Below are 54,870 nucleotides of genomic sequence, written 5' to 3' on the forward strand. Positions count from 1 at the left end.
GATGGACGCAAGGGTGTTTCCCGCCCGGCGCAGCGGTTTCTGGGAGGGCTGGCTGGCCGCCCCCGGCCACCGCTCCGTCGCCGCCTGGGACGGCGAGACGCTGGTGGGCTTCGGTACGCTGCGGGCCTGTCGCGAGGGCTATAAGATCGGCCCGCTGGTGGCGCGTGACCTGCGGGCGGCGCGGGCGGTGCTGGGCGATCTGATCGGAGGGCTGCCGCAGGGCACCCAGGTGTTCCTGGACGTGCCCGAGCCCAATGTCGAGGCGGTGCTGATGGCGCGGCAACTGGGATTGCGCCCGGTTTTCGAGACCGCGCGGATGTACCGTGGCCCGGCGCCCAAGGTCGATCTGACCCGGGTCTTCGGCGTCACCACGTTTGAACTGGGGTGAGGCGCGCCGGGAAAACGGTCCAGTGGACCGTTTTCAGCGCCGAACGGGCGTAGCCCCGGGGAAGGCGCGCCGGGAAAACGCTCCCCCCGGAGCGTTTTCTGGTCCGCCTCACTTCAGCGCCGAACCGGCGTAGCCCCGGGCTGCGTTCGCGTGTTCCATCATTGGCCGGAGCTTTCACCACCGATCCTTCGCCAGAAGGCCGTGCTCTTGCCGAAGGGCGGCCCCGGGGGCGTCTATGGTGAAACGCCGCTGGCGCGGCTTGCCTCCGGCGGGGATATTGCTGGCCAGAAAAAGCGCCGCGATCAGCCCATGGTGGCGAGGTAGTCGGCGTAGGTCTTGCCCGGTTCGTCGACGAAGAGTTCCGGCAGCGGCGCCGCCTCTTCGATCAGGTCGACGCGGAACACCCGGAAATCGTCGCGCAAGTCGCACCAGGCGGTGAGCGTCCAGACCCGCCCCCAATATTCCATGTGCAGTGGTCGGATGGTGCGCTCGGTCAGGGTGCCGTCGATCCGCCGATAGCTCAGCCGCAGTTTCTGCCGGCCCTTGATGGCGGCGCGCAGCGCCGGCATGTGGGAAAAGCCACGGGCGGCGTCTGCGAAGGGATAGACCGCGAATTTCCACGCATCCGCCTCGGCCACGGTCTGGGTTGGCAGCACCGCGTCGATCTTGTCGGCGAGCGACAGCGCCGCCGTCTTCAGATCGGGATCGGCCGCCTCGGCCACGATCGCCATGCCGAGGTTCAGCGCCTCGAGCTCGGCGGCGGTCAGGGTCAAGGGGGGCAGGGTGATCGCCTCCACCGCCATATAGCCCATGCCGCGTTCGCCCTGCACCGGCACGCCGGAGGCGATCAGCGTGTCCATGTCGCGGTAGATGGTGCGGACCGAAACCTCGAGCCGGTCGGCGATGTCCTGCGCGCGGTGCAGCTTGCCGTCGCGCAGGATCTGGATGATGTCGAACAGGCGGTCGGTGCGGCGCATGGATCACCCTTGGCGCAACGGCCGCCCCGGCGTCAAGCGGGCATGGCCCATTCCACCCGTTCATGTCGCAGGCTGAGGCTGCCGGGGGCGATGGCGGCGATCAGCGCCGGGGTGAAGTCCTGCTGCGGGAACTGGCGCGCCACCGCCTGGGCGGCGGCCAGGTCACGCCAGATGACATAGTCGGTCCAGCGGCCGTCCTCGCCGCGGCTGAGCTGGCGGGTGACGAACCCCGGCGCGGCGCGCACGAAGGCCTCCGACGCCTGGCTGAGGGCGACGAAGGTGTCGCAGGTGACGCCGGGGGCGAGGGTGAAGGTTACGATTTCAGCGATCTGGGTCATCGGGCAGTCCTTTCCATGTTGCCTGGGGCTCCTTTATCGGGGTACAACTGACATAAACCTGTCAGGAGTGTTTCCATCCTCCGGCGAGGGCGCATTTTTCACCCTCATGGCGGGGCCCGCGTGACCGGCTGTTCTTTTCGTTGGCGGCGGGGCTGCGGTATTCAGAACGGGAACGAACTGGTTGCGGTGCGCCGCGTCGGTTTGACAGACAGGAGATTTATCATGCTGAACAATATCGGCCTTCCCGGCCTTCTTCTGATTGCCGTCGTGGTGCTGGTGCTCTTCGGGCGCGGCAAGATCAGTTCGCTGATGGGCGAGGTGGGCAAGGGCATCACCGCCTTCAAGAAGGGGGTGACCGACGGCACCAAGGAGCTGGAAGAGGATACGGCCGCGGCGGCCAAGGATGTGACGCCCGCGACCGAGTCTGAAAAAGACAAGGCGTAACCACCCATGTTCGACATGGGGTGGTCCGAGCTGCTGGTGATCGGCGTGGTCGCGCTGATCGTGGTGGGGCCGAAGGATCTGCCGGTGCTGTTCCGCAACGTCGGCCGCTTCGTCGGCAAGGCGCGCGGCATGGCCCGGGAATTCAGCCGCGCGATGAACGAGGCGGCGGATGAATCCGGCGTGCGCGACGTCGCCAAGACCTTCAAGACGGCGACGAACCCGCTGGGCTCGGCGATGGATGGGGTCAAGGATGCCGCCCGCGGTCTGACCGAGGGGTTGGGCAAGGACAAGTTCGATCCCGAAAGCGAGACCGGCAAGCTGGCCGCGCAGCGCGCCGAGGACACCAAGCGCATCCAGGCCGCCACCGCCCGCGCCGCAGCGGAACGCAAAGCGCGTGAGGCCGAAGAGGCCTTGAAAAAAGCCGAGGAGGCTGAGGCTGATCTGCAGGCGATGACCGCCACCGCATCCGCCCCCGCCGCTCCGGAGGAGCCCGAGAGCAAGATATGAGCAAGACCGACACTGACGAGATCGACGACAGCTCCGCCCCGCTGATCGAGCATCTGGCCGAGCTGCGCACGCGGCTGATCCATTCCGTGGTGGCCTTCCTTGTCGGGATGGTCCTCTGTTTCACCGTGGCCACGCCGATCTTCAACTTCCTGACCACGCCGCTGTGCCAGGTGCTGGCGGATCGGGGCCAGGATTGCGATCTGATCTTCATCAGCCCGCAGGAAGGCTTCTTCGTGGCGATCAAGGTGTCGCTGGTGGGCGGGCTCATGCTGTCCTTCCCCTATATCGCCTATCAGATGTGGCGCTTCGTGGCGCCGGGTCTCTACAAGTCGGAGAAGGGAGCTTTCCTGCCCTTCCTGGTCGCCTCGCCCTTCATGTTCATCCTGGGGGCGGCCTTCGCCTTCTTCGTGGTCACGCCGATGGCCTATAAGTTCTTCCTTGGCTTCCAGCAGTTCGCCTCCGATGGCGCGGCGGTCGAGGGCGGAGCCGCGCCGCTCAGCGTGGTGTTCCAGGGCTCGGCCCAGGAATACCTGAACCTGACGATCAAGTTCATCATCGCCTTCGGGCTCTGCTTCCAGCTGCCGGTTCTGCTGACGCTGATGGGCAAGGCCGGGCTGGTCAGCGCGGCGGGTCTGGCGGGGGTGCGCAAATACGCGGTGGTCGCGATCCTGATCCTGGCCGCCATCGTGACGCCGCCCGATGTGGTGACGCAGATCATCCTCTTCACCGTGGTCTACGGGCTTTACGAGATTTCGATCTTCCTGGTCCGTCGGGTCGAGAAGAAGCGTGACGAGCGGCTGCGCGAAGAAGGCTATTTCGATGACGAGGAAGAGGCCGATGACGACCTCGCCTACGAGTTCAAGGATGACTAGGCCGAACTGAATACCTCGTGCGAAGGGCGCGCCGGGCAACCGCGCGCCCTTTGTGTGTCCAGCCTCTTGTTGCGGCCGGGGCTTCGTGGTTTGAACCATGCCGACGGATTGGAGGACAAATCATGGCCGATATGGATCAGACCGCGCTCACCCGCATCGCCGAGGCGCTGGAACGGATCGCCCCGGCGCCGATGCCGGCGCCCGACTTCACCTGCGCAGAGGGATTTGTCTGGCATGTGGAGCCCGACCGGCTGGAGCCGGTGGCGCGGATCAACCGGGTGCGGATGGACCTGCTGGTGGGGATCGACCGGTCGCGTGACACATTGCTCGACAATACCCGCCGCTTCGCCGGGGGGTTCAGCGCCAATAACGCGCTGCTCTGGGGCTCGCGCGGGATGGGGAAATCGAGCCTGGTCAAGGCCATCCATGCTGAAGTGGCGGCAGAGCATCCCGATCTGAAGCTGGTGGAGCTGCAGCGCGAGGATCTGCCCAGCGTCGGCCGGCTGCTGACGCATCTGCGCGGCGCGCCGCAGCGGTTCATCCTGTTCTGCGATGACCTGTCGTTCAGCCATGACGACCAGCATTACAAGAGCCTCAAGGCGGTGCTGGACGGCGGCATCGAGGGGCGGCCGGAAAACGTGGTGCTCTATGCCACCTCGAACCGGCGTCACCTGATGCCGCGCGACATGATCGAGAACGAGCGCTCCAGCGCGATCAACCCCTCCGAGGCGGTGGAGGAGAAGGTCTCGCTCAGCGACCGCTTCGGCCTCTGGCTGGGCTTCCATCCCTGCAACCAGGACGAATATCTGGCGATGATCGACCGCTATTGCGCCCATTACGGCGTGACGGTCGACCCCGAGGTCCTGCGCGCCGAGGCGATCGAATGGCAGGCGACGCGGGGCGCGCGTTCGGGTCGGGTGGCCTGGCAATTCTTCACCGATCTGGCCGGTCGGCAGGGCGTCAAGCTCTGAACGTCAGCTGCGCCGTCCGCAGCTTCTTCTCTGCAAAAATACTCTCGCCGAAGGCTGCGCCCCGTTAGGGGCGCATCAGGCGCGATAAAAAGGGCCGGAAACCACGCGGTTTTCCGGCCCTTCGTCTTGGGAATGGGGCTTATTTCAGATAGGGCGCCGGATCGACGCTTTCAAAGCCGTCGCGGACCTCGAAATGCAGATAGGCCTGGGCGCCTGGGCGCAGCTCGGCGAGCTTCTGGCCGCGTTTGACCCGATCACCCTTGTTGACGGCGATGGCGCCCACATTGGCATAGACGGTCAGCAGGTTGGCGTCGTGCCGCAGCACGATGATCGGCACCTGGTCGGCGTCCTGGGTGATTGCCGCGACGGTGCCGCCTTCGGCCGCCATCACCGGGTTGCCGGCGGTGCCGGCGATGTCGATGCCGTCGTTCTTGCCCTTGGAATAGGAGCGGATGATCTTGCCACCGCTGATCGGCATGGCCATGGCGGCCGAACTCGGCTTGCTGGGCTGGCCGACCGAGACCTTCGGCGGCTCGGGCGCCTTGGCGGCGATCTTCTCGTCGGGCAGTGGCTGGGTCGAACTCGGCGGCGGCGGCGTCGGCGATCCGACGCCCGGCGGGGTGGTGTCGACCACGGGCGTCGCGCGGCTGGGGGCGGGCTGATCCTTGACCGGGATCAGCAGATATTGTCCCTCGCGGATGGCGAAATCCGAGCCAAGCCCGTTCCATTCGGCCAGCGACTTCACCGGCACCTGATAGAGCCGCGAGATGGTATAGGCGGTTTCGCCGCGCTCCACCTTGTGGCGGACCGGCTCCACCCGTTGCGGCTGTGGCGCTGCCGCCGGTGCCGGGGTGGCCGCGGGAGCTGGGCTGGCCGCGGCTGCGCTCTGCGCCGGTTCGAGGCTGGCGGTTTCCACCTTCTTCGGCGTGGTCGCGGGCGAGGCGTCGATGGCGCTGCCGGCAAGCGTCGCGATGTCGATCGAGCCGGGGCCGCCGGCGGGCGGCTCCGAGACCCGGCGGGGCAGGGCCATCACCTCTCCCGGGCGCAGCGTGTCACCGGTGGTGACGCCGTTGAAGCGGGCCAGTTCGTCCGGCGGCAGGCCGATGCGCTGGGCGAGCGAGCCGACGGTATCGCCGCGGCGGGCGACGGCGACTTGATAGCTGGGATAGGAGATGATGCCGCGATCATCCGGCTGGGGGCGATTGGCGGTGCCGACATTGCGCGCGGCCTCGGCGGTACTGAAGCCGCCCAGATTGCCGCGCAGGTCGAAGTCGAGCGGCTCGGAGCAGCCAGCAAGCAGGGCAAGCCCGGCGGCGGCCAGCAGCAGGCGGTGCGACGGTTTTACGCCGGCAGGCAGATTGGCGGCAAATGACATCTCGTGGTCCTCAATGCATGTCCCCTGTTTCCCGGGGCTTTGCGGTTCACCTAATAAGGGTCGTGCAGGTCGTCTGCGCGACGGGTCACACATCCTGCCCCAGCCCTTCGAGCAGAGGCACGAAACGCACCGGCCGGATTTCGTCATAGTCGAATCCGTCTTCGTCGCGGCGGACCCGGATCAGGGTCTGCACGGTGTCGGACTGGCCGACCGGCACCACCATGATACCGCCGATTTTCAACTGCGCCAAGAGCGGGCCGGGCGGATCCTCGGCGGCGGCGGTCACCAGGATGCGGTCGAAGGGCGCCTGTTCCGGCAAGCCGTGGCTGCCGTCGGCAGTGATCGCGGTGATATTGCTGAGCGACAGCGTTTCGAACACCACGCGGGCCTCGCGCACCAGTCGGGGGTGGCGATCGACGGTATAGACCCGCCGCGCCAGCTTGCTGAGGATCGCCGCCTGATAGCCCGAGCCGGTGCCGACCTCGAGCACCTTGTCGCGCGGATTGATCTGCAGCGCCTGGGTCATCAGCCCGACCACCGAGGGTTGGCTGATGGTCTGGCCGCAGGCGATCGGCAGCGGCATGTCCTCATAGGCGCGTTCCGAGAAGATGCCGCGCACGAAGGGGCCGCGGTCGATTTCTTCCATCGCGTTCAGAACCCGACGATCGGTCACGCCCTTGGACCGCAGCGCGAAGAGAAATTGCATCTTGGTCTCGGGCGTGGGTCCGGTCATTCGATGGCCTTCAATGCCTCGAGCTGGTCGTGCGCGGTCAGATCGGCGCGCATCGGCGTGACCGAGACATAGCCGTCGAGATTGGCCGCCGCATCGCTGCCGGGCAGGGTGGGCTCGTGCTGATTGCCGCCCTTGATCCAGAGAAAGCGCCGCCCCGAGGGCGAGCTGTGCGGTTCGACCGAAAACCGGGTGTTGCGGCGAAAGCCCTGGGTGGTGACGCGAATGCCCTTCACCTCGGTGGCGGGCACCGGCGGGAAGTTGATGTTGTAAAACAGCCGGTAATCCTCACCCTCGTCCAGATCGGCGGCGAGGATCTTGCGGATCACCTCGGCCCCGTGCCGGGCGGCGGCATCGAAGGGGTCTTCGACCCCGAGGTTGGCCGGGCCGAAATACTGCGACAGCGCCATTGCCGGGATGCCCTGCAGCGCCGCCTCCATGGCGCCGCCGAGGGTGCCGGAATAGAGCGCGTTTTCGGCCGAGTTGTTGCCGCGGTTGACGCCGGAGAGCACCAGGTCGGGCTTGGTGCCCTGAAGCACGTCGTGCAGCCCCGCCATCACGCAGTCGGCCGGGCTGCCCTCGGCCGCAAAGCGGCGATGGCCCAGCTTGGCGATCATCATCGGGCGGGTATAGCTGATCGAATGGCCGACACCGGATTGTTCGAAGGCGGGCGCAACCACCCAGACCTCGCCCGTGGGGCCTGCGATCTCTTCGGCGATCGCTTCGAGAATCTCCAGCCCCGGCGCGTTGATGCCGTCATCATTGGTCAGAAGTATGCGCATAGGTCCCGCCCTGTTTGCGCCTTGATAGCCCCCGGCGCCGGCCGGGGCAAGCAAGCGGAGGCCGAAGCGGGGAAATTGCGGTCCCCACGGCGGCGGGACGGGCGGGGATGCGCGCCGGGGCGGCGCGCGGGGCCTTTCAGAGCTGGGCCAGCAGGCGGGCGGCCTCGTCGCGGGGATGGGCCAGCGTGTCGCGATCCTCGCCGGGGAAGAAGCGGCCGCGCAGCGCGGTCGCCATCGGCTGAGGTTCGAGGATGCGCACATGCGGGCCGGTGCGCGGCGTCTCGGCCGCCCAGCTGCGCGCCAGGGCGATCTGCGCCGCCTTGGTGGCGCCGTAGGCGCCGAAGAACTTCTGCCCGGCGCGCGGATCGTCGAAGAACACCGCCTGACCGTGTTCGCCCAGGAGCGGCGCCACATAGGTGATCAGCAGCGCGGTGGCATTGGCGTTGACCGCCACCGACTTGTCCCAATCCTTGGCGTCGATGAAATGCGCCGGGCTCAGCGGGGCGGCATGGATGGCGGTGTGCAACCAGAGATCGGCCTTGCCCCAGCGGTCATGGATGCCCCGGCACAGCGTCGCCATGGCGCCGGGAATGGTGATGTCCATCGGCGCCAGCGTGGCATTGCCGCCCTTGGCGGTGATCCGGTCGTCGAGATCCTCGAGCGCGCCGGTGGTGCGGGCCACGGCGACGATATGGTGGGTCTCGCAAAGAGCTTCGGCCAGGGCGGCGCCCAGGCCGCGAGAGGCACCGGTGATCAGGGCAATCTGTGTCATGGCCCAGGATCTGCGGGTTTTCCGCAGGTCCGTCAAGTGGGCACGATAGACTGGTAAACAGTTCCTCTGCGGGGACGGGCGCGGCCCCGCGAAGGCAGGAGATCCGGCGCGAGGTTCAGCCGCCGGGGAAGGTGATCCGCCGGCTCTTGCCATTGCGCTGCAGGATCAGCCCGTCGCTGTCGATGGCGACGATCTCGCCCTGCGAGAGCTTGCTGCCGGGGGTGACCGCCTCGATCCGGCCGCCGGGCAGGCGGACCAGGGCGCGGAACCGGCCGCTGCCGCCGGTCAGCCCGATCAGCGACAGATCGTCTTCGTCCAATATCTTCGGGGTTGTGGCAAGCCCTGCCACATTCGCCGGCGTGTCCCCCGGCGCTCTGCTCATGTCGGTCATCTGGTGGTTCCGGGCGCTCTGGGCGCGGTTTGGCTCGATCTCATCTCCGGCCCCGGAATGCGGGGCCGGCGTCGGGCCTATCCTGATTCCCCGGGCCGGAAAACCGGGGGCGCTGCCGGCCGGCCAAAGCCCGCCGGCCAGAGGTCATTCAGCGGCGGGTTTGAGCTGAAAGCCCTGTTCGATCATATCCGCCGGTTCCACAGGATATTCGCCGGAGAAGCAGGCATCGCAGAACTGCGGGCAGGCGTTGTTGCGCCCCCCGGCCTCACCCGCGGCGCGATAGAGCCCGTCGAGCGAGATGAACTTCAGGCTGTCGACACCGAGGAATTCGCGCATCTCGTCTTCCGACATATTGGCGGCGAGAAGCTTTTCGCGCTGCGGCGTGTCGACCCCATAGAAACACGGCCAGGCGGTGGGCGGGGAGGCGATGCGGAAGTGCACCTCGGCCGCGCCGGCGTCCAGGATCATTTCCTTGATCTTGCGCGAGGTGGTGCCGCGCACCACCGAGTCGTCGACCAGGATCACCCGCTTGCCGCGGATCAGCGCGCGGTTGACGTTCAACTTCAACCGCACGCCCATGTTGCGGATCTGCTCGGTCGGCTCGATGAAGGTCCGGCCCATGTACTGGTTGCGGATGATCCCCATGCCATAGGGAATGCCGCTTTCATGCGCGAAGCCGATTGCCGCGGGCGTGCCGCTGTCGGGAACCGGGCAGACCAGATCGGCCTCGACCGGCGCCTCGCGGGCCAGCTCCACACCGATCTGGCGACGGGTCTCGTAAACGGATCGCCCGCCGAGGATGGAATCGGGACGGGAGAAATAGACCTGCTCGAAGATGCAGAAGCGCGACTTCTTCTGGCGGAAGGGGCGGCGGCTTTCGACGCCGGTCTCCTGCGAGATGACGACCATTTCGCCCGGCTCGATTTCGCGCACGAAGTCGGCACCGATGATGTCGAGCGCGCAGGTCTCGGAACTCAGCACCCAGCCGCCGTTCTCTTCAGGGCCGACGCGGCCCAGCACCAGCGGCCGAACCCCCAGCGCATCGCGCACACCGATCAGCTTGGTGCGGGTCATCGCCACCACCGAGAAGGCGCCCTCGACCCGGCGCAGGGCGTCTTCCATGCGGGCCGGGATGTCGCGTTGCAACGAACGCGCCATCAGATGGATGATGCATTCGCTGTCGGACGAGGATTGGAAGATCGAACCGCGTTCGATCAGCTCTCGGCGCAGCGCATTGGCGTTGGTGATATTGCCATTGTGGGCAATCGCCGCGCCACCCATCGAGAATTCGCCGAAGAACGGTTGCACGTCGCGGATCGCGGCGGTCTTGGACCCGGCGGTGGAATAGCGGACGTGACCGATCGCAAGCGGCCCGGGCAGGGTCTGCATGATGTCGGTCGAGGTGAAGTTGTCGCGGACATAGCCGAAGCGGCGGGCCGAATTGAACCCTTGTTCGGGGTCGTGCGAGACGATGCCGCCGGCCTCCTGTCCCCGGTGTTGCAGGGCATGCAGCCCGAGGGCGACGAAATTGGCGGCATCCTTTACGCCCAAGACGCCGAAAATGCCGCACTCTTCGTGCAGCTTGTCATCGTCAAAGGGGTGCGCAGGGGGCATTTGCGGCATCGGCACGGCGGTTAGCTCCGAATCCGTTGGCTGGAATAGCCCTCACATAATGCCATGCAGGCCGAGTGTCACGAAATGATCACAGATTTCCTGTGCATCCATTGCCACAGGGCTGTGCCGGGCTGCGCGCGGAGCCGGCAGATCAGAGAAGAATCGGGGCGAAACGGCCACGCTCAGCGACACATTGCTGTAGAAAACAACGGGGCGCCACCGAGTTTTTGCTGTAGCTGCGCCAGCAGTTGGTGGCTTTCGCGATAGCTCAGCAGCCGGTGGCAGGTGGGCTCATGCGGGCTTGGCACATGCATCAGGCAGCCGGTATGGGCGAAAACCACCTCCTCGTGATCGAAGCTGAGCGCGATGCCGCAACGCAGGGCGAAGCCTGCGATGATGTGGACGCCGAAACAGCCGGTGATGGTGGGGACCGGCAGCAGCACCAGCGATTCGCCGAAGAGCCGCTTGCAAAGCGGATTGAGCAGCGCCACCCGCTGACCGGCGTTCAGCCGCATCTTGGAACAATTGCCAAGGCTCCCGGCGGGCACCTGCCAATGCAGATGGCTGCGGTCGGGCGGCTGGCGACTGGTCTGGCGCAAGACGGCCATGCCACGCAGCGTCCGCACGCGGTCGCCGGGATGCAGGGTTTCCACCGCACGCCAGCCGCTGTCGGTCTCCAGCAATGTCCCGGGGGCGAAAGTGCGGTCAAAGGCGCGGATCGGGCGCCGGGACGGGGCCAGAATCGAATCCGGCCGGCGGGGGGGAGGGGCTTCGAGCACCAAACACGGTAACATGACACAACTCATTCGGTACTGGATGAAAAAACTATTCGTAATAGGTGTATTAGAGCGCGTAGCGTGACGATTGCGTGGTTAAAATACGGCAATAATGCGGCCAAGCGCTCAAGTTTTCCGGATCATGCGGCGCATGGCGGCGCCGACAAGGGGCGATCCCGGGGACCCATAGGAAAACAGCCGACGGGCCGGCTGGCCCATCGGCTGTTGAGAAAGAGGGGCAGAGAGGAGGGCCGCTTATTGCGGCGCGCCGCAGCTTCCGACCAGATTTTCGTATTGCTGGGTGATCCAGCCAAGCGCCTGCTGGGGGTCGCGATCCTCGATCTTTCCACTCAGCCGCGAGAATACCTGGGCCGAGCGGCTTTCGTCGACGATGGTGAACTTCTGCCCGGTCATCACCGTGTCATAGACGAAGAAGGCGATCGCCACCAAAAGCACACCGCGCGCCACCCCGAAGAGGAACCCCGCCCCCTGGTCGAGGCCACCGAGAACCGAGCGGTGTACCAGCGAGGAAAACAGCGGTGTGAAGAAGGAGACCACGATCAGCGCCACGGCAAAGACCACGGCGAAAGCGGCGATGATGCTGAGTTCGCAACTGTCGGCGATATAGCCGCCCAGCACCGGGATTTCCTTGACCAGCGGTTCGACCTGAGGGGCGAACATAAAGGCCAATACGGCCGCTATGATCCAGCCGGCGATGGCCATGGCCTCGCGCACGACCCCCCGTGAGTAGGCCAGCAGTGCCGAAACCACGATGATCAGGGCCACGACCCCGTCGATGATGGTGAAACCTTCCATATCCCTCGCCCGAAATTACCTGTGCTCTATCCGGCCCCGAAGATTTCGCCGACAAATCCTGTCAGGTCGGCAGGCCGGGTCAGCTTGAGGCCGCCGCCCGATCCGATTTTGCCGCCGGCCGGAGCGATTGCTGCGGTGAAACCAAGTTTTCGGGCTTCTTTCAACCTGTTTTCGGTCTGCGAGGCGGGGCGCAGGGCTCCGGACAGGCTGATTTCCCCGAAAACCACCGTCTCTGGCGGCAAAGCCACATCTTCGCGCGCGCTGAGAAGCGCTGCGGCGACGGCAAGATCAGCCGCCGGTTCGCTGATCTTCAGCCCGCCCGCGACATTTAGGTAAACGTCGAGACCCGCGAAGGGGATGCCGCAGCGGGCCTCGAGCACGGCCAGGATCATCGACAGCCGCGCCCCGTCCCAGCCGACCACGGCCCGGCGCGGTTGCGAATGGGGCGAGGGGGCAACCAGCGCCTGAAGCTCGACCAGAACCGGGCGGGTGCCCTCGATTCCGGCGAAAACCACCGATCCGGGCGAGGGCTGGCCGCGCTCGGACAGGAACAGGGCCGAGGGGTTCAGCACCTCGGCCAGGCCCGATCCGGTCATCTCGAACACCCCGATCTCATCGGCGGGGCCAAAGCGGTTCTTGACCGCGCGCAGGATGCGGAACTGATGGCCGCGCTCGCCTTCGAAATAGAGCACGGTGTCGACCATATGCTCGACGACGCGGGGGCCTGCGATCTGGCCCTCCTTGGTGACATGGCCGACCATGATCACGGAAACGTTATGGCGCTTGGCGAAAGTGGTCAGCTCATGCGCGGTGGCGCGCACCTGGGTGACGCTGCCCGGGGCGCTGTCGACATTGTCGGCCCACATGGTCTGGATCGAATCGATGATGACGAGCTGGGGCTTTTCCGTCTCCAGCATGGTCAGGATATTGCGCAGGTTGGTCTCCGCCGCCAGCCGCACCGGCGCTTCGGCCAGCCCCAGCCGCTGTGCCCGCATGCGGACCTGGGCGGTGGCCTCCTCGCCCGAGACATAGATGGTCTTCAGCCCCTTGCGGGCAAAGGCGGCGGCGGCCTGCAGCAGCAGGGTGGATTTGCCGATGCCCGGATCGCCGCCCACCAGGATGGCCGAGGCCGCCACCAGCCCGCCGCCCAGCACGCGGTCGAGTTCCTCCAGCCCGGAGGTGGCGCGCGGCGGCGGGGTCTCCTGGGTGGAGAGATCGGTGAGTGTCACTGTGCTGCCACGCCGGGCGCCAAGCGACTTTGAACTCGGCCCCGCGGACAGCGGCACCTGTTCGACGATGGAATTCCACTCGCCGCAGGCTTCGCAGCGTCCCGACCATTTCGAGAAGCTGGCGCCGCAGGAGGAACAGACAAAGGTATTCGGTTTGGCCATGGGATCAGTCCTGCCCGAGGCCGGGGGCGGGCTCAAGCCTTTTGAGGCGCCGTTCGGTCAGCAGGCTGAGCACCAGCGAGGCGAGGATGCAGAAGGTGAAGAGATAGAGCCCCCAGGCCACCTCGATCCGCACATAGGAAATCCCCTTGGCCAGGGTGATGTAGAGCGCGATCAGGAAGATATCGGCCATCGCCAGTTTTCCCATGACATGCAGCACCGGCAGGGCGCGGCGATCGAGCAGGTGCCATTGCACCAGGGCCAGGCCGATGGTCTTGAGATAGGGGGCGAAGACGGCGAAAACCGTGACGATCAGCGCAAGCACGATATCGGTGCGCCAGAGCGATTGCAGCCCGGTCATCACCGAAATCTCCGACAGGCCGAAGATCGGCAACAGCCCCGCCCGCATCAGCGGCGCGAACCAGGCGACGGGGTAGAGGATCAGCAGGGCGAGGTTGGCGAGGCGGAGAAGGAGCATGAGCTTGGCCTATCCAATTTCACCCGCTTTGGAAATCCGGGCCAGAACCAGGTTCCGAGCCATTTTCTTCGAAGAAAATGGCCAAGAAAATTCGAATTTTCTTGGCGCCAAGGCTCAGCGAACCGCTTCGATCGGCCCCTCGGCGCGGCCATGGATGAACTGGTCCAGATAGGGATCGCCGGAATGGTCCATCTCGGCCACCGGGCCGGTCCATTTGATCACCCCGTCGTGCAGCATCGCCACATTGTCGGCGATGGCGCGCACGCTGGTCATGTCGTGGGTGATGGTCACTGCGGTGGCGCCCATCTCGACCACGATCTCGCGGATCAGCTCGTTGATGACGCCTGACATGATCGGGTCGAGCCCGGTGGTGGGTTCGTCGAAGAAGATGATCTCGGGTTCGGCGGCGATGGCGCGGGCCAGACCCACGCGCTTTTGCATGCCGCCCGACAGCTCGGCCGGGAACAGATCGGCCACCTCGGGCTTCAGCCCGACACGGCGCAGTTTCTCGATGGCGATCGCGCGGGCCTCGGCGGTGGGGCGTTTCTGCGCCCCGCGCAGCAGGCGGAAGGCGACATTCTGCCAGACGCTCATCGAATCGAACAGGGCGCCACCCTGGAACAGCATGCCGAAGCGGGCCAGAAAGGCGTCGCGGTCGCCGGCGGTGGCGTCCTTGCCATCGACCAGGATGCGGCCGGAATCCGGCGTCACCAGCCCCAGCACGCATTTCAGCGCCACCGATTTGCCGGTGCCCGAGCCGCCGATGATCACCATCGACGTGCCCTTGGGCACATCCAGCGTCAGGCCGCGCAGCACATGGTTGTTGCCGAAGCTCTTACAGACATTCTCGAACCGGATCATACCGAGAAAAACGCCCCCGTGATCAGGAAGTTGGCGGCGAGGATCAGCACGGCGGCGGCCTCGACGCTGCTCTTGGTGGCCTGGCCCACGCCCTGGGCGCCGCGGCCGGAATGCATGCCGTAATAGCAGCCCATCAGCGTGGCGATGCCGCCGAAGACGCAGCCCTTGACGAGCGAGGAGATCACATCGAGCGGTTCGAGGAAATCCACCGTGTTCTTCAGATAGGTCGCGGGATTGAAGCCAAGGTTGTGGATCGAGACGAAGAAACCGCCGGCGATGCCGATGACGTCGCCGACGCCGACCAGCAATGGCACGGTGATCAGCCCGGCCAGCAGCCGCGGCGCGGTGAGATATTTCATCGGGTTGGTCGACAGCGTCACCAGAGCATCGATCTGCTCGGTCACCTTCATGGTGGCGATCTCGGCCGCGATCGAGGAGGTGACGCGCGCCGCGATCATCAGCCCCGCCATCACCGGCCCCAATTCACGCACCATGCCGATGGCGACGATCTGCGGCACCACGGATTCGGCGTTGAAGCGGGCGCCGCCGGAATAGATCTGCAGCGCCAGCGCGCCGCCGGTGAACAGCGCCGTCAGCCCCACCACCGGCAGCGACAGCCAACCGATGCCGAGCATCGAATAGACGATTTCGCGCAGATAATAGGGCGGGCGAAAGATATGGCTGACGGACGAGAGGAAGAACAACGCCACCCGGCCGACGGAACCCATGGCCGCCAGCACCACCCGGCCGAGCCGGGCAATGAGGGTCAGCACCAGATTCATGCGATATAGCTGCGGTGGTAGCGCGCACCGAGCGAGGTCAGAAGCTCATAGCCGATCGTGCCTGCGATATCGCCCAGGCTGTCGATGGTCTGAACCTCGTTGATCAGCGTCATCACCTCGGGTTTGCGGGCGGGCTCCATCTCGGTGATGTCGACGGTGATCAGATCCATCGAGATGCGTCCGGCAATCGGATAGCCGTCGTCGCCATCATAGAGCTTGCTGCCCGGCGACAGCGCCCGGAACAGACCGTCGGCATAGCCCGCGGCGAGCGTCGCGATACGCGAGGGACGTTGCGCGGTCCAGGTGTTGCCATAGCCCACGGTCTCGCCCGGGGCGACGTCACGGATCTGCGCCACCGGCAGATCCAGCCGCACCACCGGCTTGGCATCCTCATAGGGGCGGCCGCCGTAAAGGCCGATGCCCGGGCGGGTGAGGTCAAAATGGTAATCCGCCCCCAGCAGCAGGCCGCCGGTCGCCGCCAGCGACCGCGGCACATCGAGGCCGTCGGTCATCTCGCGGAAGGCGGTGAGCTGCTTTTGATTCATGAAATGATCCGGCTCGTCGGCGCAGGCCAGATGCGACATCAGCAACGCCGGCTTTTGCTTCAGCGCCACATCGCGCAGCGCCGCCCATTCCTCGGGCTCCAGCCCAAGCCGGTTCATCCCGGTGTCGAGCTGGACGCCAAAGCTATGGCGCGGTAGCGCCTCGACATGGCGCAGCACCTGATCGACCGAATTCAGCATCGGTGTCAGATCGTTGTCACGGATCAGGTCGGTATCGCCGGCCATATGGCCAGACAGGACCGCGACCATCGGCCCGGGGCCGATCGCCTCGCGCACGGCGGCGCCTTCCTCGGCGACGGCGACGAAGAAACGGCGCGCGCCCGCCTGGGCCAGAGCGCGGGCAACCTTGCCCACCCCCAGACCGTAGCCGTTGGCCTTGACCACGGCGGCGGTCTCTACATTCGTTTTTGCGTCCAGCGCGCGCCAGTTGTCGGCGATGGCGCTCAGATCAATTGTCAGATGTCCGGTACTCATGCGCTGTTCATGCCACTGGGGGCGCTAGGGTCAAGCGGAAAACGCCGCCTGCGTCAGCATGGGCGGAAAGCCGGGCGAAATCGGAACTCGCACCGTCTGCTCCGCGATCATTTCGCGGTCGCAGCGGTGGGCGAGGGGGGGGGCGTCCGGCGGCCGCCTGCTGGGCTCAATACTCCGGTTCCGAGTCTTGCTGCTGCCAGGGTTTGACCAGGTTGCCGAAGCGGGTGAACTGCGCCTCGAACGACAGCTCCACCGTGCCGATGGGGCCGTGGCGCTGTTTGCCGATGATGACCTCGGCCTTGCCATGCAGGCGCTCCATGTCGGTCATCCATTTTTCCATCGCGGTCAGATCGGCCTCGTCGGGCTTTTCGCGTTCCTTGTAGTATTCGCCGCGGTAGACGAAGAGCACGCAGTCGGCGTCCTGTTCGATCGAGCCCGATTCCCGAAGGTCCGACAGCTGCGGCCGCTTGTCGTCGCGGCTTTCCACCTGACGCGACAGCTGCGACAGCGCGATCACGGGGATGTTCAATTCCTTGGCGATGGCCTTCATGCCCATCGAAATCTCGGCGATTTCGTTCACCCGGTTCTCGGCGGTGCCGCGGCAGAGCTGCAGATAGTCGATGATCAAGAGATCAAGCCCGTGGGTTCGTTTCAGCCGTCGGGCGCGGGCGGCAAGCTGCGAGATCGGCAGCGCCGGGGTGTCGTCGATGAACAGGGGGCAGGATTCCAGCGTCTTCGCCGCTTCGACGAACTGGCGGAATTCGCCTTCGGTCATGTCGCCCTGGCGGATCTTGTGGCTGGAGATCTCGGCGGCCTCGGCCAGAATCCGGCCGGCGAGCTGTTCGGCGCTCATTTCAAGGCTGAAAAAGCCCACCACGCCGCCGTCGATGGCGCCTTCGGAGCCGTCGTGTTTGACGCCACGGCGATAGGCCTTGGCGACGTTGAAGGCGATGTTGGTGGCCAGCGAGGTTTTCCCCATCGACGGCCGCCCCGCGAGGATCAGAAGGTCAGAGGGGTGCAGGCCGCCGAGCTTCTTGTCGAGATCGACAAGCCCGGTCGAAATCCCCGCCATGCCGCCGCCGCGCTGATAGGCGGCATTGGCCACGTTGACCGCGTCGGTCACCGCGCGCAGGAAGGATTGGAAGCCCTTTTCCGACTGGCCCTGTTCGCCCAGCTTGTAGAGCCGTTGTTCGGCCTCGACGATCTGTTCCTTGGGCTCGGACGAGACATCGACCTTGGCGGCCTTCGACGAAATCTCCTGCCCGAGCGCGATCAGCTCCCGCCGGATCGCGAGGTCATAGATCATCTGCGCGTAATCCCGCGCCGCGAAGGAGGAGATCGCGGCACCGGCCAGCCGCGCCAGATAGGCCGGCCCGCCCAGTTCTTTCAGCCCCTCGTCCTGTTCCAGGAAAGCCTTGAGCGTCACCGGAGAGGCCAGGGCGTTCTTGGCGATCCGGGCCGCGGCCACCTCATAGATGCGGGCATGGACCGGGTCGTAGAAATGCTGCGACCCGATGATCGCGGCGATCCGGTCGTAGACGTCGTTATTGGTCAGGATCGCGCCCAGAAGCTGCTGCTCCGCCTCGATCGAATGCGGCATGGTGTCAGGCTGCTGCGTCTCTGGGGTGGCCGGGGTGACGGTTGTGATCTCGTTCATTTCTGTCCCGTTTGCCTGTCTTTTGCGCCTCTCCGCTCCCTGGGGAAGGGGGCGGTCTTGGGTTCGGCCTTTCTAGCCGGTTCCCTCGGGGACCCCCATGGGGAAATCTTCGGGGGTAACCCTGTGGGCATCTTGTGGATTGCCTGTGGGCAACCCCGAGTCGGCCTCAGGGTGCGGGGCAATTTCTCTGGTTATGGTAGCACAACTGCAGGCGTCCGCAAAATGTGGTGAGGTGATGCGGCGGGAAAGTGATTCCCCGCCCGGGTTCTCCACAAATCAGCCCCAGACTTATCCCTAGGGCTCGGCGGGATTACGCCTTATGCGCTTCCTGCCAGCCGCGCGGGTCGTTGAGAAAGGCCTCGACCCCCTCGATGGTGACCTGATCGAAGGCGCCGGAGGCCTTGGCCTCGGCCAGCACGTCCCACCAGGTGCAGAGATAATGCAATTTCACCCCATGATCGCCCAGCGTCTTCTCGGTCTCTGGGAAGATGCCATAGTAGAAGATCACCGCGGTGTGGGCGCAGGTGGCGCCGGTGTCGCGGATCGCATCGACGAAGCTGAGCTTCGAGCCGCCGTCGGTGGTCAGATCCTCGACCAGAAGCACCCGCTCTCCCTCGGTCATGGCGCCCTCGATGCGGGCGTTGCGGCCATAGCCCTTGGGTTTCTTGCGCACATAGGTCATCGGCAGCGCCATCCGCTCGGCGACCAGGGCGGCGAAGGGGATGCCCGCTGTCTCGCCGCCGGCCACATTGTCGAAGGCCTCGAAGCCGGCCTCGCGCATCACCGTGATGGTGAGAAAATCCATCAGGGTCGAGCGGATGCGCGGGAAGGAGATCAGCCTGCGGCAGTCGATATAGGTCGGCGACGGCAGGCCGGAGGCCAGGGTGAAGGGCTCTGTCGCGTTCAGGTGCACCGCGCCGATTTCCAATAGCATCCGGGCGGTCAGGCGGGCCATTTCTTCGGAAGAGGTATAGGAGGAGGGGATCATCGCGAAACTCCTTTCGGGCGGCTGGGTTGCAGGGGGGCTTAGCCGAGCAGGGCGCAAAAGGGAAGCGGAGAGGCGAGGCGACAGAGCGATCGGTGAAGAGGGCGCAATGATCGGTGCCGATCGCGGCGCCGATCGCCAAAAAGAACCGCCCGACGCTAAGCCGGGCGGGACCGGGTTTGATTGGATGGCAGATCAGAACAGGAAGTCGTTCTTGGCCAGATCGTCCATTATGACGCCATAGAGGTCGATGGTATTGCCCGCGCCGTCGTTGATCACCGCATGGCCGCCGATGTCCGAGATGTGGTTGTTCATCAGATCGGCGAAGTTCTTGATCGCGGTCACCCCGGACAGGTCGATCTTTTCCTTGATGCCGGCGGTCCGGAAATCGCTGATGGTATCGTTGCCGAACTTGCCCGAGAAGATGAAACGGTCAAACCCCGCGCCGCCGGCCAGCATGTCATTGCCATTGCCGCCGTCGAGCTTGTCGTTGCCGTCGCCGCCTTCCAGGGTGTCGTTGCCGCCAAGGCCCTTGAGCAGGTCGTTGCTGTCGCCCCCCTGCAGCAGGTTCTTGCCGTTCGAGCCGGTGATCTTGTCGGCATAGTCCGAGCCGCGGACATTCTCGAAGTTCTTCAGGGTGTCACGGTCGCCGAAACCGTCGATCGCAAAGCCCGCCTTCAGGTTCACGGTGACCCCGTCGGTGCCCTCGTAACGGTAATCGCGGTCATAGCGCACGCTGTCGATGCCCCTGCCGCCATTCATGTAATCGTCGCCAGCCAGGCCGCGCATGATCTGGCTGCCCTTGGCACCGATGAACTTGTCGTCATACATGCTGCCGCGCAGCATCTCGATGCTGACGAACTTGTCGGTGTCGCCCCAGCCGTCAGTGCCACGCCCCTTGGCCAGATTGACCACGACGCCCGCGGGATCGTCCTGGAAGGTCACCTGGTCATAGCCGGCGCCACCCTTGTAGGTGTCGTTGCCCTCGGAGGAATAGAAATAGTCGTCGCCATAGCCGCCCGACAGCACGTCGCGGCCGGCGGTGCCCCAGATCTCCTCGTCGGCGCCCAGCACCGTGGCATCGACCACATTGGCCCAGGGGATCAGGACGCCCGGTCCATAGTCCCCGGTGGCGGGATACACCTCGGTGATATAGGTGTCGGTTTCACTGAAATGGGTGAAGTCGGACAGAGAGCTGAAGTCGGGCAGATCGTCACCGCCGAGGACGAAGTAATAGCGGGTGCCGTATTCGTAACTGTCCGCCGTGTTCTCGCCCTTCACGACCTCGAGTTCCATGACCACGCTGGAGTGGGAGACGCCGCCCATGGTCCAGTCGATACCGATGACGCTGGAATCGATATTGGCCGTATAGGCGTTCATGCCGTCGAGCGTGATGGCATAGGTGTCCGAGCTCGGGTTGATGTCGACCCAGAGCGTATCGCTCATCGGGTCCGGCGGCAGCACACTGTAGGTGAGGCCTGCGCGCACGTCCGCCGTGACGTTCAGGGAAACGCTGGCGTGGAATTTGGTCGCCGCGTCCTCTTCGGTGTCCCAGTAATAGCGGTAATCGTAGGAGAAACCGTTGATTGAATAATAATAAATTGTCGCTTCCGAAGTCATCTGTCCGCCTTGCTTGATCAAAATAAACAAGACCATCCGCCAGAGGCGGACCGCCTTGTGCCCGTCGAAGCTAGGGAAACCGTTAACTGTTCGTCAAGCTTGGATTGCCCGAACCTCCGGAATCGAAGGGCCTGGGGCTGCCTTCGGGGCGCGGAACAATGCGGAAATGGGCGCCACCGGGTCGGGCGGCGCCCCACGGATCAGAGGACCCGCCAGTGCAGCGGGAAACCGGGGTCGAAGACGGTGACCGGGCCGTCGGCGCTGACGATATGGGCGGGGTAGGTGACCGGCGCGCCCTTCTCCAGCGTGATCGTCGCCTCGTTGACGGGCAACCGATAGAACGCCGGCCCGTTGAGCGAGGTGAAGCCCTCCAGCCGGTCCAGCGCGCCTTCGCGATCGAAGATCTCGGCCACCAGTGACATGGTGTTGGTGGCGGTGAAGCAGCCGGCACAGCCGCAGGCGCTTTCCTTGTTGGCATCCGTATGCGGCGCGCTGTCGGTGCCGAGGAAGAAGCGCGCATCGCCAGAGGTGGCGGCGCCGACCAGCGCCAGGCGATGGCTTTCGCGCTTGGCCACCGGCAGGCAATAGTAATGCGGCTTGATGCCGCCGACCAGAATGTGGTTGCGGTTGATGATCAGATGGTGCGCGGTGATCGTCGCCCCCAGATCGTCGCCATCCTGCGCCCGCACGTAATCGGCGGCGCCCGAGGTGGTGATATGCTCCATCACCACCCGCAGCCCGGGGGTGGCGCGGCGGATCGGATCAAGCACGCGGTCGATGAACACGGTCTCGCGGTCGAAGATGTCGACCTCGGCGGCGGTGACCTCGCCATGCACGCAAAGCGGCAGTCCGATCTCGGCCATCTTTTCCAGCACGCCGCGCACCTTGTCGAAGTCGCGCACACCCGAGGCGGAGTTGGTGGTCGCCCCGGCGGGATAGAGCTTGACCGCCTTGACCAGCCCGCTTGCCGCGGCGGCGGCCACATCCTCGGGATCGGTCTCCTCGGTCAGATAGAGGGTCATCAGCGGTTCGAACCGCATCCCCTCGGGCAGGGCGGCAAGGATGCGGTCGCGATAGGCTGCGGCCTGATCGCCGGTCACCACCGGCGGCACCAGGTTCGGCATGATGATCGCGCGGGCGAAATGGCGCGCGGTTTCAGGCAGCACGGCCTGCAGCATGGCGCCATCGCGCAGGTGCAGGTGCCAGTCGTCGGGGCGGCGAAGCGAAAGGGTCTGGGTCATGCCGTTCCGCTAGCACAGAGGCGCGGTTTCGGCCAGTGGGATCAGCGTCGCAGCAGCCTCATTCCGCCGGTGCCGGGGGGGCCTTGAACTCGCCTGCCGCGGCGGCCTGTTCCAATTGGTCGAGCCGCCGTTTCATCCGCCGCACCCACATGCGCGAGGTGACATTGCGGCACAGCATCATGTTCAGATAGGGCCGCTCGACCTGATCGAGATGGGCGGTCAGGCTGCGCAGATAGGCGACGTTGTCGCGCCGCGCGCGGTAGAGTTCAAAGAACTTCCGTTCGGTCAGCTTGTCGCTGCCGGCGAGCGACAGCAGCCGATAGAGCAGCTTCATCTCGATCAGCCGGGTCTGCAGCGCGCCGCCCATGAAGGGCATCCGCAGCCGGGTCACATTGGTCCGGGCGAACAACGCCGCATGCATGGCGTCGAGCGTCTCACGCGGATCATAGAGCACGAAGGCGCGGTCGGCCGCGTCCAGCATGTCGGGCGCATAGCCATACCGCGAGGTGAAATCGCTGCGCCGCATCTCGATGAAGCGGTCGTCCCATTCGGTCATCCGAGGCTCCAGCGTCGCCTGCGGCTGCACCGCGATCACCGTGGCGCCGGGCGAGGCCACCGAATAGGCCGCCGCCGCATAGCCGCAGGGGCCGGCGCCATAGAAGACCACCCGCTCGAAGTCCTCGAAGAAGCCGTCGTCGATGAGCTGGTCGAAAAAGGCATAGACCTCGTCATGGCGGAACCAGGTGTCGCCGTCCGACAGGATGCACAGATGCGACCAGCCCTGCGCCTTGACCATGTCGGAGCCCAGCGGCTGGGCGGTTTCCGACAGGGCGCGGATGCCCTGGATCGTCTCGAAGGTGACCAGCAGGATGGGTTTCTTGTCGATGAAGGTGGCAAAATGGCGCGCGCCCAGACCCTGGCTCATGCCATGATCGTCGGCCTGCGCGATCAGCGCGGCTTTCCAGGCGGCCTTGTCCAGATCGGCCAGCGACCGGTCAAAGGCGGTATCGTCGTCTTCCGGCTGCATCGGGCTGTCTTGCATCTTGCTGTCCTCAATCGTGTCCGGCCGCATGTCGTCGGGAGAGGGCGGGCCGGTTTCGCGCAAGATTAGCTTAGGCCGGGAATACGGCTAAAATTGGATGGTTTTCGGGTGGTTCTGTGAAGGCCGGGGCGGGCCCAGGGCAGGCCAGGCCCCGGCCCGGCGATCAGATCAGCACCATGTCAGCGCCCAGCATCTCGGGGCTGAGCCCGCTCAGCACCAGATAGGCCGCGCCCAGATCAAGATGCAACGCGGTATCGCTCGCGGTCATCGTTGCCTGCACCGCCTCGAAATTGTCGAAGCCGAAGGCGCTGAGGTCGAGCAGATCCTTCTCCTCGAAATCGGTGATCCGGTCGCGGCCGTCGCCGGGCGTGATGATGAAGGTATCGGCCCCGGCGCCGCCGGTCAGCACATCGCGCCCCTTGCTGCCCGCCAGCACATCCTGGCCCTTGCCGCCGATCAGCCGATCTGCGCCGCCGCCGCCCGTCAGCGTATCGGCGCCCGTTCCACCGATCAGCCAGTCGGCGCCAGCGCCCCCCAGCAGGGTATCATCGCCGGAACTGCCGGTCAGCCGATCGTTCCCGGCGCGCCCGTTCAGCAGGTTGTCCGCGGCGTTGCCGGTGATCGTGTCATCGCCCTTGCCGCCGATGGCGCGTTCGATCACCACGCCGTTGGCGATGGTGAACCCGCCGTGGATGCCGGCGACATGGCTGACCCAGCCGCCACCGCCTGCCTCGGCCAGAAGCGTGGCGGCGCGCAGGTCGAGGGTGGCATCACCCTTGCCATTGTGGCGGATCGTGTCCTGGCCGCCCACGTCCCAGATCGCCAGGTAACCGGTGCCCGAGCTATTCTCGGACGGCAGGACATAGGTGGTCGCGCCCTTGCCGGTTTCGGTATTCACCCCGTATTTGTCCTGGATCACCGCGATGTCGAGGGCCGAGGGGCCAAGGTTCCAGCCCCAGTCGCGCGCCGCCGGCAGGCCTTCGGGCGCCTCGGGCCAGCCGTCGTTATAGGTCATCACCGTATAGACGCCCTGATCGAGACCGAGGCCATCGCCGATCTCGGGCATCACGGTCGAGGCTCCATGTTCCTCGAAGGGATGCGCCAGCCCCAGCCCGTGGCCGAATTCATGCAGGAAGATGGTGTACATATAGCTGCCGGCATCCAGCAACCCGCTGCCGGCATCGCCCCAATAGGGCAGGCTGTTGAACCAGGCGATGCCCTGGGTGTCGCCATAGGCGGGATCGGGCGGGTTCATGAAACCGAGCGATCCATAGGAAGACTCCGATTTCGTCAGTCGGAAGGTGGCGCCCTCGGGGGCGTCAACCTCGGCAAAGGTCAGGTTCGCCACCGCCGCATAGGCATCGAGCGCGGCCATTGCCTGCGCCTTGGCGTAATCGGACCAGTCGCCCTGGTTGGTGAAGAAATCGAATTTCTCCCCATCAGCGCCGAAATAGACGGTCACCAGATTGGACGAGAGCGCGACGCCCAGGTCGATGGAGGAGAGAACGGGATTGCTGGAAACGGACATGCACAGGCCTCTGATCGCCGGGTCCGGCGGGCCGGACAGGGTTGCGAAAGGGCTGGCATCGGAAGGGAGGGCTGGCTGACCCAAGCCATAGCGGATGGGGCCGTGCTGTCAACCGCCGCGCCGGATCACGGGCGCGGCGGTCGGGGGATTTGGCGGGGGATCAGCCCTTGGCGCCGGCCTCGGCGATCGCCAGGCAAAGATCGGTCGCCACCGCCATATCCTGGACCGAGATCCATTCCAGCGGCCCGTGAATGTTCTGCATGCCGGTGAAGAGGTTGGGGCAGGGCACCCCCATCTCGGTCAGCCGCGACCCATCGGTGCCGCCGCGGATCGGCACCGACACCGGATCGAGCCCAAGTGTACCGCAGGCCTTGCGTGCCAGCTCCACCGGGGTCATGTCGTTTTCCAGCCAATAGCGCATGTTGCGATACTGCGGCCGGATGCTGCAGCTGATCTTGGCGCGGGGCTCGGTCGCCTGGACGGCGGCGCAGACCTGTTCCAGCATCCGCCCCGTCGCCGCCAGCCCGTCGAGCTCGAAATCGCGCAGGATGAATTTCAGCTTCATCTCGGACGACCCGCCCGACATCTCGGTCGCGTGCCAAAAGCCTTCGCGCCCGTCGGTGACCTCGGGCGTCTTGGTCGCCTGCGGCATCATCTCGATGATCTTGGCGGCCAGGTGGATGGCGTTGACCATCTTGCCCTTGGCAAAGCCCGGATGGATCGACACGCCGGTGATGCTCACCTCGGCCGCATCGGCCGAGAAGGTCTCGTATTCGATCTCTCCGACCTTGCCACCGTCGAAGGTATAGGCGAAATCGGCGCCCAGATCCTTGGGGAGTTGCGCATCGACGCCACGGCCGATCTCCTCGTCCGGGGTGAAGGCGATGCGAATGGGGCCATGTTTCAGCCCGGGCGTAGTCAGCAGGTGGCGCGCGGCGGTCATGATGATGGCGACGCCCGCCTTGTCGTCGGCGCCCAAGAGCGTCAGGCCCGAGGCGGTGATCAGGTCGTGACCGATCTTTTCCGCCAGATAGGGGAATTCAGCGGGCGAGAGCACCAGCGCCGGATCGTCGGGATAGGTGATCTCGCCGCCGTTATAGCCCTTGATCACCCGCGGCTTGACGCCGGAGGCATTGAACTGCGGCGCGGTGTCGACATGGGCGAGAAAGCCGATGGTTGGCCCCTCGACCGTGCCGGGGATGGTGGCCAGGATCGCGCCATATTCGGTCAGCGTCACATCCTGGGCGCCGATCTCCATCAGCTCGGCCTCAAGCAGGTTCAGCATGTCGAACTGCACCGCCGTGCTGGGAGAGGAGGGAGAGTCCTCATCGCTCTGGCTGTCGATGGCCGCATAGCGGACAAGCCGGTCTTCCAGTTCCTGATTGAATGTCTCTGGCATCTGCGCCTCCTGTCTTCGCGTTCAAGAAGGGCGCCGGAGCGGGGGAGAGTCAAGCCCGGCCAAGGGTTGGTCGAGGCAAGAACGTTGACGCATGCTCTTGACGCTTTAAACAGGCGGCAGCCGCCATTTCCGGGGCGAGGATATCGCCCCGACGACCTTGAAGGAACCGCCGATGCCGCCCACCCTCTCTGCCGACACGCTGCTGAGCCGCGCCAAATCCGCCGCCCGGGCGGGCGATGTGGTGGGCGCGGTGATGGCCTATCTCGCGGTGCGGGAGAGGTTCCCCTCGAACAGGCAGGTGGGCGAGGGCTTGGCGGTGCTGCGGCCGAAGCTGGCCGATCTGCTGGCGGCGGCGCAGGCAGCGCAGGCGCAGGGCGCCTGGGGCGAGGCGGAACGGCAGCTGGTCGCGGCCTTCGCCCTGGCCCCCGAGGGGACGCAGATCGGCACCGCCCTGGCGGCCTGCCGTCTGGAGATGGGGCGCGCGCCCGCCGCTTTGCGCGCGGCGGTGGCCGTGCTGGCCCGGGCGCCGGGCGATCCGGCGGCGCTGAACCTCAAGGGTCGGGCGCTGCGCGAGATGGGGCAGGCTGCGGCGGCGGAGGAGAGCCTGCGCGCCGCGCTGGGCCATCCCGAGACCGAGGCGCGCACGCTCAACAACCTCGGCCTTCTCGCTCGCGCCCGTGGCGACCGGGCGGCGGCGGCTGACTACTTTCGCCGTGCCCTGGTGCTGACGCCGGCGGATGCCGGGCTCCACCGCAACCTCGCCTATGCGATCACCTATACCGCGGATGAGCCGCATCTGGCCGAGATGCGCGAGCGGCTTGCCGCGCTGGGCCCCGAGACGGCGGAGGCGGTGCCGCTGCATTTCGCGCTGTTCAAGGCGCTCGACGATCTGGGTCAGCGCCAGCAGGCCTTTTCCCATCTGCAAACCGGCAACCGGCTGGAAAAGGCCCGGCTGGGCTATGATTTCCAGACAGACGCGCTGCCCTATGCGCTGAGCCGCGCGCTCTTCAAATCGGTGCCCGAACCGGTGGCGGTGAAGACGCCCGCCAGCCCGCGACCGGTCTTCGTCACCGGCCTGCCGCGGTCAGGCACCACGCTGGTCGAACGCATCCTGTCGCGCGCCGAGGGGGTGCAGCCCTGTGGCGAGCTGACGGTGGTGCAGCTTGCGGTGGGCGAGATGCTGCGCGAGATCATGGGGCGCGAGGTGCGCCAGATCACGGCGGCGGATATTGCCAGCCTGAGGGCGCGTCTGCTGGAGGAACTGGCCGAATATTCCGATGGCAGCCCGGTGATGATCGACAAGATGCCACTGGATTTTCGCTGGATCGGTTATCTCTGTGCCGCGCTGCCCGAGGCGCGGATCGTCCATGTCGCCCGCGATCCGATGGCGGTGGCCTGGTCGATCTACCGCTTGTCCTTTGTCGGTCAGGGTAACGCCTTTGCCTATGATATCGGCGATATCGCCCGTTTCATGGTGCTGCACCGCGATCTGATGGCCCATTGGCGCGGGCTCTATCCCGATCGGATCTTCGATCTGGACTATGCCCGGTTGGTTGAGACCCCCGATCCGGCCACCCGCGATCTGGCCGAGGCCGTGGGGCTTGACTGGTCCGAGGACTGGCTTACCCCGGAACGCGCCGAGGTTCAGGCGCTGACCGCCAGCGCCGACCAGGTGCGCCGCCCGATCTATCGGGGCAGCGACGCCGGCTGGCGTGCCTATGAGGCCGAACTGGCGCCGCTCAGGGCCGCGCTGCAGCGGGTGGGGCTGATCTGAGGTGCTGCACCCGGCAAGCCTGCTCGGGGCTGCAAATGCAACAGGGGGCCTGTGCCCCCTGTTATCGTCGGTAGCAACCGGTCCCGGTCAGTCGCGCGGGTATTTATAGAACCCTTCGCCGGTGGCGACGCCCAGCTTGCCCTTGTCGATATAGTCTTCCTTCAGCAGCGCCGCGAACCTGAGCTGGGTGTCGTCCTGCGACATCAGCGAGATGTTATAGGCGGTGGTCAGCCCGACGATATCGTAAATCTCGAATGGCCCCTTGGGGGCGCCGGTGGCGATGCGCCAGGTCTTGTCGATATCGGCGGGGCTGGCGATACCATTGGTGAAAAGCCCGGCCGCCGCCCGCAGGAAAGGCACCAGCAGCGAATTCAGCACATAGCCCGGCTGTTCCTTCAGCACCTCGATCGGCTCCATCCCTATGGCGCGGGCGAAGGCGACCACTTCGGCATGCACCTTCGGGTCGGTGCCGGGGTGATCCATGATCTCGGCGATGTTGTGGGTCCAGATCTCATTGGCGAAATGCAGCGAGGTGAACTGGGCCGGCCGCCCGGTCGCCTCGGCCATGGCCGAGGGCAGCAGGGTCGAGGAGTTCGAGGCGAAGATGGTCTTCGCCGGCGCCACCTTGGCCAGCTCGCCATAGACCTTGCGCTTGATCTCGATCGCCTCGGGCACCGCCTCGATCACCAGATCGGCGTTTTTCACCGCCTCGGCCAGATCGGTGGCATAGCCGAGGTTGGTCAGCGCATTGGCGACATCGGTTTGTTCGGCGCTGGGCAGATCGTCGAGATAGCGCGCAGCAAGCCAGTCCATGGTCTGTTTCGCCTTGGCGATCTGGGCGTCGCCGATGTCATAGGCGATGACCTGGAAGCCGTGATAGGCGGTCTGAAAGGCGATCTGCGCCCCCAGCACGCCGGTGCCCAGCACGGTGACGTTCTTGATGGTCATGAGAGGTTTCCTTTCGGGGATGAGGAGAGAGGAAGGCGCGGTGCGATCATGGCGGCGCGCAGGAAGGCCAGATAGATATCCTGCCGCGGCAGGGCCGGTTCGACCGCCCGTTGCAGCGCCAGCCCGGTCCAGAGCGCATAGAGGCCGACAGACAGCTCGCGCGCGGGCAGGATCGGCTGCAACCCGTGGCGATGCACCAGATCGGCCATCAGCAGGGCAAAGGCGCGGTGAAACGGCTCGGCCACGGCGCGATAGCCTTCCGCGAAGGCGGGATCGCGCTGGGCGTGCAGCTTGAAATCGGCGTTGATGCGCGACCACTCCTCGGTCTCGCCATGTTCGGCCAGCCAGCGGGCGATATCGTGCATGTCCTGGTCGAGGCTGCCCTGGCCCAGGCCGGCGATCAGGGTCGAGAGATTGGCGGCCTCTTCCTCGATATGCCGTTCCATCAGGGCCAGCAGCAGATCGTCGCGGCTGGAGAAGTTGGAATAGAAGGCGCCCTGGCTATAGCCGGCCGCCTCGCAGACCGCACGGATCGACAGCGCGCTGAGCCCTTCGGCGAAAATCGCCTCGGCCGCGGCATCAAGCAGCCGGCCACGGGTCTGTTCCTGGGTCTGTTTTCGGGTCAGGCGCATGTTTCACATCTCACTTGGTATTTAGATGTCGATTGATATGTGGAATGTCAAGCCGGCCGGATGGCGCGGGGCGGGTGACGTTGCTGCGGGCGGCGTGGGGATCGGCCGTCGCGGGGGCCTGGCATGGGGGCGACAGGGTGGCGCAGGAAGAGTGAGGTCGGGCGCGATGGCCCGAGGGTGGCGGAACCGTCGCGGGCCCCTGGGCGCATCCTGCGCGACCATTTGTATAATGATTATAAACTAGACGTTATCGACTTTACTTGCCTAAAGATTGGTCTGTAGGAGTGCCGGACGACCTGAATCATCTAAATTTGTGAGGCTCTCCATGAACAGCATTGATGAAAAACTCCACCCGATCCTTGCCGATGTGATGCGTCGGAATGCGGGCGAGCCGGAGTTTCTGCAGGCGGTTCATGAGGTGCTGGAAAGCCTGGGCCGGGTCGTCGCCAAGCATCCGCATTATCTGGATCAGGCGCTGATCGAGCGGATTTGCGAACCCGAACGGCAGATCATCTTCCGCATTCCCTGGGTGGACGATCAGGGCAGGGTGCAGATCAATCGCGGGTTCCGCGTGCAATTCAACTCTGCCCTCGGACCATACAAGGGGGGTATGCGGTTCCACCCCTCGGTCAATGTCGGGATCATCAAGTTCCTCGGGTTCGAACAGACCTTCAAGAACGCGCTCACCGGTCTGCCGATCGGCGGCGGCAAGGGCGGGTCTGACTTCGATCCCAAGGGCAAGTCGGACGGTGAGATCATGCGGTTCTGCCAATCGCTAATGACCGAGCTGCACCGCCATCTGGGCGAACAGACCGATGTGCCCGCGGGCGATATCGGCGTCGGCGGGCGCGAGATCGGGTATATGTTCGGCCAGTACAAGCGCCTGAACAACCGCTACGAGGCCGGGGTGTTCACCGGCAAGGCGCTGGCCTTCGGCGGCTCGCGCGCGCGGACCGAGGCGACCGGCTATGGCAATACCTATTTCGTCAAGGCGATGCTTGAGACGCGCGGCACCGATTTCGACGGCAAGCGCGTGGTGGTCTCGGGGTCGGGCAATGTGGCGACCTATTCGATCGAGAAGGTCCAGGCCTATGGCGGCGTGGTCGTCGCCTGCTCGGATTCGAGCGGTTATATCATCGACGAGAACGGCATCGACCTGGAGTTGCTGAAGGAGATCAAGGGCATCCGCCGCGAACGGATTTCGGAATATGCCCGCCGCAGGGGCGAGGGGGTGCATTTCATTCCGGTCGACAAGGGGTCGATCTGGGATGTGCCCTGTGATGTGGCGATGCCCTCGGCGACGCAGAACGAATTGTCGGGCAAGGGGGCGCGCAGCCTGGTGAAAAACGGGGTGATCGCGGTGGGCGAGGGCGCCAACATGCCCTGCACCCCCGAGGCGATCCACATCTTCCGCCAGGCCGGCGTGCTCTTTGCCCCGGGCAAGGCGGCGAATGCCGGTGGCGTGGCGACCTCGGCGCTTGAGATGCAGCAGAACGCCAGCCGGGACAGCTGGAGCTTTGCCAAGACCGAGGAGCGGCTGGCCGGCATCATGCGCGGCATTCACGACACCTGCGCCGCCACGGCCGAGGAGTACGGCGCGCCAGGCGACTATGTGCTTGGCGCCAATATCGCCGGCTTCGTCCGGGTGGCGGAAGCGATGCGCATGCTCGGGGTGATCTGACCCTGGGGGAGAGACCCCGTTATTGCGGGGTCTCTCCTTCACCAGGCGTGTCTTTTTCGCCCCCGGCCTCTTTCATCCGCCCCAGATTGGCGAAACCGGTCAGCGTCCGGGCCGAGTTCTGCGAGATCGGGCGCGATGGCGGCGTCATCAGCAGCCGGGCGAAGAGGGCGCGATAGGGTTCCTGCTCCATCAACTCCAGGAACCGCTGCTGACGCCATTGCACCGCGGCCAGATGCAGCCGGTGAAGCTCGGGGTCGGCGTGCAGATCCTTGCGCAGCGGCAGGCTCTTAGGGGCGATGGCGCGGACCGAATTGTCGACATCGGTGTTGAAGTTCCGCTCCACCCAGTAATCGACATCCAGCATATGGTCGGAATGCACCGCCCGGCCGCGATCGGCCTTCAGCACGAAGCTTTCCATCGTGCCGAGCGGATAGTGGTTGAGCTGCGCCAGCTTGTAATTCGGCCGACCATAGGCGCTGAACACGCGTGAGGTCTTGATCTGTTCGCCCAGGTCGCGGCCCTCGCCGTCGAACCAGCGGGCATTGGCCAGCCGGTCGGGATCGGGGCCGCGGGGGCGATGCACCCCCAGTTTGCTATAGGTGCCGTCGTTGCGGTAGAGCGTCTTGAACATCGAGGCGCGCCAGGGCCAGAACATCACCGCCGGGGCGCAGCGCACGAAGCTGTCGGTGATCGGCCGGTCGCGATAGCGGATGGTGTCGGCATTCCCGAACAGCCGCCAGGTCAGGGTGATCGCCGTCGCCTCGGGCAGCGCCGCCCAGAGCGCGGCAAGGGTATGATCGCCCACATGGATATTGACGAATTCGTCGATGTCGAGCGTCAGGATCCAGTCGGCCTTCTTCACCAGCCTGTGCTTGCCGGCCTTCTTCATCGCGGTGAACTGGATGCCGCCCTTGTCATGGGGGCTGTCGTTGCGCAGATGGGTCAGCCAGCCCAGATCCGCCAGCCGGTCCAGCATCAGGTCGGTGCCATCCTGGCAATCGTTCGACAACACGAGGAAATCGGTGAACCCCACCGCGCGGTGATGCGCCAGCCATTCCAGCAGAAAGGCGCCCTCGTTGCGGACGGTGAGGACGGCCAGCGCGCGCATCATTCACCAACCCCGCTTGAAGGTGACGACCTTGCCGTGCGAAGCCTTGGGGAAATAGGTGAGGCCAGCGTCGGACATCAGGCGGAATACCGCCTCGGTGCCAGCCTGGCCGAAGACCTGCGGGTGCAGTTCCAGAACGACGAGACGCAGTCCGGACAGATCCATCAGTGGCAGCAGGTGCAGCTCGGCCCCCTCGATATCGCAGACCAGCGCGGTGGGCTTGATCTCGGCGAAGACCTCCGCGACCGGGCGCACCGGCACGGTCTCGCGCGCGATCACCCCGCCGTGCCGGTCGCCGAGATTGTCCTCCATCGAGGAGGCGACGAAATCGCCGCGCACGTAGAAGGTGACCTCGCCCGCCGTGTCGCCCAGAAGCGCGTTGTGCAATGTCACCCCGGTCACCCCGTTGGCCTCGTGGACCGAACGGATATAGGGGATCATCGCCGGATTGGCCTCGAAGGCGTGGATTTCGCCCACCTTCAGCGCCTTGGCCATCAGGGTGGACATATAGCCCATGCCGGCGCCCAGTTCGATCACCCGGTCATCGGGCTTGATCTGGCTGAGCACCGCCTCGCTTTCCTTCAGCTCATAGGCATCCTTGTGCAGCAGGCTGCGGCGCTTGCGGTCGATCACCCGCGGATCATAGGGGAACTTCAGCCCGCGCGAACGGATGAATTTCGGCGTGCCTTCGGGTTTGACGGATGTATCCATCGTTCAGCTCTCCAGATCCAGCGCCAGCGCATAGGCGGCGCGTTCCACTCCGTTCAGTTTGATCTCCAGCGCTTGCTGATACAACTCCTGAAACTCCGCCATGCCGTGCAGCTCGTCCGCCTTGGCGCGGTGCCACTCCAACCCGGTCCGATGCAGCGCGGCCAAAGTCTTATCCGCCATCAGCCGGTCGTATTCGGCCTGAAGCCGCGGCAGGTTGCGCTGGATGGTGATGTCGCGGGCATCGTCCCAGTCCATCCGGATCCAGTAGTTCAGCCCGATCGAGCGGTCGACATGCAGCGCCCGGCCGCGCTGGCGCTTGACCAGAAAGCTTTCGGCCGAGCGCAGCGCATAGTGGTTCAGTTGCAGAAGGTCATAGCCGATCGACCGGGTCGAGCTGCGCCAGCCGTTGTCGATCGCCTCCTTGGTCATGTCGCGGCCCGAGCCGTTGACCCAGAGCACCTGGTCGCGCTTGTCCTCCTCCAGCTTGTTGGGGCGGTGGCAGGACAGTTTCGAATAGGCGCCGATGTTGCGGAACATGGTCTTGAAGCCCCAGACCGTATGCGGCTTGGGGCAGAATTTCGGGGCGCAGCGGTCGAATTGCTCGATGACAAAGCGATCCTCCAGCCGGGTCACCCCGCTGTGACCGAACAGCCGCCAGGTCATCGCCACATTGGTGGCCTCGGGCACGGCGGTGAAGAAATCCGCGAGCGTGCCATTGCCGCAGCGCACGTTGACGAATTCGTCGACGTCGATGTGCAGGAGCCAGTCGGCGGTCTTCACCAGGGGTTCTTTCAGCGACAGGTTCAGCGCGTGCTGCTGCGGTGACTTGCCCTTCCAGTCGTCGTTGTTGCGGTGCTGGACCACGCCCATCTCTTGCAGCCGGCCGAGGATTTCATCGGTGCCGTCGGTGCAGTCATTGGTATAGATCAGGAAATTGTCGACCCCGATGGCGCGATGATAGGCCACCCATTCGACGATATAGGGCGCTTCGTTCTTCATGCAGCCGACAATGACCGTGCCGGTGGAGCCTTCGGGCAGCACCCGCGGCGGCACGGCGGCATAGGGCGGCAGAACCTTGTCCTCTGCCACCGTGCCGATCCGGTCGTGCGGCGCATAGGCGGTGGTTCTGAGATGGGCGAATTTCTCCTGCGCGAGCGGTGGCAGGATGCGGCGGGCGGTCTCGCTCAGCCCGTCGTCCTCCGGGTGCTCGGGCCGCTCGGCCTCGCGCTCGGCGGCCGCCAGATCGGCGGCCTTGCCCTTGGTCTCGACATGAGAGGCCTTGTCGAGCCGCCCCATGAAGGTCAGCAGATATTGCGAGGCGCGATAACCGAATTCGGGATCGGCCTCCTGCCAGTCGGGCAGGGGCGCGTCGGGGACGAAGGTCTCGGCCGTCAGCGCCGGCTGGGTCTCCCGCAGCGCCGCATTCGCCGCCGCGAACCGCGCGGAGATGGCCGCGAGCGAGCCCGCCGCGATCGGGGCGCCGTCGATCCGGATTTCGTCCAGAAAGCTGTGCCAGAGCGTCCGGGGCAGGATGCGGGCGCGGTGTTCCAGCACCTTCAGCAGCAGCTCGTTCATCTGCCGGCTGCGTGCCAGCCAGGCCGCCGGGGGCTGCGGCAGGACCGGATCGGGCTCTGCCCGGCCGAGCGGCGCGCCCAGCCCGAAGCTCTGCACCAGCTCGTCGGCCAGCGCCTCGCCATGAAACCGCGCCTCGTCATAGGGGCGCAGCGTGACGCTGCCGGTGCCGAAGGTGCCTTGCCAGAAGTCCACCAGCGCGGTGTAATCCAGCCAGAAGGGCGCGCCCTGGGTTTCCAGGAATTGCCCGCCGGCGGGATCGGGCGCCGGGGCGCCGTCAAGTGCGGCTTGCCACCAGGGCGCGCCGGATCGGGCCAGGGCGATTTCGCGGGTCAGCGGCACCGCACGCCCCTCCATCACCTGGGCGGCATAGGTCCGCGCCAGCGCCCGGGCCGGGTCGTCCACGTGGGCGATGATGCGGATGTCCTCGGACAGCGGCGCCAGCAGATCGCGCAGCCGCTCCAATTCCGACACCCGGCAGAGCGAGCTGCCAAGTTGCAGCGCCGTCAGGATCATCGCCTGCGGCTTTTCCCGCGCCACATCGGCGGCCAGGCTCTGCGCCAGCATCTCGCGCAGCTTCTTTTGCTTCGCCGCCGGGATGAACCCACGGTTGAAGCGCAGCGGGTCGACATGGTCGGGATCGGTCACCGCCATGTAAAGCCGGGTGTGGTTGCGCCCGCCCAGCGTGCCGGGCAGCAGCACGCCCTGCGCCTTCAGCGCCTCGCGATGCAGATCGAGCTGGGCCTGCAGCCGCCCGCCGCCGATGTCCTGCGGTCCGATATGCAGATGGATACGCATCAGGCAATTCCCAAGGTCTTCAGCATCGCCTCTTCCTGCGGCGGCAGGGTCGAGGCGGCGCGCAATTGTGCTTGCATCTGGCGATAGGCGGGCTTGGCGAGCAGCTCGTCGCGCTTGGCGCGATGCAGTCGAACCGCCTCCGCATGCAGGGCGCCGATCTCGGGATCGGCCTTCAGCTCGGCGAGGGCGGTCTCGAGCGCGGGGAGATGCCGCCGGATCGACAGATCCTGCCAGGCCGGATCGTTGCGCTCGCGCCAGTAACTGTCGTCAAAGGCGCGGTTCTCGCGGTTCACGTCGCCGCGGTCGTTCTTGACCAGATAGCTGTCGAGCGAGCGCAGCGCATAATGGTTCAGCGTCGCGAAGTCCCGCGCGCCCTTGGCCGGGAACTTGCGGATGCGGTTCGGATTGGCCGCGACCAGGAACTTGTGCTGCACCGGCCGGCCCGATCCGTCGGTCCAGATCGGGCGCGCTTCCCCCGTGAGGCCCTTCTTGAAAAACGGCCGATGGGCGCCGAAATACTGCAGTGGAAAATCGCGCCGGATCAGTGTCTTGACCTCCTGCGCGGTCTGATCGCACCAGATGTCGGGATTATGGCTGCGGGTGAATTGCGCGATCACCGGCGCATCCTCGAACGTCTCGATCCCGTCATTGGCGAAGAACTGGAAGGTGATCGAAATCGCCTGCGGATCGCCTGAGGCCGCGATCAGCGCCGGGATGGTGTGATCGCCCACATGGATGTTGAGGAATTCGTCGACATCGGCGATCCAGACCCAGTCAGAGTCGCGCACCAGCGGCAATTGGCCGGCATGCTTCAAGGCCTCCATCTGGTAATTCCGCCCCTCCGCCGGGTTCGGCAGATGGGTGACCAGTCCGCGCGCCGCAAGGGCATCCAGCAGCCGGTCGGTGCCGTCGGAACAATCGTTGGAATAGAACAGGTGATCGGTCACCCCGATCAGCCGGTTGAAGGCGATCCATTCCAGCAGGAACGGCCCTTCGTTCTTCACGCAGGTCACCGCGGTGATCCGCATGTCGCCTCCTTTACTGGCCGGTCGGCTCCTGCCGGGGGCGGCCTCTGCTCACTCTTCACCCAAGGCGGGGTTCGCCCCCGTCATCTTGGCCCGAACCATCGCAGCTTGGCGCAGGAGCGTCAATATTGCGTGACCCCCGCCGGATCATCCCCGGCTTGACCGCTGGGGCCTGTTCGGCGTTCTCTGGGGGCAGGAGGAGACCCATGCAAAACCCCAATTCGATCGAGGCGGTGCAAAGCCTGTTGGCGCGGCAGAACTATGTCTGCGACCGGGCGCTCGGCACGGTCGCCTTTCTGGCCCTGAAACTTGGTCGGCCGCTGTTTCTGGAAGGTGAGCCCGGCACCGGCAAGACCGAGATCGCCAAGGCGCTGGCCAAGGGGCTGAACCGCCGGCTGATCCGGCTGCAATGCTACGAGGGGCTCGACGCGGCGAGCGCGGTCTATGAATGGAACTTTCCCGCCCAGATGATCGCCATCCGCACCGCCGAAGCCGAGGGCAACGCCGATCGCGATACGCTGCAACGCGATCTCTTCGGGGCCGATTACCTGATCGAACGGCCGCTCCTGCAGGCGATGCGCCCCGATGAACATGGCGCCCCGGTGTTGCTGATCGACGAGATCGACCGCACCGACGAACCCTTCGAGGCCTTTCTGCTCGAGGCGCTGTCGGACTATCAGGTCACCATCCCCGAGCTTGGCCCCATCGTCGCGCCCGAGCCGCCGATCGTGATCCTCACCTCCAACCGCACCCGCGAGGTGCACGACGCGCTGAAACGCCGTTGCCTCTATCACTGGGTCGATTACCCCGACTTCGAGCGTGAGATCGACATCCTGCACGCCCGCGTGCCGGAGGCGGCCGAGGCGCTCAGCCGCGAGGTGGTGGCCTTTGTCCAGCGGCTGCGCACCGAGGATCTGTTCAAGAAGCCCGGTGTCGCCGAAACCGTCGACTGGGCCAAATGCCTGCTGGCGCTCGACGTGATCGCGCTCAGCCCGCAGGTGATCGCCGATACCCTGGGGGCGATCCTCAAGTACCAGGACGATATCCAGCGCCTGCAAGGGTCCGAGGCCAAGCGCATCCTGGATGAGGTCCGCGCCGGCCTCGGGCCGGCGTGACTGCCATGTCGCCCGCCTGCGCCTTCTTCTCTGTGAAAATACTCCGGGGGTCTGGGGGCAGCGCCCCCAGGAGGTTTGATGCCTGAATACGCCCCCCTCGACCTTCCCGAGACACCGCAACTCATCCAGAACATCACCTGGTTCGCCCGCGCCCTGCGCAAGGCCGGGCTGCCGATCGGGCCGGGCCGGGTGGCCGAGGCGATCCGCGCCGTGGTCGCCGCCGGCTTCACCTCGCGCGAGGATTTCTTTTACACCTTGCGCGCCTGCTTCTGTTCGCGGCCCGAGCATCTGGTGGTCTTCGCCCAGGTCTTTCGCCTCTATTGGCGCGATCCGCGCTATATGGAACACATGATGGCGATGATGCTGCCCGCCGTGCGCGGCGTGCAGGAGGAACGTCGTGCCCGCCCGGCCGAGAAACGCGCGGCCGAGGCGTTGCTGGATGGTGCCACGCCCGATCTGCCGGAGACCCTGCCGGAGCCGGAGGAGGAGCTGAAGATCGAGGTCGACGCCTCGCGCACCATGTCGGGGCAGGAGCGGCTCAGAACCCTCGACTTCGAACAGATGAGCACCGAGGAGATGACGCAGGCCAAACGCATGCTGGCGCGCCTCACCCTGCCGGTGCCGCCCTTGCCGTCGCGCCGGCTGCGCGCCACCTCGTCCGGGGGCCGCTATGACGCGCGCCGCACCCTGCGGCTGGCGATGCGCCGCGGCGGCGAGATCCGAGATCTCGCCCGGGTCGAACCACGGGTTCGCTGGCCCAATCTGGTGGTGCTTTGCGATATCTCCGGCTCGATGAGCCAATACAGCCGCATGGTGCTGCATTTCCTCCATGCGGTGTCGAACGCCAAGGGGCAGGGCTGGGCCCAGGTCCATGCCTTCACCTTCGGCACCAGGCTCACCAATATCACCCGCCACCTGCGCGGTCGCGACGTCGACGCGGCGCTGGCCGCCGCCGGGGCCGAGGCGCAGGATTGGGAGGGCGGCACCAGGATCGGCGCCTGCCTGCGCGCCTTCAATCGCGACTGGTCGCGCCGGGTGCTGGGGCAGGGGGCGGTGGTGCTGCTGATCACCGACGGGCTCGACCGCGACGATCCCGACCAGCTGGCGCGCGAGACCGAACGGCTGCAGCTCTCCTGCCGGCGGCTGATCTGGCTCAACCCGCTGTTGCGCTGGGACGGCTTCGCGCCCAAGGCGCGCGGCATCGCCGCCATGCTTCCCCATGTCGACAGCTTTCGCGCCGGTCACTCCATCGCCTCGCTCGAAGCGCTCGTCATGGCGCTGTCGCGCCCCGATGATCCCGGCGAGAAATCGCGGCTGATGGCGCTGCTCTGATCCGGCGGTCGGCCCGCGCGTCACCTTGGGGAGCCTCCGGCGGGAGTATTTGGGCAGAAGAGAGGCGGCAGGGGGACAAGCTCTGCCGCGCGGCGTTTTTCTCACCGAAAACACCCCCGGCGCTTGCCCCGGGCGCGCCGGTGAAAAAAGGCGCGGGCGGCGGCCATTTGATCTAAATCATTCTAAACTCGGAATATGACGTTTAGCTTCCCCGCTCGAAGCCATTTGCGAGGGGGCGTGTCGCTCAACTGGACAATCGGCGGGCTGCTGCTGGGGCGGTCAGCCTTCAAGCCTGCCGGCTTGCATCTGTCGGCAGGGTGATCCGAGTTTCCGGGGCTGGCGGGCCCCGGGACAGGGTGGCCGGTATTCCCGGCCATCTGCAAGCGGCCCGGTTCCCGTGTTCCTGCCGGGCCGCTTCTGCGCCTTTCTGCCTTGGGGCCTGTTGGGCGCGCCGCTTTGCGCAGGAAGCGGGTCGCCCGGCAGGGGCGCCGCCGCTTAGGTCTGATCCGACAACTTCAACCGGAAAGGACTTTGCCATGACCCTGCAGTTTCACCCCTATGACAGCGCCTTTGTCGCTTCGGTTCGCGCCGGAGGGCCCGACGCCAATGGCCAGCCGGCCGAACGGGCGGTCTCTGACGGCGCCGGCACCCCCTGTCGCCACTGCCTGCAGAACATCCCCGAAGGCGCGCCCATGCTGATCCTTGCCGCGCGGCCCTTCCCGGCGCTGCAGCCCTATGCGGAGACCGGGCCGATCTTTCTCTGCGCCGAGGACTGCGCCCCCTGGGACGGCGATGGTGTGCCGGAAATCCTGACCACCGCCCCCGACTATCTGCTGAAGGGCTATGGCGCCAATGACCGGATCGTCTATGGCACCGGCAGGGTCGTGCCCTCCGACGATCTGCCCGCCTATGCGGAAACCTTGCTGGGCGACCCGAGGATCGCCTATGTTGATGTGCGCTCGGCCCGCAACAATTGCTTTCAGGCCCGTATCACGAGGCGACCATGACACAGCCCATCGACAGCATTCCCGAAACCGCGCTCGCCTGGCACCGTGAGGGGCTGGGCGCCGCGCTCGCCACCGTGGTGGAGACCTGGGGCAGCGCGCCGCGCCGGGTCGGCGCCCAGCTCGCCATCGCGGGCGACGGGAGGATCGAAGGCTCGGTCTCGGGCGGTTGCGTCGAGGGCGCGGTGATCGTCGAGGCGCTGGAGGCGCTGGAGGCCGGGGAACACCGGCTTCTGACCTTCGGGGTCAGCGATGGCGACGCCTTCGCCGTGGGGCTGGCCTGCGGCGGCACCATCCGGGTGCTGGTGGAACCGGTGGGCACGGTCCTGTCCGAGGAGATGCTGGCCGAACTGGTCGCCGCCCGCGCCGCGCGCCTGCCCGTCGCCTATGAGGTCAATCTCGCGACCGGCACGCGGCGGCTGCTGCGCGACGGCTATCCCGACCGGATGCGGATGGACCGCTCCGGCTTCGAGGAGGACGGCCAGACCTTTGTCGCTGTTCACAACCCGCCGCTGCGGCTGATCGTGGTGGGCGCCGTCCATATCGCCCAGGCGCTGGTGCCGATGGCGCGGATCGCCGGTTACGATCCGGCGGTGATCGACCCGCGCGATACCTTCGCCTCGCCCGCGCGGTTTCCGGAGACGCGGCTGTTGCACGACTGGCCGGACGAGGCGGTGGCGGAACTCGGCCTCGACACTCGCACCGCGCTGGTGCTCTTGACCCATGATCCCAAGCTCGACGATCCGGCGCTCGAGGCGGGGCTCAGGGCGAACTGCTTCTATATCGGCGCCTTGGGCTCGACCCGCACCCATGCCAGGCGGGTGGCGCGGATGCAGGCGGCGGGCTTCGGCGACGATCAGATCGCCCGCATTCACGGCCCCGTCGGGCTCGATATCGGAGCCGCCAGCCCGGCCGAGATCGCGGTGTCGATCCTGGCCGAGATGACGGCGGTTCTGCGCGGGCGGGCACAATGAAATTCGGCGCCTTGCCCTTGGTCGAGGCAGAAGGGGCGCTCCTCGCCCATTCGGTCGATCTGGATGGTGTGAGGCTGCGCAAGGGAATGTGCCTCGGGCCGGAGGAGATCGCCCGGCTGCGCGCCTCGGGGATGGCGGAGGTGATCTGCGCCCGGCTCGACCCGGACGATCTGCACGAGGATGCCGCCGCGGCCCGGCTTGCCTCTGCCCTGGTCCCCGATCCGCCGGCAGCTGGCCTCCGGCTGACCTCGCCCTTCACCGGACGGGTCAATGTGCTGGCCACTGGCCCGGGGGTGGCGGTGCTGGATGTCGCGGCGATCGAGGCCTTCAATGCGGTTCATCCGATGATCACGTTGGCCACCGTGCCCGCCTTCCGACAGATGGCCGAGGGCGGCATGGTCGCCACCGTCAAGGTGATCTCCTTCGCGGTGCCCGAGGCGGATGTCGCCCGCGCCTGTGCCTTGGCGCCGGCGGCACTGCGGCTTGCCCCGCCGGTCTTGCGCCGCGCCGGGCTGGTGATCACCCGGGTGCCGGGTGGTCCGGACGACACCAAGGCGCGTCGGGTGATCGCCGCCCGCCTTGCCGCGCTGGGGATGGAGCTGGCAGAGGTGCGCGAGGTGCCGCATCGCAGCGGCGATCTCGCCGCCGCGCTGGCCGACCTTCCGGGCGATCTGGCGCTGATCCTCACCGGTTCCGCCACCATGGATATCGACGATGTGGCGCCCGCCGCGCTGCGCCAGGCCGGGGGGCGCATCGAACGGTTCGGCATGCCGGTCGATCCGGGCAATCTCCTCTTTGTCGGCTCGCTCCAGTCCCGCCCGGTGATCGGCCTGCCGGGCTGCGCCCGCTCGCCGGCGCTGAACGGTGCCGATTGGGTGCTCTCCCGCGTCGCCTGCGGCCTGCCGGTCTCGGCCGCCGATATCGCCGGCATGGGGGTGGGCGGCCTACTGAAGGAAATCCCCGAGCGTCGGCACCCCCGCGCCACCCGCGCGCCGGCTGACGACTGATCGCGGCCCAGCCCTTTTTCTAGCCGCAAATATCCCGGGGGAGGGTGGGCGCAGCCCGTCCGGGGGCAGCGCCCCCGTCTCCCCCTACGACGCCGCGCCAAAAATTGAGTTCTCAAGTCCCGGGTGGCGTGCTTAACTCGCCCCATAAGATCCAGTTCATAACGGGAGGTACCCATGACAGAGGTCACGATGACCGTGAACGGCAAGCAGATGCGCGGCGAGGTCGAAGGCCGCACGCTTCTGGTGTCGTTCCTGCGCGATCAGCTCGGGCTCACAGGCACCCATGTCGGCTGCGACACCAGCCAATGCGGCGCCTGTGTGGTTCATGTCGACGGCAAGGCGGTGAAATCCTGCACCATGCTGGCGCTCGAGGCCGATGGCGCCGAGGTGGCGACGATCGAAGGCCAGGCTGCTGCGGATGGATCGCTCAACGTCATCCAGCAGGCGTTCCAGGATCACCATGGGCTGCAATGCGGCTTTTGCACGCCGGGCATGGTGATGAGCGCGGCGGCGCTGCTGAAGGAGAATCCCAAGCCGACCGAGGCGGAGATCCGTCACTATCTCGAAGGCAATATCTGCCGCTGCACCGGCTATCACAACATCGTCAAGGCGATCCTGGCGGCCAGCGGACAAGAGGTTGCCGCCATCGCCGCCGAATGATCGCTGGTTGAGGCCGTCCGCCGCGAAGCCCCCGGAGGAGGGGGGCGCGTCGCGGCCAGCGGGCGGCCAGCTCTCTGGGAGGAGAAAGACATGCCGAAAGACCATGGAATTGGCGCCAGCCCGAAGCGGCGCGAGGATCTGCGTTTCCTGACCGGAAGCGGCAGATATACCGATGACATCAACCTGCGCGGTCAAGCTTACGTGCACTTCCTGCGCTCCGACATGGCACATGGGAAGATCAACGGGATCGACACCAGCGCCGCCGCCGCGATGCCCGGCGTCATCCGCATTTTCACCGGCGCCGACTTCGAAGGCCTGGGCGGGCTGCCCTGCGGCTGGCAGGTCACCGACAAGCACGGCCAGCCGATGCAGGAACCGGGGCACCCGGTGCTGGCCCAGGGCAAGGTGCGCCATGTCGGCGATCCCATTGCCGCGGTGGTGGCCGAAACCCGCGAGCAGGCCCGCGATGCCGCCGAGGCGATCGAGCTGGATATCGAGGAACTGCCGGCAGTGGTCGACATGAAGGCGGCGCTGCGGGACGGCGCGCCCAAGGTGCATGACGATCTGACTTCGAACCTCTGCTATGACTGGGGCTTCGTCGAGGAGAACAAGGCGGCGGTGGAGGAGGCCTTTCAGAAGGCCGCCCATGTCACCACGCTGGAACTGGTGAACAACCGGCTGATCGCCAACCCGATGGAACCGCGGGTGGCGGTGGGCGATTACGACCGGGCCAATGACGACAGCACGCTCTACACCACCAGCCAGAACCCGCATGTGATCCGCCTGCTGATGGGCGCCTTCGTCCTTGGCATCCCCGAGCACAAGCTGCGGGTGGTGGCCCCCGATGTGGGCGGCGGCTTTGGCACCAAGATCTTCCATTATGCCGAGGAAGCCTTCTGCACCTTCGCGGCCAAGCAGATCAATCGCCCGGTGAAATGGACCGCCAGCCGGTCCGAGGCCTTCATCTCCGACGCCCATGGCCGCGATCATGTGACCAAGATTCAACTGGCGCTCGATGCCGACAACAACTTCACTGCGCTCCGGACCGAGACCTACGCCAACATGGGGGCGTATCTTTCCACCTTCGCGCCCTCGGTGCCGACCTGGCTGCACGGCACGCTGATGGCGGGGAATTACAAGACGCCGCTGATCTATGTGAACGTGAAAGCGGTCTTCACCAATACGGTGCCGGTCGATGCCTATCGCGGCGCCGGCCGGCCGGAGGCGACCTTCCAGCTGGAACGGGTGGTCGACAAGGCGGCACTCGAGCTGGGCGTCGATCCCATCGCGCTGCGCCGGCAGAATTTCATCACCGAATTCCCCTATGCCACCCCGGTGGCGGTGGAATATGACACCGGCGATTACCACGCGACGATGGACAAGCTGGAGGAGATCGCCGATCTCAAGGGCTTTGCCGCGCGCCGAGCGGAGAGTGAGAAGCGCGGCCGGCTCAGGGGGCTCGGCCTCAACTGTTATATCGAGGCCTGCGGCATCGCGCCGTCGCATCTGGTGGGGCAACTGGGCGCTCGTGCCGGGCTCTATGAAAGCGCCACGGTGCGGGTCAATGCGACCGGCGGCCTGGTGGTGATGACCGGCTCGCATTCCCACGGGCAGGGGCATGAGACCTCCTTCCCGCAGGTGATCGCCGAGATGATCGGCATCGACGAGAGCATGGTCGAGATCGTCCATGGCGATACCTCGAAGATCCCGATGGGCATGGGCACCTATGGCTCGCGCAGCATCGCGGTCGGCGGCTCGGCCATGGTGCGGGCGACCGAGAAGATCATCAAGAAGGCCAAGAAGATCGCGGCCCATCTGATGGAGGCCTCGGAAGCGGATATCGAGCTGAAGGACGGCCGGTTCAGCGTTGCCGGCACCGACAAGTCGGTGGCCTGGGGCGATGTCACCCTGGCGGCCTATGTGCCGCACAACTACCCGCTGGAAGAGCTGGAGCCGGGGTTGGAGGAGACCGCCTTCTATGATCCCAGCAACTTCACCTATCCCTCGGGCGCCTATGCCTGCGAGGTGGAGGTCGATCCCGACACCGGCAAGGTGACCATCGAGCGGTTCTCGGCCGCCGATGACTTCGGCAATATCATAAACCCGATGATCGTGACCGGGCAGGTGCATGGCGGGATCGGCCAGGGCATCGGCCAGGCGCTACTGGAAGGCGCGGTCTATGACGAGAACGGCCAGCTGCTCAACGCCTCCTACATGGATTACGCCATGCCGCGGGCCAGCGACCTGCCGTTCTATACGGTGGATCATTCCTGTCAGACGCCTTGCACCCACAACCCGCTGGGGGTGAAGGGCTGCGGCGAGGCCGGCGCCATCGGCTCGCCGCCGGCGGTGGTCAACGCAGTGGTGGACGCGCTGCGCTCTGCGGGTAAGGATATCACCCATATCGACATGCCGCTGAGCCCGGCGCGAGTCTGGGCCGCGATGAACGGATAAGTGCTTCTGGACCGGGGGCTTGCCTCCCGGTCCGCCGCAGTATTTGAACAGAGAGGAAGGGCTGGATGGCCTGCTTTCTCGAAGGAGAGCGAGATGTATGAATTCGAGTTCGTGAAGCCCGCGACGCTGGCCGATGCCATTGCCGCGCTGGGCGAGGAAGAGGCGCAGGCGCTGGGCGGGGGGCAGACCCTGATTCCGACGCTGAAGCAGCGGCTGGCGGCGCCGGCGGTGCTGGTCAGCCTCACCGGTATCGCGGAAATGAAGGGCATTACCATCGGCGCCGGTGAGATCACCATCGGCGGCGGCACCCCCCATGCGGTGGTCGCGGCCGAGGTGGCGGGGGCCTATCCGGCGCTGGCGGCGCTGGCGGGCAATATTGGCGATCCGGCGGTGCGCAATCGCGGCACCATCGGCGGCAGCCTGGCCAACAATGACCCTTCGGCCTGTTACCCCTCGGCGGCGCTGGCCTCGGGGGCGACCATCGTGACCAGCAACCGCGAGATCGCGGCGGACGATTATTTCCAGGGCATGTTCACCACCGCCCTGGAGGAGGGGGAGATCATCACCGCGGTGCGCTTTCCGGTGCCCGAGGTGGCGAGCTATCAGAAGTTCGAACAACCCGCCTCGCGTTTCGCCCTGGTCGGTGTCTTCGTGGCGAAGTACCCCGATGGGGTGCGAGTGGCGGTCACCGGCGCCTCGGAAGAGGGGGTGTTCCGCTGGACCGAGGCCGAGGCGGCGCTGAGTGCCGATTTCAGCCCGACCGCGCTGGAGGGGCTGAGCGTCTCGCCGGAGGGGATGATCGCCGATCTGCATGGAACGGCGGAGTATCGCGCACATCTGATCACGGTGATGACCAAACGGGCGGTTGCCGCCGCCAGCTGAGCAAGCCCGCGTCGCCGATTGATGCAGATCAATCTGTGACGCAGCGGGGTGTGATATTCATAGCCTTGCGAGAGAGGCGCGCGGGGTTTTGGCGAGCCGAAACCTTCGGTCGGGTCCGGTAGCGGGGGGATTTCAGGCGGTGGCATGGGGATGTGCCGTCTTTTCGATCCCTCCGCACTGGGGCCAGGCGAGAAGCATGGTCCCTCCTACCGTATAGCGCGAATCGGCTTCACGTTGGCAGTGATCCTGTGTCTTAATATGGCGGCGCGTGGAGGGGACTTTCCACAACCGGACCGGAGATACAGGAGGATGTCCCGGCCGGTCCAGAGAATCGAAAAAGGATGATGATATGGCTGCCGACAAACATGATGCCGCGATGAAAGACGCCTCTCAGGCGGTGAATGATATCATGGCTCAGTATCAGAAGATGGGCTTGAACGCGCTGACCTTGATGGGCGGCGATCTGGTCGAACGTCTGAGCGACATGGGTTCGGAGGTGCTGGATTTCGTCACCAAGCGGGTGAAGGAAGATGTCGAGCTGCAGCATAAGCTGCTGCATTGCCGGGATCTGAACGAGATGCAGCATTTGCAGGGGGAATTCCTGCAACGCGCGATCAACTCCTATACCGATGAGACCGGCAAGATGTTCGAGATGAGCACGGCCTTCTGGATGAACGGTTTCTCGGCGATCAGCAAGAAGGATTGATCGAGGGCAGGGCCGCGCCGGCACTGCCGGGGTGGCGACTGCCGGGCGGACAAGAAAAAGCCCCCGCTGAGGCGGGGGCTGTTTGTATTTCTGGCCGGAAAGGGTCGGATTACTTGCTGGGAAGAGGGCCGATCATCATGATCATCTGACGGCCTTCCATCTTCGGCATATTCTCGATCTTGCCGAGTTCCTTGACATCTTCGGCCACGCGTTCAAGCAGTTCGCGTCCGAGGTTCTGGTGTGCCATCTCGCGGCCGCGGAACCGCAGGGTTATCTTCACCTTGTCGCCGCCCTCTAGGAACTTGACCACGCTTTTCATCTTCACTTCGTAGTCATGGGTATCCGTGTTCGGACGGAACTTGATTTCCTTGACCTCGATGATCTTCTGCTTCTTGCGAGCTTCGCTTTCGCGCTTCTGCTGTTCGTATTTGAACTTGCCGAAGTCCATGATCTTGCAGACCGGAGGCTCGGCGTTAGGCGAAATCTCGACCAGATCCAGACCCGCTTCCTCAGCCAGGGCGAGTGCCTTTGCAGGCGTGACAACGCCAATGTTTTCGCCCTCTGCACCGATCAGGCGAATTTCGGGCGAACGGATTTTTTCGTTGATACGAGGGCCAGTGTCGCGCGTCGGGGGCGCGTTGTGGGGTCTGCGGGCTATGGTTTTGTTCCTTCGGTGGTTTGCAAGGAGAATCCGATTTCGCACGGTAAACTTCACCCGGTTTCGTTTCAAGCGGCAAAATCATGCCGTAAGCGAAGGGAATATCGTGAGTTTACCGTTTCGATGAGATATGTCGCTTACTACGAGAGGTATCACCTCTAGGTTGTGCCCGCTCTTGTTTGAGGGGGTATGTAAAGGAAACGTGAAATGAAAAAACTGATTTGGGTTGTGGTCGTCGTCATCATCCTGGGCGCGGCTTACTATGTTTACAAGGGGCAGACGTCGACCACGCCGGTCGCAGATTCGGCGCCCGAGGCGGCGTCCGTGAGCACGACCGAGACTGCGGCGCAGAAGGCAGAGGAAGCCACGAAGGCGGCCGATGAGGCGGCCAAGGCGGCGGCAGAGGCGGCGAAAGAGACTGCCGACAAGGCCGTGGATCAAGCTGGCGAGGCGGTGAAGTCGACCGCCGAGACGGTCAAGGATACGGCGACCCAGGTCATGGACGCGGCGAAGGACAAGGCCGAGGCAGCGACCGAGGCCGCGGGTGCGGCGACGGAAGCCGCCAAGGAGACGGCGAGCGATGCGGTGAAATCGGCCACCGAGGCCGCTGGTGACGCTGCTGCGGCGGCCAAGGACGCGGCGAGCAATGCGGTTGATGCCACCAAGTCGGCGGCGGGTGAAGCCGTCACCGGGACCAAGGATTGGTTGACCGCTGCCGGTTTCAACATGGAAAAGGCAGTCGAGGCGATCGACAATTCCACCCTCGACGTGGCGCAGAAGCTGATGCTGAAGACCGGTCTGGAACAAGCCAAGAACGACCCGAGCCTGCTGCAAGCGGCGCTCGACAAGGTGAAATCCGCGCTGGGGATGTAACCCCTCGCCGAGACGATTGGTCAGAACGGAAACCGCCCGGATGCAGTCAGCATCCGGGCGGTTTTCATTTCGGGATCGGTTTGGTTGCGAAGGGGCCCGGATCAGTCCAGGAAGGCCTTTTCCACCACGTAATGCTGCGGGTTGGAATTGGCGCCCTCGACCAGGCCGTAGCCTTCCAGCATTTCCTTGATCTCGAGGTTGAAGGCCAGGTTGCCGCAGACCATGGCGCGGTCCTCGACAGGGTTGATCTGTGGCACGCCGAGATCGGCGAAGACCTCGCCCTTGCGCATCAGGTCGGTGATGCGGCCCATCTTCGGGCTCTCTTCCCGGGTGGTGGTGGGGTAGTATTTGATCTTCTTCCAGAAGCCTTCGCCGATCAGCTCGTTCAGCATCTCGTCGGTCTTCAGGCTTTCGATCAACTCGCGCCCATATTGCAGCTCACCAACCTCGCGGCAGGTGTGGGTGATGATCACCTCATCGTAGTCTTCATAGGTCTGCGGTTCGCGCAGCAGCGAGGCGAAGGGGGCGAAGCCGGTGCCGGTGGCAAAGAACCAGATGCGCTTGCCGGGCAACAGCGCGTCATGCACCAGGGTGCCGACGGGTTTGGGGCGCAGGATGATCGCGTCGCCGGGCTGGATATGTTGCAGTCTCGAGGTCAGCGGCCCGTCCTGCACCTTGATCGAATAGAATTCCAGTTCCTCGTCCCAGGAGGGGGAGGCGATGGAATAGGCACGCAGCAGCGGTTTCTGCTTGCCGGTCTTGGGGTCGGGATCACCCATCAGGCCGATCATCACGAATTCGCCCGACCGGAACCGCATCGAGGCCGGCCGCGTCACCCGGAAGGAGAACAGCCGGTCGGTCCAGTGCTTCACGAAGGTGACGGTCTGGGCGTCGGGCAGGGCGAGTTTCTTAACGGGGGTCGCGTCAGTCGCTTGATCGGTCACGGGGCGCATCTCTGTCATCGGTTTCCTTGTCGGCCTTTTGAACCGATACCTCTGAGTAATCTTTGATTCAGGTCAGGTGAAGGGGGGATTGCCCGCGCAGCCGGGATTGATAGTCATGCGCGCGCCAATCTGCCCGCGCAAGCCAGTCGGATTCGGGTTGGCGGGCGGCCAGATCGTCGGAGATTTCGACCTCGTCAAAGCCCGAGCGGCGCGCCATGGCGTATTGATCCGACAGAACATGACCCTGGGCGCGCAGCCGGCCGGCGAAGCCCAGCCGCCTGAGATCGCGCGCCAGGGTAAAGCCGCGCCCGTCGGCGAAGCTGGGAAAGCTGACCCGGACCAGGTCGAGTTCGCCCAGACGGTCGGCCAGATCGCTGGCCCGCCCGCCCGGGGTCAAGGTGGCGGTGCGGGCTTCGTCCCCGCTCCAGTCGTCGGGGACAAAGCCCCGGTCGGTGACGATGACGGTCATTCGGATGCTCCTATGCGCACGAGTTTGCCGTTGACGAAATGGATGCCGCATTCCTCTTTCTGCTGGCCGCGCCAGCGCCCGGCGCGCGGATCTTCGCCCGGTTTCACCGGCGAGGTGCAAGGCGCGCAGCCGATAGACGGGTAGCCCCTGGCCACCAGCGGATGGCGGGGCAGGCGGTTTTCCTCCATATAGGCGCGGATGTCCTCCGGTGCCCAATGGGCCAGCGGGTTGATCTTGATCCGGGGGGCCGTTCCGTCGCTGCCCTCCTCAACCTCGAAGAAATCGAGCGCGGCGCGGGTGCCGGCCTGGAACCGCTTGCGGCCGGTGATCCAGCCGTCATATCCGCTCAGCGCCTTTTGCAGCGGCCGGGTTTTCCTGAGCGCGCAGCAGGCGTCGGTGTCACGCAGATGCAGCGTTCCGTCGGGATCCTCGGTGCCGATATCGGCGGCGCGGATGATCTGCACGTTCGACAGATGCAGCCGTTCCGTCAGCTCGGTCTGATAGACCAGGGTTTCGGTGAACAGCATTTCGGTGTCGATGAAGAGCACCGGCACATGGCGGTCGATCACCGCCGCCATGTGCAAAAGCACCACGGATTCCGCCCCGAAGCTGGAGACCAGCGCGATATGCCCGGCTTCGGTCAGCGCCGCTTTCATCACCGAGGTGGCGGAATGGTGTCGGTAGCGGGCGTTGAGGTCGGCGACCTTGTCGGCGAGCGCCCCCGCCGCCTCGGCGCCGAAGCCTCCGGCGGCCGTATTTGGAACGAGAAGAACCATGGGGTTACGCGGCCTTGGTGCGGGCGCCTTCGTCATAGAGCGCGGATTTGAACGGGGCGTCGCCGAGGCGGCGGTAGGTGGCGAGGAAGCTTTCCTCGGGGTCTTCGCGCAGATCAAGATAGGCGCGGATCAGCCGTTCGATGGCCGGCACGATCTCGTCGGCAGGAAAGCCCGGGCCGGTACGGGAGCCGATCACCGCATCGGGGCCGGCGTCGCCGCCGAGCGTGATCTGATAGTTCTCGACCCCGGCGCGATCGAGCCCGAGAATGCCGATATGGCCCACATGGTGATGGCCGCAGGCGTTGATGCAGCCGGAGATCTTGATCTTCAGCGGGCCGATCTCGTGTTCGAGCTTCAGCTCCTCGAACCGGGTGGCGATCTCCTGCGCGATCGGGATCGAGCGGGCGGTGGCCAGGGCGCAATAATCCATGCCGGGGCAGGCGATGATATCGCTGATCAGCCCGATATTGGCGGTGGCGAGCCCGTGGGCCTTGAGCGTGGCGTGAAGCCGCGGCAAGTCGGATTTATGCACATGCGGCAGGATCACGTTCTGTTCGTGGCTGATGCGCAGCTCGTCATAGCCGGAGTGCTCGGCCAGGTCGGCCATGGCGCGCATCTGCGCCGCGGTGGCGTCGCCGGGCGTCTGGCCCGGGGTCTTCAGGCTGATCGAGACCACGGCATGATCGTCGCGCCGATGCGCGGCGAGGTTGGTATCGGCCCAGGCGCGGAACACCGGATCGGCGGCATAGGCGGTCTCATAGGTTTCGGTATTGCCGCCGCGGAAGGCGGGCGGGGCGAAATGCGTCTCGATCTGGGCCAGCAGCGCCTGATCCTCGCCGGAGAATTCGGCGCGGGTCTCGACGAAGCGCGCCTCGACCAGGCGGCGGATTTCCTCGATGCCGGTCTCGTGCACGGTGATCTTGATCCGCGCCTTGTACTTGTTGTCGCGCCGGCCCAGCAGGTTGTAGGTGGAGAGCACGGCTTCGAGATAGGGCAGGAGGTCGGCGCGCGGCAGGAAGTCGCGCAGCACCTGGCCGATCATCGGCGTGCGGCCGAGGCCCCCACCGACCAGCACCTGAAGGCCCAGTTCGCCGTCCTTTTCAACGATGCGCAGCCCGACATCATGGGCGGCGGTCACCGCGCGGTCGTTGGGGCTGCCAGTGATGGCGATCTTGAACTTGCGGCCCAGGAACTGGAACTCCGGATGGTCGGTCGACCATTGGCGGATCAGCTCGGCCAGCGGCCGGGGATCGGCGATTTCATCGGCGGCGGCCCCGGCGAAATGGTCGGCGGTGGTGTTGCGGATGGTATTGCCCGAGGTCTGGATCGCGTGCAGCCCGACCTCGGCCAGCGCGTCGAGCATGTCGGGGATGTCGGGTAGTTTCGGCCAGTTGTACTGGATGTTCTGCCGGGTGGTGAAATGGCCATAACCCTTGTCCCACTTTTCGGCCAGCAGGGCGAGTTGGCGCATCTGCGCTGCATTCAGCGTACCATAGGGGATCGCGACCCGCAGCATATAGGCATGAAGCTGCAGATAGACGCCGTTCATCAGGCGCAGCGGCTTGAATTCATCCTCGGTCAGGTGGCCCTTGAGGCGGCGGTCCACCTGGGCGCGGAACTGGGCGTTGCGTTCGGCCAGAAAGGCGCGGTCGAAGTCGGAATAGCTGTACATCTCGGGCTCCTTCTCCGGCATGGGGGCCGGGGGAATTTTCCTGGAAGAAAATTCCCAAAAATCTTCGAAGATTTTTGGGCGGCGTCGCGGTCAGAGGGCCGTCTGCTTGCCGTGGGCGTAATTCGACGGGCCGGTGGCGCGGAAGGCCTCGCGGAAGTGGATGGGCTCGGGGCCATGCGGGCCCGGCTTCACCTCGGCCAGATAGGCGCCGACCACGCGGTTCGGCTGGCTTTCGGCCAGCAGCAGGCGCAATTGCGCATGCGCCTCGTCCTCGATCAGCTCGGCCTCGGCGAGATGCCGGGTCCAGTGGTCATCGGCGGTGAGATAGATCACATCGCCTTCGAGGAGATCCGAGGCGGTGACGACCTTGGGGCTATAGGGGCGGGACATCAGGCGCGTTCCTTGGTCAGTTCGGCGAGGGCGGCTTCGGCGGCGCGCGGGGCGAGGCCGAAGAGGGTGAGGACGGGGCCGGAGAGTTCGGCCCGCGCCAGATCGTCGGTCAGCTGGTCGAGCGTGGTGGCCAGCACCTGCTGATCGGGGCGGGAGGCATTGGCGATGAGCGTCACCGGCGTGGCGCGGTCGGCGCCATGCATGATCAGCCGGCCCTGCAGGAAGCGGGCGGCGCGCAGACCCATGTAGATCGCCGCCACCTCTCCCGGGCGGGCCAGCACCGCCCAGTCGTGATCGGCATAGCCTTCGACATCATGGCCGGTGATCAGCCGCACGGCGGAATTGCGGCCGCGCCGGGTCAGGCTCTGGCCGATCGCGGCGACGGCGGCAGAGGCGGCGGTGATGCCGGGAACGATGGACCACGCCAGTTGCGCAGCCTCGCAGGCCTCGATCTCCTCATCAAGGCGGCCGAAGACGGTGGGATCGCCGGATTTCAGCCGTACCACCCGCGCGCCGGTCAGCGCCTGGTCCACGATCAGCGCGTTGATCTCTTCTTGCTTCATCGCCTGGCCGAAGCCGGTCTTGCCGGTCTCGATCAGCCGCGCGGCGGGGCCGGCCAGCGCCAGGATTTCGGTGCTGATCAGCCGGTCGTGCAGGACCACCTCGGCCGTCTGCAGGGCGCGCAGGGCGCCAAGCGTCAGCAGATCGGGGTTGCCCGGGCCGGCGCCGACGAAGCGGACGCTGCCGGGGGCGAAGCTGTGGGTCTGGGCGGGCGTTTGCATCGCGGGGTCTCTCGCTGGGTTTGACTTGAGGGTGAATATAGGAAATATTCCCGGTTTATGGCCATATAGCCGGTCAAATAAGGAAATTCGTTCCGCCGCCGTTGGGCGTTTGAACGCATGTCCCGGAATAAGGAGACATCAGGAATGTCTGTGCGGATCGACGCGCTGGATCGGAAAATTCTGGCAGAGCTGCAGCGCGACGCCAGCCAGTCGCTGGACGTGATCGCCAGCACCATCGGCAGTTCCAAGACCCCGGTCTGGAACCGGATTCGCAAGCTGCGCGACGCCGGGGTGATCGGCAAGCAGACGGTGATCCTCAACCCCGAGGCGCTGGGGTTCGAGGCCTGCTTCTTCGTGCTGATCCGCACCTCGGAGCATGACGCGAGCTGGCAGGCGGATTTTCTGCGCGCCCTGCGCGATCGCCCCGAGGTGCAGGAGGCGCACCGGCTGGCGGGCGATATCGACTATATCCTCAAGGTGCGGGTGAAGAACGCGCGGGCCTATGACGCCTTCTATCAGGCGCTGATCTCGGAGGTGCGGGTGCATAACGTCACCGCGCTTCTGTCGATGGAAGAGATCAAGTCGACCACCGATCTGCCGCTGGAGGGGTGAGGCGGCCCGTCCCTGCGGTCGCATTTTGAACTGAGGTTCGCGCCCGGCCCGGGGGTGGGCGCATTCGCGCCCGCTCTGGGGGGCGGGGCGGACCCGAACCGGGGCTGACGCCCCCGGGCGCGTTGGATCTCTCGCCGCGCCGGGTGTTCGCCGGGGCAGGAATGCGGCTCAAGGTCGGCTCTGCCCATCGGTCCCGGCTCAGCCGGCGCGCACCATCAGCCGGGTGAGCCCGTGGAAATGGTAGGTATCGCTGTAGCTTGGCGGCGCCGCCAGGCGCAGATCGGGGCAGCGGGCGAAGAGGATCGGCAGGGCGATCCGCATCTCGAGCCGGGCGAGCGGCGCGCCGACGCAGAAATGCAGCCCGCCGCCGAAGGCCGCGTTGGTCTGCGCGGGGCGGGCGGGATCGAAGCGATCGGGATCGGGCCAGACAGCGGGGTCACGATTGGCCGCCCCCAACAGCAGCGCCACCTGATCGCCGCGGCGAAAGTCATGGCCGAAAACCGTCATCTCTTCATAGACATAGCGGGTGAACATATGCAGCGGCGGATCGTGGCGCAGGATTTCCTCGACGGTGCCGTCGATGCGGTCGGGGGTCAGCCAGGCGGGGTCGGTGCCGGTTTCCAACAGGGTCTTCACCCCGTTCCCCAGCGCATGCACCGTCGCCTCGTGCCCGGCGTTCAACAGCAGGATGCAGGTGGTGATCAGCTCGTCCGAGGAGAGCCGTGCGCCATCCTCCTCGGCGGCGATCAGCCTTGTGATCAGATCGTCGGCCGGGTGGGCGCGGCGCGCCTCGACATAGGCGCGCAGGAAGGTTGAGAATTCGGTCGCGGCGGTGGCGGCCGCGATCTCATCCGCCTGGCTGTGGCCGGCCTGATAGACCGCCACCATGGCGTGCGACCAGCCGAGCAGGTGCGGCGCCATCGCCTCCGGCACGCCGAGGAGGCGCGCGATGGTGATCACCGGCACCCGGGTGCAATAGGCGTCGAGCAGGTCGAAGTCCCCGGCGGGGAATTGGTCGATCAGGTCGTGGCAAAGGCTGCTCACCCCCTCGCTCAGCGCCGCGATGGCGCGCGAGGTGAAGGCGCGCAGCACCAGGGACCTGAGCCGGGTGTGGCGGGGCGGCTCGAGTTCCAGCATCGAATGCGCCTCGATCGCCATGAAGGGGGCAAGGTGTTCGGGCACCGGCCGGGCCAGTTCGGTGGGCATTTCGCGGCCGAAGCGGCGGTCGCGCAGGATCGCCTGCACCGTCTCATGGCTCAGCGCCGCCGGCATGTCGTAGTCGTCCCACCAGATCAGCGGCGCCTCGGCGCGGGCGCGGGAATAAAACCCGTAAGGCGACTGGACAAAGGCGGGATCGGTCGGTGACTGGCTGAGGTGTTTCATGCCTTGGGCATGGCCGAGCCCACTGGTCAATGCAAGCCTGGCTTTGGTATCCTGCCGGTCATGACGCGGCTTCCCCTGCAGACACGTGTGATCCTTCTGGTCTTCCTGCTCGGCGTGGGCGGGTTGACGGCGGCGGTCTGGCGCTATGGCTATCTGC

General features: G+C 65.7%; 55 protein-coding genes (2 of these 55 running past the window's edge). 19 read left to right on the plus strand and 36 right to left on the minus strand.

The genetic code is table 11. The annotated features are described in order from the left end of the window. Nucleotides 1-388 carry the 3' portion of a GNAT family N-acetyltransferase gene (locus tag ACN0V4_RS04455; RefSeq protein ID WP_417673416.1) on the plus strand. Its footprint begins 452 nt before the window's first position, so the window shows 388 of its 840 coding nt (coding positions 453-840); its start codon lies beyond the left edge, outside the window; the stop codon is at nt 386-388. 302 nt (nt 389-690) lie between these two features. Here ACN0V4_RS04455 and ACN0V4_RS04460 read toward each other — a convergent pair whose 3' ends face one another. After that, nucleotides 691-1,365: a helix-turn-helix transcriptional regulator gene (locus ACN0V4_RS04460; protein ID WP_417673418.1), complete on the minus strand. Its 675-nt coding sequence runs from the start codon at nt 1,363-1,365 to the stop codon at nt 691-693. A gap of 32 nt (nt 1,366-1,397) precedes the next feature. Further along, nucleotides 1,398-1,703, minus strand: coding sequence for a hypothetical protein (locus tag ACN0V4_RS04465; protein WP_417673420.1), 306 nt, complete (start codon nt 1,701-1,703; stop codon nt 1,398-1,400). 222 nt (nt 1,704-1,925) lie between these two features. Between ACN0V4_RS04465 and ACN0V4_RS04470 the strand changes: the two genes are divergently transcribed. The 4 genes from ACN0V4_RS04470 to ACN0V4_RS04485 all read left to right on the plus strand — a co-directional run bounded on the left by ACN0V4_RS04470 (nt 1,926) and on the right by ACN0V4_RS04485 (nt 4,497). After that, nucleotides 1,926-2,147 carry a twin-arginine translocase TatA/TatE family subunit gene (locus tag ACN0V4_RS04470; RefSeq protein WP_417673422.1) on the plus strand — a complete coding sequence of 74 codons (222 nt, stop codon included), beginning with the start codon at nt 1,926-1,928 and terminating at the stop codon, nt 2,145-2,147. Nucleotides 2,148-2,153: 6 nt separating this feature from the next. After that, nucleotides 2,154-2,654 (plus strand): Sec-independent protein translocase protein TatB, encoded by a 501-nt coding sequence (gene tatB / locus ACN0V4_RS04475; RefSeq protein WP_417673424.1) that lies wholly within the window; start codon nt 2,154-2,156, stop codon nt 2,652-2,654. After that, nucleotides 2,651-3,526 (plus strand): twin-arginine translocase subunit TatC, encoded by an 876-nt coding sequence (tatC, locus tag ACN0V4_RS04480; RefSeq protein WP_417673426.1) that lies wholly within the window; start codon nt 2,651-2,653, stop codon nt 3,524-3,526. Before tatB ends, tatC begins: the two co-directional genes overlap by 4 nt. Nucleotides 3,527-3,657: 131 nt before the next feature. Then, nucleotides 3,658-4,497, plus strand: a complete 840-nt coding sequence (locus tag ACN0V4_RS04485) for an ATP-binding protein (protein ID WP_417673918.1) — start codon at nt 3,658-3,660, stop codon at nt 4,495-4,497. Nucleotides 4,498-4,636: 139 nt separating this feature from the next. On the opposite strand, the gene ACN0V4_RS04490 is transcribed toward ACN0V4_RS04485, so the two are convergent. From ACN0V4_RS04490 to pepT, 20 genes are all read right to left on the minus strand, one after another. After that, nucleotides 4,637-5,872 (minus strand): LysM peptidoglycan-binding domain-containing protein, encoded by a 1,236-nt coding sequence (locus tag ACN0V4_RS04490; protein ID WP_417673428.1) that lies wholly within the window; start codon nt 5,870-5,872, stop codon nt 4,637-4,639. Between the two features lie 85 nt (nt 5,873-5,957). Continuing rightward, entirely contained in the window at nt 5,958-6,605 is a 648-nt protein-coding gene (locus ACN0V4_RS04495) for a protein-L-isoaspartate(D-aspartate) O-methyltransferase (RefSeq protein ID WP_417673430.1), read from the minus strand. Continuing rightward, nucleotides 6,602-7,384 carry a 5'/3'-nucleotidase SurE gene (surE, locus tag ACN0V4_RS04500; RefSeq protein ID WP_417673432.1) on the minus strand — a complete coding sequence of 261 codons (783 nt, stop codon included), beginning with the start codon at nt 7,382-7,384 and terminating at the stop codon, nt 6,602-6,604. The genes ACN0V4_RS04495 and surE overlap by 4 nt, the downstream gene beginning before the upstream one ends. Before the next feature lie 136 nt (nt 7,385-7,520). Continuing rightward, nucleotides 7,521-8,156, minus strand: a complete 636-nt coding sequence (locus ACN0V4_RS04505; RefSeq protein WP_417673434.1) for an SDR family NAD(P)-dependent oxidoreductase — start codon at nt 8,154-8,156, stop codon at nt 7,521-7,523. A gap of 115 nt (nt 8,157-8,271) precedes the next feature. Then, the gene (locus ACN0V4_RS04510; RefSeq protein ID WP_417673436.1) at nt 8,272-8,547 is read right to left on the minus strand and encodes a hypothetical protein; all 276 of its coding nucleotides are present in this window, start codon (nt 8,545-8,547) and stop codon (nt 8,272-8,274) included. A gap of 144 nt (nt 8,548-8,691) precedes the next feature. Beyond that, a complete protein-coding gene (gene purF, locus ACN0V4_RS04515) occupies nt 8,692-10,161 on the minus strand; it encodes an amidophosphoribosyltransferase (protein WP_417673438.1) in 1,470 nt (489 codons plus the stop codon). 182 nt (nt 10,162-10,343) lie between these two features. Further along, nucleotides 10,344-10,955 (minus strand): Hint domain-containing protein, encoded by a 612-nt coding sequence (locus tag ACN0V4_RS04520; protein ID WP_417673440.1) that lies wholly within the window; start codon nt 10,953-10,955, stop codon nt 10,344-10,346. Between the two features lie 237 nt (nt 10,956-11,192). Further along, nucleotides 11,193-11,753, minus strand: a complete 561-nt coding sequence (locus tag ACN0V4_RS04525; protein WP_417673442.1) for a CvpA family protein — start codon at nt 11,751-11,753, stop codon at nt 11,193-11,195. 26 nt (nt 11,754-11,779) lie between these two features. Further along, nucleotides 11,780-13,144 carry a DNA repair protein RadA gene (radA, locus tag ACN0V4_RS04530; RefSeq protein WP_417673444.1) on the minus strand — a complete coding sequence of 455 codons (1,365 nt, stop codon included), beginning with the start codon at nt 13,142-13,144 and terminating at the stop codon, nt 11,780-11,782. A 4-nt stretch (nt 13,145-13,148) separates the two neighbouring features. Beyond that, nucleotides 13,149-13,619: a paraquat-inducible protein A gene (locus ACN0V4_RS04535; RefSeq protein ID WP_417673446.1), complete on the minus strand. Its 471-nt coding sequence runs from the start codon at nt 13,617-13,619 to the stop codon at nt 13,149-13,151. Nucleotides 13,620-13,733: 114 nt separating this feature from the next. Then, on the minus strand, nt 13,734-14,480 hold the full coding sequence (locus ACN0V4_RS04540; protein ID WP_417673448.1) for an ABC transporter ATP-binding protein: 747 nt from the start codon (nt 14,478-14,480) through the stop codon (nt 13,734-13,736). After that, nucleotides 14,477-15,262: an MlaE family ABC transporter permease gene (locus tag ACN0V4_RS04545; RefSeq protein WP_417673450.1), complete on the minus strand. Its 786-nt coding sequence runs from the start codon at nt 15,260-15,262 to the stop codon at nt 14,477-14,479. Before ACN0V4_RS04545 ends, ACN0V4_RS04540 begins: the two co-directional genes overlap by 4 nt. Then, complete coding sequence (gene alr / locus ACN0V4_RS04550; RefSeq protein ID WP_417673452.1) at nt 15,259-16,299, minus strand: alanine racemase; 1,041 nt, start codon at nt 16,297-16,299, stop codon at nt 15,259-15,261. The genes ACN0V4_RS04545 and alr overlap by 4 nt, the downstream gene beginning before the upstream one ends. Nucleotides 16,300-16,465: 166 nt before the next feature. Then, nucleotides 16,466-17,956 carry a replicative DNA helicase gene (locus ACN0V4_RS04555; RefSeq protein WP_417673454.1) on the minus strand — a complete coding sequence of 497 codons (1,491 nt, stop codon included), beginning with the start codon at nt 17,954-17,956 and terminating at the stop codon, nt 16,466-16,468. Between the two features lie 310 nt (nt 17,957-18,266). After that, nucleotides 18,267-18,944 carry an orotate phosphoribosyltransferase gene (locus ACN0V4_RS04560; RefSeq protein WP_417673456.1) on the minus strand — a complete coding sequence of 226 codons (678 nt, stop codon included), beginning with the start codon at nt 18,942-18,944 and terminating at the stop codon, nt 18,267-18,269. Nucleotides 18,945-19,136: 192 nt separating this feature from the next. Next, nucleotides 19,137-20,561: a calcium-binding protein gene (locus tag ACN0V4_RS04565; protein WP_417673458.1), complete on the minus strand. Its 1,425-nt coding sequence runs from the start codon at nt 20,559-20,561 to the stop codon at nt 19,137-19,139. 200 nt (nt 20,562-20,761) lie between these two features. Continuing rightward, nucleotides 20,762-21,802: a dihydroorotase gene (gene pyrC, locus ACN0V4_RS04570; protein ID WP_417673460.1), complete on the minus strand. Its 1,041-nt coding sequence runs from the start codon at nt 21,800-21,802 to the stop codon at nt 20,762-20,764. A gap of 58 nt (nt 21,803-21,860) precedes the next feature. Then, nucleotides 21,861-22,844 (minus strand): phosphoadenosine phosphosulfate reductase, encoded by a 984-nt coding sequence (locus ACN0V4_RS04575; RefSeq protein ID WP_417673462.1) that lies wholly within the window; start codon nt 22,842-22,844, stop codon nt 21,861-21,863. Nucleotides 22,845-23,007: 163 nt separating this feature from the next. Beyond that, the gene (locus ACN0V4_RS04580; protein WP_417673463.1) at nt 23,008-24,372 is read right to left on the minus strand and encodes a M10 family metallopeptidase; all 1,365 of its coding nucleotides are present in this window, start codon (nt 24,370-24,372) and stop codon (nt 23,008-23,010) included. 160 nt (nt 24,373-24,532) lie between these two features. After that, nucleotides 24,533-25,771: a peptidase T gene (gene pepT, locus ACN0V4_RS04585; protein ID WP_417673465.1), complete on the minus strand. Its 1,239-nt coding sequence runs from the start codon at nt 25,769-25,771 to the stop codon at nt 24,533-24,535. Nucleotides 25,772-25,943: 172 nt separating this feature from the next. On the opposite strand from pepT, the gene ACN0V4_RS04590 reads away from it, so the two are divergent. Next, a complete protein-coding gene (locus ACN0V4_RS04590; RefSeq protein ID WP_417673467.1) occupies nt 25,944-27,545 on the plus strand; it encodes a sulfotransferase in 1,602 nt (533 codons plus the stop codon). 87 nt (nt 27,546-27,632) lie between these two features. On the opposite strand, the gene ACN0V4_RS04595 is transcribed toward ACN0V4_RS04590, so the two are convergent. Both ACN0V4_RS04595 and ACN0V4_RS04600 read right to left on the minus strand, forming a co-directional pair. Beyond that, entirely contained in the window at nt 27,633-28,493 is an 861-nt protein-coding gene (locus ACN0V4_RS04595; protein ID WP_417673469.1) for a 3-hydroxyacyl-CoA dehydrogenase, read from the minus strand. After that, entirely contained in the window at nt 28,490-29,125 is a 636-nt protein-coding gene (locus tag ACN0V4_RS04600; protein ID WP_417673471.1) for a TetR/AcrR family transcriptional regulator, read from the minus strand. The genes ACN0V4_RS04595 and ACN0V4_RS04600 overlap by 4 nt, the downstream gene beginning before the upstream one ends. A 325-nt stretch (nt 29,126-29,450) precedes the next feature. Here ACN0V4_RS04600 and gdhA point away from each other — a divergent pair, with 325 nt between their 5' ends. After that, complete coding sequence (gene gdhA, locus ACN0V4_RS04605; RefSeq protein WP_417673473.1) at nt 29,451-30,806, plus strand: NADP-specific glutamate dehydrogenase; 1,356 nt, start codon at nt 29,451-29,453, stop codon at nt 30,804-30,806. 19 nt (nt 30,807-30,825) lie between these two features. Here gdhA and ACN0V4_RS04610 read toward each other — a convergent pair whose 3' ends face one another. The 4 genes from ACN0V4_RS04610 to ACN0V4_RS04625 are packed head-to-tail and all read right to left on the minus strand — an operon-like array spanning nt 30,826 to nt 36,023. Continuing rightward, entirely contained in the window at nt 30,826-31,914 is a 1,089-nt protein-coding gene (locus tag ACN0V4_RS04610; protein WP_417673920.1) for a glycosyltransferase family 2 protein, read from the minus strand. Nucleotides 31,915-31,917: 3 nt separating this feature from the next. Then, nucleotides 31,918-32,625, minus strand: a complete 708-nt coding sequence (locus ACN0V4_RS04615; protein ID WP_417673475.1) for an FkbM family methyltransferase — start codon at nt 32,623-32,625, stop codon at nt 31,918-31,920. A gap of 3 nt (nt 32,626-32,628) precedes the next feature. Next, nucleotides 32,629-34,995, minus strand: coding sequence for a glycosyltransferase family 2 protein (locus ACN0V4_RS04620; RefSeq protein WP_417673477.1), 2,367 nt, complete (start codon nt 34,993-34,995; stop codon nt 32,629-32,631). Next, nucleotides 34,995-36,023: a glycosyltransferase family 2 protein gene (locus tag ACN0V4_RS04625; RefSeq protein ID WP_417673479.1), complete on the minus strand. Its 1,029-nt coding sequence runs from the start codon at nt 36,021-36,023 to the stop codon at nt 34,995-34,997. Before ACN0V4_RS04625 ends, ACN0V4_RS04620 begins: the two co-directional genes overlap by 1 nt. Before the next feature lie 203 nt (nt 36,024-36,226). Here ACN0V4_RS04625 and ACN0V4_RS04630 point away from each other — a divergent pair, with 203 nt between their 5' ends. From ACN0V4_RS04630 to ACN0V4_RS04670, 9 genes are all read left to right on the plus strand, one after another. Beyond that, nucleotides 36,227-37,135 (plus strand): AAA family ATPase, encoded by a 909-nt coding sequence (locus ACN0V4_RS04630; RefSeq protein ID WP_417673481.1) that lies wholly within the window; start codon nt 36,227-36,229, stop codon nt 37,133-37,135. A gap of 78 nt (nt 37,136-37,213) precedes the next feature. Beyond that, nucleotides 37,214-38,467: a vWA domain-containing protein gene (locus tag ACN0V4_RS04635; protein ID WP_417673483.1), complete on the plus strand. Its 1,254-nt coding sequence runs from the start codon at nt 37,214-37,216 to the stop codon at nt 38,465-38,467. 536 nt (nt 38,468-39,003) lie between these two features. Next, the gene (locus ACN0V4_RS04640) at nt 39,004-39,474 is read left to right on the plus strand and encodes a DUF1203 domain-containing protein (protein ID WP_417673485.1); all 471 of its coding nucleotides are present in this window, start codon (nt 39,004-39,006) and stop codon (nt 39,472-39,474) included. Beyond that, complete coding sequence (locus ACN0V4_RS04645) at nt 39,471-40,445, plus strand: XdhC family protein (protein ID WP_417673487.1); 975 nt, start codon at nt 39,471-39,473, stop codon at nt 40,443-40,445. The genes ACN0V4_RS04640 and ACN0V4_RS04645 overlap by 4 nt, the downstream gene beginning before the upstream one ends. After that, nucleotides 40,442-41,452 (plus strand): molybdopterin-binding protein, encoded by a 1,011-nt coding sequence (locus ACN0V4_RS04650; RefSeq protein WP_417673489.1) that lies wholly within the window; start codon nt 40,442-40,444, stop codon nt 41,450-41,452. Before ACN0V4_RS04645 ends, ACN0V4_RS04650 begins: the two co-directional genes overlap by 4 nt. 174 nt (nt 41,453-41,626) lie before the next feature. Beyond that, the gene (locus ACN0V4_RS04655; RefSeq protein WP_417673491.1) at nt 41,627-42,112 is read left to right on the plus strand and encodes a (2Fe-2S)-binding protein; all 486 of its coding nucleotides are present in this window, start codon (nt 41,627-41,629) and stop codon (nt 42,110-42,112) included. Nucleotides 42,113-42,202: 90 nt separating this feature from the next. After that, nucleotides 42,203-44,566 carry a xanthine dehydrogenase family protein molybdopterin-binding subunit gene (locus ACN0V4_RS04660; protein WP_417673493.1) on the plus strand — a complete coding sequence of 788 codons (2,364 nt, stop codon included), beginning with the start codon at nt 42,203-42,205 and terminating at the stop codon, nt 44,564-44,566. Between the two features lie 93 nt (nt 44,567-44,659). Then, complete coding sequence (locus tag ACN0V4_RS04665; RefSeq protein ID WP_417673495.1) at nt 44,660-45,448, plus strand: FAD binding domain-containing protein; 789 nt, start codon at nt 44,660-44,662, stop codon at nt 45,446-45,448. A gap of 349 nt (nt 45,449-45,797) precedes the next feature. Next, entirely contained in the window at nt 45,798-46,154 is a 357-nt protein-coding gene (locus tag ACN0V4_RS04670; RefSeq protein WP_417673497.1) for a phasin family protein, read from the plus strand. Between the two features lie 109 nt (nt 46,155-46,263). On the opposite strand, the gene infC is transcribed toward ACN0V4_RS04670, so the two are convergent. Next, complete coding sequence (gene infC / locus ACN0V4_RS04675) at nt 46,264-46,812, minus strand: translation initiation factor IF-3 (RefSeq protein ID WP_417673922.1); 549 nt, start codon at nt 46,810-46,812, stop codon at nt 46,264-46,266. Nucleotides 46,813-47,019: 207 nt separating this feature from the next. Between infC and ACN0V4_RS04680 the strand changes: the two genes are divergently transcribed. Beyond that, nucleotides 47,020-47,685 (plus strand): hypothetical protein, encoded by a 666-nt coding sequence (locus ACN0V4_RS04680; RefSeq protein ID WP_417673499.1) that lies wholly within the window; start codon nt 47,020-47,022, stop codon nt 47,683-47,685. A gap of 101 nt (nt 47,686-47,786) precedes the next feature. Here the strand turns inward: ACN0V4_RS04680 and ACN0V4_RS04685 are convergent, their stop codons facing one another. From ACN0V4_RS04685 to cobA, 6 genes are all read right to left on the minus strand, one after another. Then, a complete protein-coding gene (locus ACN0V4_RS04685; RefSeq protein ID WP_417673501.1) occupies nt 47,787-48,647 on the minus strand; it encodes a ferredoxin--NADP reductase in 861 nt (286 codons plus the stop codon). 49 nt (nt 48,648-48,696) lie between these two features. Continuing rightward, nucleotides 48,697-49,098, minus strand: coding sequence for a DUF934 domain-containing protein (locus tag ACN0V4_RS04690; protein WP_417673503.1), 402 nt, complete (start codon nt 49,096-49,098; stop codon nt 48,697-48,699). Continuing rightward, nucleotides 49,095-49,874: a phosphoadenylyl-sulfate reductase gene (locus tag ACN0V4_RS04695; protein ID WP_417673505.1), complete on the minus strand. Its 780-nt coding sequence runs from the start codon at nt 49,872-49,874 to the stop codon at nt 49,095-49,097. Before ACN0V4_RS04695 ends, ACN0V4_RS04690 begins: the two co-directional genes overlap by 4 nt. 4 nt (nt 49,875-49,878) lie before the next feature. Continuing rightward, entirely contained in the window at nt 49,879-51,546 is a 1,668-nt protein-coding gene (locus tag ACN0V4_RS04700) for a nitrite/sulfite reductase (RefSeq protein WP_417673507.1), read from the minus strand. Nucleotides 51,547-51,636: 90 nt separating this feature from the next. Beyond that, nucleotides 51,637-51,936 carry a DUF2849 domain-containing protein gene (locus ACN0V4_RS04705; protein ID WP_417673509.1) on the minus strand — a complete coding sequence of 100 codons (300 nt, stop codon included), beginning with the start codon at nt 51,934-51,936 and terminating at the stop codon, nt 51,637-51,639. Further along, a complete protein-coding gene (gene cobA, locus ACN0V4_RS04710) occupies nt 51,936-52,718 on the minus strand; it encodes a uroporphyrinogen-III C-methyltransferase (protein WP_417673511.1) in 783 nt (260 codons plus the stop codon). Before cobA ends, ACN0V4_RS04705 begins: the two co-directional genes overlap by 1 nt. Nucleotides 52,719-52,862: 144 nt before the next feature. Between cobA and ACN0V4_RS04715 the strand changes: the two genes are divergently transcribed. Further along, nucleotides 52,863-53,330, plus strand: a complete 468-nt coding sequence (locus tag ACN0V4_RS04715) for an Lrp/AsnC family transcriptional regulator (protein ID WP_417673513.1) — start codon at nt 52,863-52,865, stop codon at nt 53,328-53,330. A gap of 198 nt (nt 53,331-53,528) precedes the next feature. Here ACN0V4_RS04715 and ACN0V4_RS04720 read toward each other — a convergent pair whose 3' ends face one another. Then, on the minus strand, nt 53,529-54,713 hold the full coding sequence (locus tag ACN0V4_RS04720; RefSeq protein WP_417673515.1) for a cytochrome P450: 1,185 nt from the start codon (nt 54,711-54,713) through the stop codon (nt 53,529-53,531). Between the two features lie 9 nt (nt 54,714-54,722). Between ACN0V4_RS04720 and ACN0V4_RS04725 the strand changes: the two genes are divergently transcribed. Further along, nucleotides 54,723-54,870 carry the 5' end (the start) of a sensor histidine kinase gene (locus ACN0V4_RS04725; RefSeq protein ID WP_417673517.1) on the plus strand. 1,661 nt of this gene lie beyond the right edge of the window, so only the first 148 of its 1,809 coding nucleotides appear in the window; it begins with the start codon at nt 54,723-54,725; its stop codon lies off the right edge, out of view.

Source organism: Pseudodonghicola sp. (assembly GCF_048268305.1).
Taxonomy (GTDB): Bacteria; Pseudomonadota; Alphaproteobacteria; order Rhodobacterales; family Rhodobacteraceae; genus Pseudodonghicola.

What these genes read in the sequence shown, in the direction of transcription:
- ACN0V4_RS04590 (WP_417673467.1), top strand. Translation starts at nt 25,944, where the DNA reads ATGCCGCCCACCCTCTCTGCCGACACGCTGCTGAGCCGCGCCAAATCC.
- ACN0V4_RS04685 (WP_417673501.1), bottom strand. Translation starts at nt 48,647, where the DNA reads ATGACAGAGATGCGCCCCGTGACCGATCAAGCGACTGACGCGACCCCC.
- ACN0V4_RS04620 (WP_417673477.1), bottom strand. Translation starts at nt 34,995, where the DNA reads ATGCGTATCCATCTGCATATCGGACCGCAGGACATCGGCGGCGGGCGG.
- ACN0V4_RS04485 (WP_417673918.1), top strand. Translation starts at nt 3,658, where the DNA reads ATGGATCAGACCGCGCTCACCCGCATCGCCGAGGCGCTGGAACGGATC.
- ACN0V4_RS04510 (WP_417673436.1), bottom strand. Translation starts at nt 8,547, where the DNA reads ATGACCGACATGAGCAGAGCGCCGGGGGACACGCCGGCGAATGTGGCA.
- ACN0V4_RS04645 (WP_417673487.1), top strand. Translation starts at nt 39,471, where the DNA reads ATGACACAGCCCATCGACAGCATTCCCGAAACCGCGCTCGCCTGGCAC.
- ACN0V4_RS04460 (WP_417673418.1), bottom strand. Translation starts at nt 1,365, where the DNA reads ATGCGCCGCACCGACCGCCTGTTCGACATCATCCAGATCCTGCGCGAC.
- ACN0V4_RS04580 (WP_417673463.1), bottom strand. Translation starts at nt 24,372, where the DNA reads ATGTCCGTTTCCAGCAATCCCGTTCTCTCCTCCATCGACCTGGGCGTC.
- ACN0V4_RS04595 (WP_417673469.1), bottom strand. Translation starts at nt 28,493, where the DNA reads ATGACCATCAAGAACGTCACCGTGCTGGGCACCGGCGTGCTGGGGGCG.
- radA (WP_417673444.1), bottom strand. Translation starts at nt 13,144, where the DNA reads ATGGCCAAACCGAATACCTTTGTCTGTTCCTCCTGCGGCGCCAGCTTC.
- ACN0V4_RS04690 (WP_417673503.1), bottom strand. Translation starts at nt 49,098, where the DNA reads ATGACCGTCATCGTCACCGACCGGGGCTTTGTCCCCGACGACTGGAGC.
- ACN0V4_RS04635 (WP_417673483.1), top strand. Translation starts at nt 37,214, where the DNA reads ATGCCTGAATACGCCCCCCTCGACCTTCCCGAGACACCGCAACTCATC.
- ACN0V4_RS04505 (WP_417673434.1), bottom strand. Translation starts at nt 8,156, where the DNA reads ATGACACAGATTGCCCTGATCACCGGTGCCTCTCGCGGCCTGGGCGCC.
- gdhA (WP_417673473.1), top strand. Translation starts at nt 29,451, where the DNA reads ATGAACAGCATTGATGAAAAACTCCACCCGATCCTTGCCGATGTGATG.
- ACN0V4_RS04660 (WP_417673493.1), top strand. Translation starts at nt 42,203, where the DNA reads ATGCCGAAAGACCATGGAATTGGCGCCAGCCCGAAGCGGCGCGAGGAT.
- ACN0V4_RS04695 (WP_417673505.1), bottom strand. Translation starts at nt 49,874, where the DNA reads ATGGTTCTTCTCGTTCCAAATACGGCCGCCGGAGGCTTCGGCGCCGAG.
- pyrC (WP_417673460.1), bottom strand. Translation starts at nt 21,802, where the DNA reads ATGACCCAGACCCTTTCGCTTCGCCGCCCCGACGACTGGCACCTGCAC.
- pepT (WP_417673465.1), bottom strand. Translation starts at nt 25,771, where the DNA reads ATGCCAGAGACATTCAATCAGGAACTGGAAGACCGGCTTGTCCGCTAT.
- surE (WP_417673432.1), bottom strand. Translation starts at nt 7,384, where the DNA reads ATGCGCATACTTCTGACCAATGATGACGGCATCAACGCGCCGGGGCTG.
- ACN0V4_RS04555 (WP_417673454.1), bottom strand. Translation starts at nt 17,956, where the DNA reads ATGAACGAGATCACAACCGTCACCCCGGCCACCCCAGAGACGCAGCAG.
- purF (WP_417673438.1), bottom strand. Translation starts at nt 10,161, where the DNA reads ATGCCCCCTGCGCACCCCTTTGACGATGACAAGCTGCACGAAGAGTGC.
- ACN0V4_RS04495 (WP_417673430.1), bottom strand. Translation starts at nt 6,605, where the DNA reads ATGACCGGACCCACGCCCGAGACCAAGATGCAATTTCTCTTCGCGCTG.
- ACN0V4_RS04520 (WP_417673440.1), bottom strand. Translation starts at nt 10,955, where the DNA reads ATGTTACCGTGTTTGGTGCTCGAAGCCCCTCCCCCCCGCCGGCCGGAT.
- ACN0V4_RS04615 (WP_417673475.1), bottom strand. Translation starts at nt 32,625, where the DNA reads ATGGATACATCCGTCAAACCCGAAGGCACGCCGAAATTCATCCGTTCG.
- ACN0V4_RS04680 (WP_417673499.1), top strand. Translation starts at nt 47,020, where the DNA reads ATGAAAAAACTGATTTGGGTTGTGGTCGTCGTCATCATCCTGGGCGCG.
- tatB (WP_417673424.1), top strand. Translation starts at nt 2,154, where the DNA reads ATGTTCGACATGGGGTGGTCCGAGCTGCTGGTGATCGGCGTGGTCGCG.
- ACN0V4_RS04720 (WP_417673515.1), bottom strand. Translation starts at nt 54,713, where the DNA reads ATGAAACACCTCAGCCAGTCACCGACCGATCCCGCCTTTGTCCAGTCG.
- ACN0V4_RS04655 (WP_417673491.1), top strand. Translation starts at nt 41,627, where the DNA reads ATGACAGAGGTCACGATGACCGTGAACGGCAAGCAGATGCGCGGCGAG.
- ACN0V4_RS04470 (WP_417673422.1), top strand. Translation starts at nt 1,926, where the DNA reads ATGCTGAACAATATCGGCCTTCCCGGCCTTCTTCTGATTGCCGTCGTG.
- ACN0V4_RS04640 (WP_417673485.1), top strand. Translation starts at nt 39,004, where the DNA reads ATGACCCTGCAGTTTCACCCCTATGACAGCGCCTTTGTCGCTTCGGTT.
- ACN0V4_RS04525 (WP_417673442.1), bottom strand. Translation starts at nt 11,753, where the DNA reads ATGGAAGGTTTCACCATCATCGACGGGGTCGTGGCCCTGATCATCGTG.
- ACN0V4_RS04650 (WP_417673489.1), top strand. Translation starts at nt 40,442, where the DNA reads ATGAAATTCGGCGCCTTGCCCTTGGTCGAGGCAGAAGGGGCGCTCCTC.
- ACN0V4_RS04715 (WP_417673513.1), top strand. Translation starts at nt 52,863, where the DNA reads ATGTCTGTGCGGATCGACGCGCTGGATCGGAAAATTCTGGCAGAGCTG.
- ACN0V4_RS04630 (WP_417673481.1), top strand. Translation starts at nt 36,227, where the DNA reads ATGCAAAACCCCAATTCGATCGAGGCGGTGCAAAGCCTGTTGGCGCGG.
- ACN0V4_RS04565 (WP_417673458.1), bottom strand. Translation starts at nt 20,561, where the DNA reads ATGACTTCGGAAGCGACAATTTATTATTATTCAATCAACGGTTTCTCC.
- ACN0V4_RS04575 (WP_417673462.1), bottom strand. Translation starts at nt 22,844, where the DNA reads ATGCAAGACAGCCCGATGCAGCCGGAAGACGACGATACCGCCTTTGAC.
- ACN0V4_RS04670 (WP_417673497.1), top strand. Translation starts at nt 45,798, where the DNA reads ATGGCTGCCGACAAACATGATGCCGCGATGAAAGACGCCTCTCAGGCG.
- ACN0V4_RS04600 (WP_417673471.1), bottom strand. Translation starts at nt 29,125, where the DNA reads ATGCGCCTGACCCGAAAACAGACCCAGGAACAGACCCGTGGCCGGCTG.
- ACN0V4_RS04560 (WP_417673456.1), bottom strand. Translation starts at nt 18,944, where the DNA reads ATGATCCCCTCCTCCTATACCTCTTCCGAAGAAATGGCCCGCCTGACC.
- ACN0V4_RS04610 (WP_417673920.1), bottom strand. Translation starts at nt 31,914, where the DNA reads ATGCGCGCGCTGGCCGTCCTCACCGTCCGCAACGAGGGCGCCTTTCTG.
- ACN0V4_RS04700 (WP_417673507.1), bottom strand. Translation starts at nt 51,546, where the DNA reads ATGTACAGCTATTCCGACTTCGACCGCGCCTTTCTGGCCGAACGCAAC.
- ACN0V4_RS04705 (WP_417673509.1), bottom strand. Translation starts at nt 51,936, where the DNA reads ATGTCCCGCCCCTATAGCCCCAAGGTCGTCACCGCCTCGGATCTCCTC.
- ACN0V4_RS04665 (WP_417673495.1), top strand. Translation starts at nt 44,660, where the DNA reads ATGTATGAATTCGAGTTCGTGAAGCCCGCGACGCTGGCCGATGCCATT.
- ACN0V4_RS04540 (WP_417673448.1), bottom strand. Translation starts at nt 14,480, where the DNA reads ATGATCCGGTTCGAGAATGTCTGTAAGAGCTTCGGCAACAACCATGTG.
- alr (WP_417673452.1), bottom strand. Translation starts at nt 16,299, where the DNA reads ATGAGTACCGGACATCTGACAATTGATCTGAGCGCCATCGCCGACAAC.
- ACN0V4_RS04545 (WP_417673450.1), bottom strand. Translation starts at nt 15,262, where the DNA reads ATGAATCTGGTGCTGACCCTCATTGCCCGGCTCGGCCGGGTGGTGCTG.
- ACN0V4_RS04535 (WP_417673446.1), bottom strand. Translation starts at nt 13,619, where the DNA reads ATGCTCCTTCTCCGCCTCGCCAACCTCGCCCTGCTGATCCTCTACCCC.
- tatC (WP_417673426.1), top strand. Translation starts at nt 2,651, where the DNA reads ATGAGCAAGACCGACACTGACGAGATCGACGACAGCTCCGCCCCGCTG.
- cobA (WP_417673511.1), bottom strand. Translation starts at nt 52,718, where the DNA reads ATGCAAACGCCCGCCCAGACCCACAGCTTCGCCCCCGGCAGCGTCCGC.
- ACN0V4_RS04490 (WP_417673428.1), bottom strand. Translation starts at nt 5,872, where the DNA reads ATGTCATTTGCCGCCAATCTGCCTGCCGGCGTAAAACCGTCGCACCGC.
- ACN0V4_RS04625 (WP_417673479.1), bottom strand. Translation starts at nt 36,023, where the DNA reads ATGCGGATCACCGCGGTGACCTGCGTGAAGAACGAAGGGCCGTTCCTG.
- ACN0V4_RS04465 (WP_417673420.1), bottom strand. Translation starts at nt 1,703, where the DNA reads ATGACCCAGATCGCTGAAATCGTAACCTTCACCCTCGCCCCCGGCGTC.